This is a genomic window from Streptomyces sp. SYP-A7185 (assembly GCF_046103685.1).
Lineage (GTDB): Bacteria > Actinomycetota > Actinomycetes > Streptomycetales > Streptomycetaceae > Streptomyces.
The window spans coordinates 9052016-9109022 of sequence record NZ_CP122310.1 but is presented as its reverse complement, the minus strand read 5'-3'; the positions used below and the strand labels follow the sequence as shown (position 1 = coordinate 9109022).

Genomic DNA, 57007 nt, shown 5'->3' with positions numbered 1-57007 from the left:
GTCGACGGTCCCACCGGAGCCGGTGACGCGGAGTCCGCGGCAACAGGAGCGATCAAGCTCCAGGACCACGGCAACAAGGTCCGCTTCCGCAACGTGTGGATCGAACCGGCGGCCTGACCCCCCGCCCCTCCCCCGGGCCGCCCGCCACCAGGCGGGCGGCCCGCTTTCCGTCCTCCCGCCTCCGCCCTGATCACCGAGGAGCGTCCTCGGCCGGGCGGCGCGCCCCCGAAAGGAGACCGGAAGTGCCGCAAACCCCCGCCAACGGCCCTGCCGTGTGGTCCTCTTGAACAAGTGACCTCTCCGGCACGGCCGGAGGCGGCGTGAAGGGGGCTGGGCCATGTCCGACGGAGCAACCCCGCAAAGACCCCCGCGCCCGCGGCGCCGCGCGGTGGCCGTGGCCGTCACGGTCGGTCTGCTGGTCGGCGCCGTCGGAGGCGGACTCGCCGCGCGTCTGACGGAGTCCGGCACACCTGGCGGGGACGGCGAAGGCCGCGGGGGCGGCGGGGCGAAACCGTCGGCCGCCGCCACGGCCGGCTCCCGTGCCGAGACCATCCGCTCCGCGATGCTCGCCCAGAAGCGGGTCAGCGTAGAGGTGCTCGCCCGCCAGGGCGGCGACCCCGACTACTTCCACGGCCAAGCCCGCCTCGATCTGGTCGACGCGACCACCGCCCGGGCCGCGACCCACGTCCTGTACGACGGGGGCGAAGGTCACCCCTGGAATCCTCCCGAGATCGTGCTGGTCGGCAACCGCGCCGGCATCACACCTGACAAGGAGATGACCGGACCCGACTACGGCCCGCAGGGCGCCTACCGCACCGAGTCCGACGCGGCGGCCGCCGCAGCGGACGACATGGCGGTGCGCAACGCCCTGGAGACCCGGTGGCTGGCCCAGCCCGCGCACATCGTGGCACTCCTCGACGGCGCCGGCGAGGTGGACACCGACCGGGCGGGCGGCACCCGCACCCTCACCGGAAGCACCCCCTTGAGCGTGCTCGGCGCCGACGCCACCGTCGGCGGCCTCTACCGCTCCGCCGCGGCCGAGCGCCCCGGCGGAGCCGTGCGCTTCACCCTCGTCGTGAGCGCGCGCGACCTCCCCACGTCGCTCAAGACCGAGGGGCCCGCCCCCTCCGCCAAGGATGACTTCAGCGTGCGGTACGGGCAGTGGGGGCAGGGCGAGGCCATCGGCACGCGGCCGGGCCCCTCCCCCGCCCCGCAGTGGACGACCACCGGCTGAGCATCCCCACCGATCCGCCGGCAGGTCCGGTGTCCCGGTACGCCGGCCGACCCTGCACCTCAGCCGCCCGGCGCCTCAGTCGCCCAGGAGCTCGACGTAGCCGTCGGTGCCGTGTACGCGGATGCGCTGCCCGTCCCGGATCAGCCGGGTGGCCCGCTCCACGCCGACGACGGCCGGCAGGCCGTACTCCCGGGCGATCACCGCGCCATGGGTCATCAGGCCGCCCACCTCCGTCACCAGACCCGCGATGCCGACGAACAGCGGCGACCAGCTGGGATCGGTGAAGGTCGTGACCAGGATGTCGCCCGCTTCGAGATCGGCCTCCGCCATGTCGAGAATGACGCGGGCCCGCCCCTCGACGGCCCCCGCGGAAACCGGCAGACCGACCAGGGCACCGGCCGGCGCGTCGTCGCGGCGGTACGACCCGCTGAGCGCCTCGCCGTCCGAGGTGAGTACGCGGGGCGGTGTCAGCGCCTGGTAGGAGCGGAACGCCTCCTTGCGCCGCCCGATGAGCCCGTCGTCCACCCGCTGCGAGCGCACGGCCTCGTGGAACTCCGGGAAGGTGAGGTAGAAGGCATCCTCCTTCTCGGCCAGCACCTGGGCCCGCACGAGGCGCTCGGCTTCCGCCAGCAGGGCCTGCTTGTAGACGAAGTAGCGGCTGATGATGCCGTACTTGGGATACTCCCGGTAGCCGATGAACGCCCTGACCTGGTCGATCATGCGCTTGGTCGCGGCGGCCTTCTGCTCCCCGTCCGGCAGGGCCCGCAGACGTGACAGCACGTCCTGTTCCTTCTGCCGCGCCTTCTGCCGCCCTTCCTCGAAGCGGCGCCCGGCTGCTCCCGGCCCGAAGTTCCTGACGTTGTCCAGGATCGCGGGCACGAGCGTGAGGGGGCTCTCGCTCCACCGCGGCCTCGTGATGTCGATCTCGCCCGCGCACCGCATGCCGTACCGGTCGAGGTAGGCCCGGACGGCGTCGCGTGCTTCGGTGCCGCCGGTGAGCCGGGACAGCGCGTCCAGGAAGCCGGCGTCCTGAGCGTCCTCGGCATCCTCCAGGAACGCCACCACCTGCGGGTACGGACGGATCACGTCCGCGACGTCGAGCAGCGCCAGCCCCATCTCCGACGTGATGTTGTCGGGGGCGGACAGCGTGAGCGTGTCAGCCGCGTTCTTCTCGCCCAGCCACTCCTGGAGGTTGTCGTTGAGCCACCACGTGGCCTCCATCCCCGCCATGATCGCCCGCATGCTCAACGGGTCGCCGAGGACCCGCTTGTGCTCCTCGAAGGCCTTGCGCAGGAAGTCGAACAGCGCCGGACCGCTCTGCGTCCGGATGTCACGCTCCAGGGCGGCGACGGACTGTCGGCTGCGGTCGATCAGTTCGGCGACGATGGCCGGATCGGGCTCGGCGGGGGCGGGCGCGGCACCGGGCGGCGGACCGGCGGGGGCCGGAGCGCCAGGGGCCGGGTCCGGGAGCGGCAGAACGAAGTCGTCGCGGTCGAGGACGGTCTCCAGAGCATCCCTGACCAGGGGATCACCCTTGCCCATGAGATCCAGGAGGCCGGCGCGGCTCGTGGGCGAGGCCAAGCGCCGGGTGACGTCGACGAACAGCCTGCCGCCGGCCTCCTGCATGGGCGCCATGGCGGTCAGCTGCCACATGGAGTACCCCAGGGGCTTCATGGTGTCGGTCATCATCTGCTGATGGCCCACGGAGACGTAGATGCGGTTCTCGTCGTCGTCGGCCTCGGGAAGGGGGAACAGGGTCGTGATCGGGCGGCTCTGGACGATCTGGAAGTCGCCGTCGGCCAGGCACCATTCGATGTCCTGCGGGCGGCCGAAATGCCCCTCGATGCGTCGCCCGAGCTCCACCAGCCGCACGGCCTGTGCGTCCGTCAGGGCCGGCTGCCGCTGCCGCTGCGCGTCGACGGTCACTTCCCGCGTGCCGCCGGCGGGCAGGGCGTCGATGGCGCGCTCTTTGGCGGCGATCGTCCTGGCGACGATCTCGCCGTTCCGCACCGTGAAGACGTCCGGGTTCACCAGGCCCGAGACCAGCGCCTCGCCGAGGCCGAAGCCGGCGTCCACGGTGGCGACCTTGCGGTTGCCGCTGACCGGGTCGGCGGTGAACAGGATGCCGGCCGCGTGCGGGAAGACCATCCGCTGGACGACCACGGCCATGTGGACCGTGCGGTCGTCGATGCCGTTGCGCCGGCGGTAGGTGACGGCCCGTTCGGTGAACAGCGAGGCCCAGCACCGGCTGACGTGCCGCAGGACGGACCGCGCCCCCACCACGTTCAGGTAGGTGTCCTGCTGGCCCGCGAAGGAGGCCGTGGGCAGGTCCTCCGCCGTCGCGCTGGAGCGGACGGCGCAGGCGGCTTGCTCGCCGAGCCGGGCCAAGGCGCCGGTGACGGCCGTCGCGATGTCGTCCGGGACGATGATGTCCTCGATGATGGTGCGGATCTCCGCGCTCAGCGCGCGGATCGCCTCCCGGTCGTCCGGGCCGGAGCGCGCCAGGCGGTCGAGCCGCTCGCCGAGCGAGGGCTCTTCGGCCATGACCCGCCGGAAGGCATCCGTCGTCACGCAGAAACCGTCCGGCACACCGATGCCGTCGATCCGTGAAAGCGCGCCCAGGTGCGCGCCCTTGCCGCCGACGGCCGCCACCTGCGTCTCGTCGGCCTCGTGCAGTTCCCACACGTACTGCCCCGTCATCGCGCCACCTCCGAGCAGCCGTGCTCCGTCGTACCACGGTCACCGATCGACTGACCGGCGCCCACAACTCCGTCGAACCTCATGCCGAGCGCGTCCTCATCCCTGTTTGCCTGCCCTGCGCCGAAAAGGGCTGGGGCATCGGCCGATGATTGTGCGCCCTGACCGGGGCCTTGCGGCAAGCCCCCTGGCACGCTATAAGTTGAGAGTGGCAAGGAGACGGCTCTCCTTGCCTTTTCTCTTTTTCCGTCCATTCGGACGACAAAAGCAGCCGCGCTCACCCGCCGTCGGCCGTCAGCTGCCGAAAGGGATGTCCTTTCGTGTGGCCATGCGGCGGGTTTCCGGGTGAGCCTTCACATAGTCCGTGATGTACGCGAGCGAGGTGCGCACCGAGCTGTCGTCGGTGCCGCAGCCCTGGGCGCCCTTGACGCCGTCGGGGTAGCACGACATCCGGTTGCCGTAGATCAGACTGTCCACGGCGGCGCTTCCGTCGGCGGAGTCGAGCAGGGCGGCGGCGCGTTCCCCGTCGCCCTTGCCCACCGTCCAGCCGACGGTCTGCGCCAGGTTCCCGGCGTCGCGCGCCTTCCGTGCGGCCGCCAGTTCCTTCTCTATGCCGCCGAACTTCAGCGCCATGTCGAACAGGCCGTTGTGCATCACGCGCCGGCCGCCGGGGACACTCGGTCCGTGCTCGGCGAAGCCGTCCCGGACCTGTGCGTACTCACCGCTGTAGCTGACGGCTTCCTTGGAGTTCAGGTCACCGAGGACCTTCTGCCAGCCGCTGCCGCCCTCCTTGCCGTAGAAGCCGTAGAGCACCCGGATGCCCTTGCTCTCCAGCTTCGTGCGCGCCATGTCCCGCAGCGCGGCCACCGAGCAGTGCCGCCACTTCGGGTCGCCGCTGTCGCACCAGTCGGGGTTCTTCATGTCGAGCCAGACGAAGGAGACGTGCCGCCCGCCCTCGTGCTCCGTGGCCACCTGGTCGAACATGTCCGCCATGGTGTCGCCGGAGCTGGTGGGGGTGCCGTCGTGGTCCGCCCACCAGCCCTTGCGCCAGGCGGTGGCGTCGATCTCCAGTGCGTTGGCCCCGTGGGCGAGTGCCTTGCTCACTCCGCCCGTGGTCAGCACCCGGTGGGCGATGGCCCAGGTGGGGCGCTGCTCGGCGGTGTCCGGTGCGCTCCGGGAGGCCGTCTCGTCCTGCGGTGCGGCCATCGCGGCTCCGGTGCCCAAGGTGGCTGCGGTGGCGACCAGAGCCAGGGGGATCAGTGTGGCGCGAAGCCGACGTGGGGCGGTCATGAGCGCGGGTCCTTTCTGTTCCCGGGCGGGCAGGGTGCGCCGGCCCGTCTGCCGTACGGGCGGCTGCGTGCCGTACGGTCCGGCGGGCGCCTGCCCGCGACTGCCGACCCTATGTCAAGTTACCTGTCGGTAACGGTCGGGTGCGCGATGTGAGGGGCAGGGCGGGCGCGTGGGTCCGGCGCCCGATCAGCGCAGTAGTTCCGGCGCCGGGCCCATCACGATGACCGGCCGGTCCTGGGGGTCGAGGAGTCGCAGCAGCTGCCGCATCTGGCTGCGCGGCAGGGCGACGCAGCCGTTGGTGGGCCCTTCGTGGTCCACGTGCACCCACAGCCCTCCGCCCTTCTCCTCCCCCAGCGGCCGCACCTTGTCGAGCGGGGAGAAGCCGGGCCGCCGGTTGTAGTCGATCGCCAGGACGTAGTCGAAGGTGCCCTCCAGCGACTCGCCGTAGAACCCGGTGCCCGCCTCGCGGAATTCCTCGTCCTGGTCGTAGGGGAGCTTCGTTCCGGGGTTGGGCAGCAGACCGCCGGCGTCGCCGAGGGTGAACACGCCGATGGGCGACCGCAGGTCACCCGCCTCGTGGTCCAGGGTCCACCCGTCCACGGCGTTGCGCGCCGGCCAGGGCCCCACCAGCCGCAGCCAGTCGGCTTTCCCCGTCCGCGTGTAGAGCGTGGCCGACGCGTGGCTGGTGGTGGTCTCCGGGTTGCCGGAGACCACCAGGACCTGCCGCGAGTCGTCGGGGATCTGCGCCCGTGTCTGCGGGCCGAGTCCGGGAATGGCGCCGGCGGCTTGGCCCCCGGGGCCCGCTCGCCCGGTCACCCCGGCCGGGAAATGCATCGTGGCGCGGTGCTTGTCCGTGGCCGGCGGCGTGCTTGCGCAGCCCACGGTGAGGAGACAGCAGGCGACGGCCAGGGCGGGAAAGAGCTGGCTGCGGACGGTGGGGCGCATGGCGGGTCCTCCCAGGACGTGAGGTCGAACGCGGCTTCAGGACCCGGCGGGGACGAGCAGGGCCACACCCAGGGCGACGACGGCGCACAGGCCTCCGGCCGCCGCCAGGAGAATGGCCTGCGCCTGCACGGCATCGGTGTCCTCACCCTCCAGGGGGGCGCGGCTCAGATCCCACACGGCCTGGATCTGAACGGACAATCCGATGACCACTCCGAGCAGGACAATGGCGTCGGTCATTTCATTCTCTTTCCTCCGCGCGACGAGGGTCGCGCTCGGCGCGCTCGCCGCTCTTCACCTGTCTCTCTCGCGGCGCTCTTCGGGCTGCTCCCGCATTACGGGGCCTCCCCATACCGGGGCTCCCGCAATTCCGGGCGCGCGAGCACACGCCGTACATTCCGATGATCCACCGATAGTGCTTTTCCCCGACGGTCAACGCGCCGCAGCGGTCCGATCGGATTGCCCGCCATGGCCGAGCGTCAGCCTCTCCCCAAGGCTTGTGCCCCCCCGGGGCGGGCGTTCGCCCGCGGGTTTCGCACGGCGCTCCCACCACCGGTCGACCGCCCGCCCAGTAGCCGACGGCCGCCCGCGCGCCGCCCCGAAGTGCCCTTCACCCAGGCGTAGATGGACAACTACTGTGTCCCCTGCCCGTCTCGACCGGACGGCGTGAACGGTGTCGTGCTGCCCGCGCGCCCACCGCCCTTGAGGAGCTCTCGCATGGACGCACCGATCCTTGTCCTGGACGCCGCCGGCAGTGACCGGCACGCCGAGGACGCCGAGTTACGCTCGCGCGGACCGGCCGCCCGTGTCGATGTCCTGGGGGTCGAGGCGTGGGCCGTGACCGACCCGGCCCTGCTCAAGCAGCTCCTCACCGATCCGCGGGTCTCCAAGGACCCCCGGCTGCACTGGCCGATGTTCCCCGACCAGATCCTCGGCACCTGGCCGCTGGCCCTGTGGGTGGCCGTCGACAACATGTTCACCGCGTTCGGCGGGGACCACCGACGCCTGCGGCGCCTGGTCAGCCCGGCCTTCACCGCGCGCCGCATCGCCGCCCTCCAGCCGCGCGTCGAGCACATCACCGCCACGTTGCTCGACGAGCTGGCCGCCCTCCCGGCCAAAGAGGCCGCCGACCTGCGCGAGCGGTTCGCCTATCCGCTGCCCATCCGGGTCATCACCGAGCTCATGGGGCTGCCCGAGCACTCCCAGGCGGACTTCCGCCGTACCGTCGACGGCGTCTTCGACACCACGCTCAGCCCCGATCAAGCCGCCGCGAACACCAAGGAGCTGTACGCGATCCTGGCGGACATGGTCGCCGCCAAGCGCGCCCGTCCCGGCGAGGACATGACCTCCGTGCTCATCGCCACCCGGGACGACGCCGAGGGCGGCGACGGCTCCGCGCTGAGCGAGCAGGAACTCCTCGACACGCTCCTCCTCGTGATCAGCGCGGGCTACGAGACGACCGTGAACCTCCTCGACCAGGCCATCGCCGCGCTGCTCACCCACCCCGCGCAGCTCGCTCTGGTGCGTGCGGGCACCAGCACGTGGACCGACGTCGTGGAAGAGACGCTGCGCTACGAGGCGCCGGTCGCGCACCTGCCGATGCGGTACGCCGTCGAGGACATCAAGCTGGACCAGGGACTCACGATCCGTCAGGGCGAGGCGATCCTCGCCTCCTACGCGGCAGCGGGCCGCCACCCCGACCTGCACGGCCCGACCGCCGGCTCCTTCGACCTGGCCCGGGTCGGCAAGCAGCACCTGGCCTTCGGGCACGGCGTACACGTGTGCCTCGGTGCCGCCCTGGCCCGGATGGAGGCCGAGATCGCGCTCCGGGGGCTGTTCGAGCGCTTCCCGGACCTGGCGCTCGCCGTCCCGGCCTCCGACCTGCGGCCCGGGGAGTCGTTCATCTCCAACGGACACCGGGAACTGCCGGTCATCCTCCGTCCGGGCAACGGGAGTTGAGTCCGCTCCCGCGACCGGCGGTTCAGGCGGTGCTGAGCGGATGCGCCGCCGTGGCCGAGCGCGGCGGCCAGGCGCGCGGCGCGAGGATGCCGAGGACGTAGGCGCGGGCGACGAGGGCCGGGCGGGTGGCGGCGCCCAGGTGGTGCCGCAGACGGCTGAGGTGGTAGTCGACCGTCTGGCGGGAGAGCTTCAGCGAGGTGGCGATGTCGCTGTTGCTGCTGCCTTCCGCCAGGAGGGACAGGATGCGGACCTGCGCGGCGGTGAGCGACGGATGGGCGTCGTGGGCCAGGCTCTGGTGGGTGACCACGGCCCAGACGTGCCGGGCATGGGCCGCGGAGTGGCCGACCGTGGTCAGGTGGAGCTGGGCGCGGCGTTGGCGCCCCTCGCCGTCGACGAGCACCGCGGACGTCTCCATCCGTCTGGTGCGGCGGGCTATCAGGCCGTTCCATCTGTGGTGCAGCCGCTCCAGGTCCACGGCCGGAGCGGGGGCGAGCAGCGTGTGCGCCCGGCGGCCGATCAGGTCGGGCAGGCCGACGCGAAGCAGCTCGGCGGCCGCCGTACTCGCCTCGATCACGCGCCCGGCGGCCGAGAGCAGCGCGCAGGGCAGCCCGCTGTGGTCGCGCAGCGCCTGGAGGTGTTCCTCGGCCTCCTGCCGCTGGACCAGGGCGCGCAGGTGGTCGGTGATGTCGACGTAGATGCCGGCGACGCAGGTCTGCGTGTCCTCCCGCACCGGGAAGCGGTGGCCCACCGCCCGGCCCGCGCTGCCGTCGGGGCGGCGGTAGCCCAGGGTGTGGCGCACCGGTGTGCCCCGGGCGAGGATCTCCTGGTCGAGGGCGCGGAACTGGGCGGCGTCGGCGGGGGCGTCGAAGTCCTCGATGTACTTCCCGGCGAGTTCCCCCGCGGTGGTTCCGTACAGGTGCGCATAGGCGTGGTTGGCCCATAGGTAGCGGCCTTCGCGGTCCCGGATGAAGGCGGCGGCCGGTGCGAGGTCGACCAGGTCCGCGAAGGCGGCGTACCGGCGGGGTTCCTCGGGGTGGGCCTCGGGGTGGGCGTCGACCTCTACCGCGAGACCGCGCGTCCGGCCGTGGGTGCCGTTGTCGTCCGGTGGGCAGCTCACGTCGAAGGTGCGGCCGTCGAACCGGGCCTGCCAGTGGTCCGCGTCCAACGGGCGTCCGGGGGACGAGAGTTCCTGGTGCATCCGCTCCAGGAAGCGCTGCGCCGTGCGCGTGTCGGCGAACGCGCCGCCTCCCCGTTCCAGCACCTGCCACGGCTCGGCGACCTCCCACCAGAACACGGGCAGGTGCTCGAGCAGGGCCTTGAGGCTGGAATCGTCCACGGGGTTCTCTCCGTCCGTATACGGCTTTTGACGCACAGTCACCTCGCGATGCGTATCCCGTGCCGATCTCGCGCATGCGAGGTTCTCGGCCGAAGTGCTCCTGGATCCGGACACGGCGCGTCCGGCGACTCAGGCATTTGCCTGAGGGGCGAGCGTCCACGATGGCGTCGCGGGCCCCTGCGGTTTGGTCCCCTTGAGTGTGCGGGTGAACACGCCCCGCTACGTACGCCTGGTGATCTCCCTGATCTACGCGCGTCACCAGGTCACAGGACAACCCCCTGACGACGTCACGCATCACATGGACGAATGGAGACGAACTTCAGTGAGCAAGGTGCTGTTAGTGCATGCCAAGGGTGGTCCGCCGCTCGGTCACGTCCTGTCCCGGGCGGCCGCGAGGGCGGACGTGCACCTGCTGGCGCTCAGCGCTCTTCCTCCGGCCGTGGCGGACACCGCCCGGCACCTGTGCGCCTCGGTGGTCACCCCCACCGCGGCACAGCGCTCCGACCTGGTGTCCCTGATCGTCACGCGGGCCAAGGCCGTGGGCGCGGACGCGGTGCTCACCTTCTCCGAGTACGCGGTCGTGGCCGTCGCCGAGGCCTGCGAGGAACTCGCCCTGGCCGGGGCGGGCGGCGCCGCCGCACTCGCCCGTGACAAGCGTCTGATGCGCCGGGTCTGGCAGGAACACGGCCTGGCCCAGCCCGCGTTCCGCCCGGTCGCCACGGAGGCCGACCTGCACGCGGCCGCCGAGCAGCTGCCCTTCCCGCTGCTGCTCAAGGCCGCCTGGAGCGCGGGCTCCACCGCGCATCAGATCATCCGCTCCCCGCACGAGGTGTCCACCGCCTGGCACAGGTCGCGCGAAGTGATGGCCGAGTCGGCCCAGTTGGGGTATGCCGAACTGCATGTCGCCGAGGCCGAGGCCGACTTCGTGGTCGAGCAGATCGTGACCGGTCACGCCGCGGACTGGTTCGACGAGCCGGGCTGGGGCGACTACGTCAGCGTAGAGGGCGTCGTGGCCGACGGCGTGTTCCACCCCGTCTGCCTCAGCGGCCGGATGCCCACGGTCGAACCGTTCACCGAGCGCGCCGGCATCACCCCCGCCCTGCTGCCCCAAGACGCCCAGGACCGGATCGTGGCCCTCGCCCGGCAGTCCGTCGACGCTCTGGGCCTGCGTGACTGCGGCATCCACACCGAGATCAAGCTGGGCGCCGACGGCGACATGTGGCTGATCGAGACGGCCGCCCGGTTCGGCGGCGCGATGACGGTGCCGCAGGTCGAGGAGGTCTTCGGGCTCGACCTCGTCGGCATGCTCGTCGACCACCTCCTCGGCCGGCCGGTCACCTGGCCCCGGCAGGCCCTGACCCCGGCGCAGGCCGACGGCGCGGCGGGCTCCCTGGTCGTCCTGGCGGTCGACGGCGACGGCGGGGCCTGGCCGGACCGCAGGGTCTGGGACGCCACGGCCGCGGCCAAGGTGCCCCTCAGCCCGGGCAGCGCCCTGTCGGTGGTCGCGGAGAGCTCGCTGGACGACGGCAGCCTCGTCCCGGTCTACGACCCGGCCGCGGGCGCCAACACCATGGCGGCCCTGTGCCTGCTGTCCGCCACCGATCCGCGCACGGTGCTGCGCGACTTCACGACCCTGGTGGACGCCCTGCCCCAGGTCCTGCCCGCCGCACGCTCCAAGGAGGCCACCCGATGACCGCCCAGCTGCTCACCGGTGCCGCCGAACCGGGCACGGACCGCACGGTCGTCGGCGAACACCTCTCCCTGCCGCTCTTCCGCACCCTCTCCGGTGTCCTGGCCGGCCACCCCTACCTCAAGGTCGTCGTCGACCGCGCCGAGAACACCTGGCATCTGCTGGACACGGCCGCACACCCCTTCCACGTCAACTACATCGCCACCCGCGTCCTGGGCATGGAGCTCGCCGCGCTGGACGCGGACCTGGACGCGTTCAACGCCTCGGTCTACATGGACCCCGGGCGCCGCTTCCTGCTCGGCGTGCTGTCCTTGCACACCGAGCAGGACCCCGAGGGCCGCGAGCGCACCTTCCTGGTCCTGGAGACGACCGAGGCCGACACCATGCACGGCGACCTGCTCACGTTCTTCTACGAGTTCGCGCGCGAACGCCTCGACAGCAGGCTGCCGCTGCTCCTCAAGCCCGCCAACCACGGGCAGGAGGAGGAGCTGGCGGCCATCAGTGAACTGCGCGTCCCGCGCATCCTGAGCCACGAGCTCTTCGGCTCCCGCACCCGCACACCGCTCAACCCCGGCGACGCCACGGGGCGGCTGCGCTACTTCCGTACGCACGAGGAGTACACGGCGGCGGAAGCCGGGCTCGGCTGGGCGGACATCGTCGCCATGCCGTGTCTGCCCGACGACGTGCCCCGGGTGGCCGGCTTCCTCAACACCGCTCCGATCACGCCGCTTTCGCACACCAACGTCCTGGCCTCCGGCTGGGGCATACCCAACGCGATCGTGCGCGATCTCGACCAGCTCGTCGACAGCGACCGTCTGGACGGCGCGTGGGTGCGTTACCGGGTGCTTGAGGACGACATCCTGCTGGAGCGCCTCGACCAGGAACCGGACCTGCGCGCCCCGGCCTGGCACCAGCAGCGCATACGCCTGGAGCCGCCTCTGCTGGAGGACACCCCCGTACTGGCGCTGCACCGGCTGCGCAGCGCCGACCGGGACCGCTACGGCACCAAGGCGGCCAACCTCGGCGAGCTGCACCACGTGCTCGACAGCCGCACCGCCGACCTGATCGCCTTCTACGGCCGGCCCCGCCCGCCGCGCGAGGACCTGCACGGGCACCTGGCGGCACGCCTCGGCCTCGCCACGCCCTCCACGGCCGAACTGCGTGCCGCCGCGGCCGACTTCGTGGCCACCACGGTCGCCGCCCCGGAAGGCGTCGCGCTGCCCTTCGCGCTCCAGCAGCACTTCCTCGCCTCCTCCCCCGCCCTCCAGCAGGGCATCGGCAAGCTCAAGATGGCCCTCGAACTCGACGCCGCCGACGTCATCGACTCCCTGTGCCTGCAACTCCAGCATCTGATCCGGCACACACCGCTGCCCGAGTCCGTCACCCGGCAGATCACCCAGGCCTTCCCCGCCGCCGCTGGCGGACGCCTGGTGGTGCGCTCCTCGTCCAACGCCGAGGACCTGCCCGGCTTCTCCGCCGCGGGCGTCTACGACTCGGTGACCACCGTGCACGGCACCGGTGAACTCCTGGACGCCGTACGCCAGGTGTGGGCCTCCCTGGTCTCACCCCGCAGCGTTCGCCTGCGCCACCAGGTCGGCATCTCCCTGGACGACACCTACATGGGCGTGATCGTCCAGGAGTACGTGCCCGCCTCCCTCGGCGGCGTCCTGGTCACCTGCAACCCGACCCGCCGCGAGGACTTCCGCAACGTCTACCTCAACTGCTCCCCCGGCTCCCCCGAGCAGGTGGTCGACGGCACGGTCCTGCCGCAGCAGTACCTGTACAACACGGTGGAGGGCGGCGGACGCACCGTCGCCCTGGGCTCCTGGGGCAAGGCGCTGTCCGCCGCCACCCGCGCCCGCCTCGCCGACCTCTCCCTGGCCGGACGGCTCCTGCAATCGCACTTCAGCGGCTCTCAGTTCGGTGGTTCCGACGTCGACAAGCCGTTGGACGTCGAGTGGCTGATGACCGATCAGGGCGACTTCCGGCTGGTCCAGATCCGCCCGTACGCGCTGTGAGCCCGCGCCTTTGCCGACCGCGCCGCGGCGGGGCGGCGAGCGACGGCGGACCGCCGGGCCGTGGCGGGCAGCCGGTGGGTGGCCTGACGCACACCGCACGCCGGATCATCCGGCTCAACTACGGCTTCCAGCTGCTGTTCAACCTGCTGTGGTGGATGCCGGTCTTCTACGCCTACCAGAAGGCCGCCGGACTGTCGGACGGGCAGATCTTCGGCATCCAGAGCATCTACTACGTGGCGTTCTGCCTGTTCGAGATCCCCACCGGCCTGATCGCCGACCGGATCGGCACCCGCAACTGCCTGCGGGCCGGGGCGGTGGTCATGACGGCGGCCAACCTGGCGCCGGTCGTCAGCGCCTCGTACACCGGCTTCCTGGTCCACTTCCTCGCCATCGCCGCGGGCCGCTCGCTCACCTCGGGCGCGGCGAGCGCCTATCTGTACGACGGGCTGCGGGCCGAGCAGTGCGACGAGCACTACCTGAGAGCCGAGGGCACCGCGCGGGCGCTGGGGCTCGCGGCGAAGGTCGTGTGCTGGCCGCTGGTCGGTCCCCTGATGTCGTTGGCCCACGCGGCTCCGTACATGCTCAGTGCCGCGAGCGCGGCGGGCTCCCTGGCCTGCGCCATCGCTCTGCCCCGGATCGCGGGGGCCGGCGGCGGCACGGACACCGGGGGTGGCGGGCGCCGGGGCGGGGCGCTCCTGCGCGACGCCGGATCCGCGCTGCGCTGCGTGGCCTCCTCGCGGTGGCTGGCCCTGGTGATGGTGCAGGGCGTGGCGGTCTTCACGCTGTCCCGCATCTGCCAGGTCAACCTCTTCCAGCCGATCCTCCTCGACCACGGCATCGCGGAGGCCTCGCACGGCGGGGTGCTGGCCGCGATGACGGTGGCGGAGGCCGTGGCATCGGCCCGCCCCCAGTGGCTGGGGCGCCGCCTGCCACCGGTCGCCTGGGTGTCGATCCTGAGCCTCGCGCTCGCGGGCACCCTGGCGGCCATGACGCTCGGCGGGCCCTGGGCGGTGGTCGCGCTGCTCTGCTTGTTCGCCGCCGCGACCGGGTTCGCCTATCCCATCCAGCGCAAGCTGGTGAACGACGCGGTGCCCGCGCACGCGCCGCGCGCCACACTGCTGTCGATCGAGAGCATCGTGGACCGCGGGGTGTGCGCCCTGGCCGCCGTCGCCGCGGGCGCCTATCTCTCCGCCGGGCACCTGGACGCCCTGCTGTGGCACAGCGCGCTCGCCACGGTGGTACTGCTGGCGGCGTTCCAACTGCTGTTGCGCAGCGGGCTGGTGCAGCGGGACAAGGGCACGGGCCCGACGCAGCCCACCGGGGCGGTCGGCACGGACCGGCTGACCGGGAGTGGACGTCAAAGGCCGCGGCCACGCGGATAGCCGCCGCACAGTGCCGCGCCCGCTGCGGTCCGCCCCCTTCCCGGGGCGGACCGCAGCGGCCGGCACGCCGTGTCGACGCCGGTCAGCGGGAGCGGCGACCGAGGAGTTCGATCAGCCCGACCGGCAGGAACGCGGGCCGGTGCGGCCGGGAGACCTGGTAGGCCACATAGCCGAGCGAGGCCGCGACGTCGACCTCCTGCGCCGTCTCCGCCTGGTAGACGACTCGGCAGTGGCCCGCGCCGGCCTTCGCGCGCTCCCAGAGAACGGGGGCGGGTTTGCGTTCCGCCTCCGTGCGGGGCGTGAGGACGCGGTCGCCGAAGTCCTTCCAGGCGAACGGCTCGGTGCCCCGCCAGGTGGCGTCGACCTCCTTGCGCAGCCGGGCGGCGCGCTCGGCGTCCGTCGCGCCCCAGGCGGGCGGGACGTTGGTGATCAGACCGATGCGGATGTGGCGCTCGCGCAACGCGCGCAGATACGTGGCCGCGCCCGGCTGATAGGTGGTCCCGCCGTCCTCGGCAGTGTGCACGAGGGTCTCGCCCAGGTCGAAGTACACGACGGGGCAGTCGCGTGCGGTGCTCTCGCGGGCGGCGGGGGCCGTCGTCGTGCCGCTGCTCGCGTCCCGGGGCGCGGTCGCACTCGCGCTCGCCGAGGCGCAGAGCACGGTCGACGCCAGGGCCACACCGAGCGCGAGGCCCGTCCGTAACGAGGCCTTGGAGGCGGATCTGTTCATGGCGTCGTCGCCCTTCTCCAGGCGCATCACCGAGGATGCGCATGTCCAGTTCATGACACGCAGCACGCCGCCGGTGTCCCCCGCGGCCGTGCGGCGCCCAGGCGACCGGCCACGCTCATGCTCACGCTCCGCCGGTCTACCGCGCTCTACCCCTGAACACCACACGCCACTCGGGCCCCGCCGTCGCCGCCGTGCATCCCACTGGGGAGCACGACGGCCGGTCGCCTCAGCTCTGGGCGGTGGCCTTTTCCGCCGGGGTGGTGCGGGTGGGCTCGTCGTCCGTGGAGCGGGCCAGGCCCGGGATGACGGCGGCGACGGCGGCGGCCAGGAGGGCGACACCGCAGCCGATCATCAGTCCGACGCGGAATCCGTCCTCGGAGGCGACGGTGTGCCCGCCCCCGAGGTTGATGGTCATCTGCGCGAGGACCACACCGATCACGGCCGAGCCGATGGTGGTGCCCAGCGAGCGCATCAGGGTGTTGAACCCGTTGGCCGCGGCGGTCTCGGACAGCGGCACCGAGCTCATGATCAGGGCGGGCATCGCGCCGTAGGCGAGGCCCACTCCGCTGTTGATGACGAGGCCGACGACCATCAGGCCCCAGGCGGAGCCCATGAGCGGCAGCGACAGGCCGTACCCGGTGGCGATGACGAGTGCGCCGAGGACCAGGGCCAGCTTCGGGCCGCGGGCGTTGATGAGCTTTCCGCCCAGCGGGGACACGATCATCATCATGACGCCGCCGGGCGCCATCCAGAGACCGGCGGCCAGCATCGACTGCCCCAGGCCGTAGCCGGTGGTCTCGGGGAACTGAAGGAGCTGCGGGGCGATGAGCATGAAGGCGTACATGCCGACGCCCACCAGGATCGAGGCGATGTTGGTGAACAGCACGCGCGGGCGGGCGGTGGTGCGCAGGTCGACCAGCGGGTCGCGGGTGCGCAGTTCGTAGAAGCCCCAGACGCCGAGGGCCACCACGGCGACCGCGAACAGGCCCAGTGTGGTGCCCGACGTCCAGCCCCAGTCGGCCCCCTTGGAGATGGCGAGCAGGAGGGACACCAGGCCGATCGCCAGGCCGATCGCGCCGGGCGCGTCGAAGCGCTGCCCCTTGGCCGCGGCGGGCACGTCCGGGACGAAGAACCAGATCAGCGTGGCGATCATGACGGCCAGGACGGCGGAGCCCCAGAACAGCACGCGCCAGCTGGCGTATTCGGCGACGGCCGCGGAGATGGGCAGGCCCAGTGCGCCGCCGATGCCCATGGAGGCACTGACCAGCGCGATCGAGCTGCTGAGCTTCGCGGCGGGCACCACGTCCCGCAGGAGGGCGATGCCCAGCGGCACCATGCCCATGCCCATGCCCTGGAGGCCTCGCCCGACGATCATCGGGACGATCGAGGAGGACAGGGCGCACACCACCGAGCCGACGACCAGCGGCAGGGCGCAGATCAGCAGCATCGTGCGCTTGCCGACCAGGTCGCCCAGGCGGCCCGAGACGGGCACGCAGACACCCGCGACGAGCAGGGTGACGGTCACCACCCACGCCGCGTTGGAGGACGACGTGTTCAAGATCTGCGGCAGTTCGGCGATGAGCGGGGTGACCAGGGTCTGCATGACCGCGGCCACTGTCCCGGCGAGTGCCAGCGTGGTGATCACGCCGCCGGTTCTGGCTGCGGGCTGAGAGGCGTTCATGACGCGAGTCCTCAGGGGGTCGGTTCGAATGATGAATGTGCATCGTACACGTCATTTGCATCATGCATAATGTGTGGTCGATGCACTCGCCGTGGAAGGATGGCGGCGGAGCCGCGGGCCCTGGGACGGGGCGGCGGCCCGGCCACGACGAAAGGCGCCACCGCATGGGCAGGGACACGGGCAGGGACCAGGGCAGGGACACCGGCAGCGACATGAGCCAGGCCACGAGCGAGGTCGAGTACGAGCAGATGCTGCTCAGCCGGCACGGGCTGCTGACCCGCCGCAGGGGGCGCCGCGTGGACGGCGTGCTGGAACGCAGCGCCTACATCCTGCTCAGCCGCATCCGCGTCCAGGGCCCCATGTCCATCGGCGAGTTGAGCGAAGCCTTCGATCTCGACGTCTCCACCTTGCAGCGCCAGACCTCCGCCGCGATGCGCGCCGGGTACGCGGAGCGGATCCCCGACCCGGCGGGCGGCATGGCCCGCAAGTTCCGCATCACGCAGGAGGGATCACGCCTGCTCGACGAGGAGCGCGAGGGCATGATCCGCTCGCTCGGCAGGGTCATGACCGACTGGCCCGAGGAGGACATCTCCGCGTTCGCCCACTACCTGCGGCGCTTCAACACCGACGTCGAACGCCTCGACGGACGCCCCTGGCCGCGCCCCTGAGGCTCCTCCCGTGCCGGGCACGCGGGTAACCCGGACGGCCCTCCGGCGTTAAGGAGGCCGTGGGAATCTGGCTGCTCAACAACTTCAGCACGCTCGCGCTCGCCGGACTGCTCGGCGGCGGCGCCGTCCTGGCCGCCGCCGTCGGCATACTGCTGCTGCGGCGCCGGTTTCCCCACCACGCGAACGGCACGCACAACGACATGATCGGCGTGGTGCTCGGCATGTACGCCGCCATCTACGGGATCATCCTGGCCTTCGTCGTCGTGGCCGAGTGGGAGGGCCTGAACGCGGCGCAGACCAACGTCGCCCTTGAGGCCAGCCAGACCGCCGAGGTGGTGCGGGACGCCTCCGCGTTCCCGCCCGCCCAAGAACGGCGGGTGACCGACGCCGTGGGGGCCTACGTCCGTGTCGTCGTCGACGAGCAGTGGCCGCTGATGCGCGAAGGGCGGCCCGATCCCGGGGTCACCAACCCCGAAGTGGTCGCGCTCTACCGGGTGTTCCAGGACTACGAGCCGCGGACCGAGGCCGAGAAGACCTATTACCAGCAGTCCGTCGCGACCCTGGGCGAGATCGCCGGCGCCCGCCGTACCCGGCTCGCCGACGCCGAGCAGTCCCTGCCCTCGCTCCTCAACGTCCTGGTCTACGGCGGCGCGCTCATCATGATGCCGCTGACCTTCCTCTACGGCATCAAGAGCCTGCGCGCGAACCTGATGTTCGTCGTGTCGGTGGCCGCGCTCATCGGCGTGAGTCTGCTGCTGTGCCTGACCCTGGACCACCCCTTCGCGGGCGATCTCGCCGTCTCCCCTGCTCCCTTCACAGAGGGCGTGCTGGCCCAGTTCTGGTGACGGCCCCGCAAGGGGCGGGGTGCGCCGGTGGTGTCACGTCCGGGCGCTGTCGAGCAGGCGCTGGATGTGCAGGCCGTGGGACGCGTCGATTCCCGTGCCGTGGCCCGTGCGGACCGCGGTGGCGAACTCCCGGCGCAGGATGGGCCAGCACTCCTCGTGGTCGAGGCCGGCCGTGTCGTAGACCAGTTCTTCACCGGGGCCGAAGAGTTCGACGCGGGTCTTGCTGCGCGGGAGGTTCACGCTGCCGGACAGGGAGGCCTGGCTGATCGCGCCGTTGTCGTGTTCGCAGGTCAGCTCGATCCAGCGGGTGGGGTCGCCGGTCGCGCGCACGGAGACGATCGGGGCGACGGCGGTGTCGAGCAGGTCCAGCAGGTGCGGGCCGAGGTCGAGCAGCGCACCGTGTTCGAGCCGCCAGGTGGTGGCGAAGTCGCCGCCGAGGAAAGCTCCGTGGAGGTAGCACGAGCGGGCACCGGTCACCTCTCGCGTCGCCGCTTCGGCGAGGAAGGCGCGGGTGGCCGGGTGGTAGCGCTTGGTGAGGACCAGCTGCGAGATCACCTGGTGCTCGGCGACGGCGTCCGCGACCGCGCGGGCGGCCGCCAGGTCGACGCCGAGCGGCTTCTCCAGGAGCAGGGCGCGGCCCGCGGCCGCGGCGCGTGGCGCGAGGGCGGACTGCACGGCGGGAGGGACCGCGAAGGCCACGGCTTCGCACTGGTCGAGGAGTTCGTCGAAGGATGCGGCGACCGGGGCGCCGTAGGCTCCGGCGACTTCGGCGGCCGCCTCCGGGCGGCGGGCCCACACCGCGGCCAGGGTGGTCTCCGGTCCCGCGGCGAGCATCCGGGCGTGCATGGCGCGGGCCCACGGCCCGGCGCCCACGAGGCCGACGCGGACGGGCGCGTGGTCCCAGGCGCCGGGGGCAGGGGTGGGGCTGTCGGGCATGGTGCTTCTCCGTGGGGTGGTGCTGATGCGGGTGGTGCTCGTCGTGGTGGTGCGTCGCCCGCCGGCGGCCCTCAGGTGCCGTCGGCGCTGAGGAGTTCCGCGAGGCGCGCGTCGGCCTTCTCGGGGGCGTAGAGGTGCTCGACGACCATGAGGGTGGCGCCCATCAGGGCGGCGTGGTCGCCCAGTTCGGACGTGACGACCTGGAGGTGCGAGGTGGTGCGCGGCATGGCGCGCTGGTAGAGGAGTTCGCGCACGCCGGTCAGGAACGGCGTGCCGGCCAGGTCGCCGGTCAGGACCAGGACGCCGGGGTTCAGCAGGGTGACGACGGTGACCAGGACCTCGCCCACGCGCTGTCCCGCCTCGCGGGCGAACCGCATGGCGTCCGGCTGGCCGGTGGCCAAATGGTCGCGCACGTCGGAGCCCGAGGCGGTCGGCACCCCGGAGGCGGTGAGCTGCCGGGCGATGGCGCCACCACTGGCGACTGCGGCGAGGCAGCCGTAGGAGCCGCACATGCACAGGGCGTCCGGCCGGTCGTGCAGGCGGATGTGGCCGATGTCGCCCGCGCCGCCGTCGATGCCGCGGTAGACCTCGCCGCCGACGATGACGCCGGCGCCGATGCCGGTGGAGGCCTTGATCAGGACGAAGGCGCTGCAGTCGGGGTGGCCAACCCGCTGCTCGGCCAGGGCCATCAAGTTGGCGTCGTTGTCGACGTAGACGGGCGGCGCCACCGCCTGGGGCGTGGGGGCGACGTGTGCGGTCCAGGCCTCGCGCAGTCGTTCCCGTACGGGGAACCGGTCCCAGCCCGGCATGATCGGCGGTTGGACGATCTGGGCCGTCTCCCAGTCGACCGGTCCCGGCACGGACAGACCGATGCCGCAGACGCGTGCGGCGTCGACACCGGCCTCGGCGAGCAGCGGGCCGAACCAGCGGGCGAGTTCGTCGAGGACGCGGTCGGGGCCGTCACCGATGAGGACGGCTCCGCTGTGCTCGGCCAGGACGCGGCCCGACAGGTCCAGCACCGCCGCGCGCGCGTGCCGGGTCTCCAGGTCCGCGGCGATCACCACGGCGTGTGTCGGGTCGAACTCCAGGTGGACCGAGGGGCGCCCGCCGGTGGAAGCGCCCGTGGTGTCCCGCAGCCAGCCGGCCGCGAAGAGCTGGTCGAGCCGATGCCCCACCGTCGACCGGGAGAGGCCGGTCGCCTGCTGGAGCGCTCCGCGCGTGGTGGCCCGGCCGCTGCGGATGAGCTGCAGCAGATGACCTGCGCTGGCCTGGTTTCCTGCCATCCCCGCTGTCCCCGTCCTGTCCTGTCGGTCTGTGCTGGTGGGTGTGCCGTCGGTGGGTCGTGCCGTACGGCCGGTGGTCCGGCGTCGTGCCGAGTTGGCGTCAGCCCTTGTCCGCGCCGCTGGTCAGGCCCTCGGTGAGGAGCCGTTCGGCGGCGAAAAACAGGAGTACCACGGGGATGGTGAGGATGACCGAACCGGCCATCAGGACGGTCTTGGACACCTCGATGCCGTTGGCCAGCTGCTGAAGCCCCAGCGAGACCGTCCACTTGTCCGGCTCGGCGGCCAGGAAGAGGAGGGCGAAGAGGAATTCGTTCCAGGCAATCATGAAGACGTACAGCCCGGTGGCCATCAGGGTCGGCGTGGCGAGCGGCAGGATGATCTTGCGGACGGTCTGCAGCCGTGAGGCCCCGTCGATCGCGGCGGCTTCCTCGATGCTGAAGGGGATGGTGACGAAGTAGTTCTTCAGCATGTAGATCGACACGGGGACGGTCTGGGCGATGTAGACGATGGCCAGGCCGGCCAGGCTGCCCGAGAGCCCCATCTTGGCGAACATGACGAACAGCGGCACGGCGAGCAGCGTCGCGGGAAAGAGGTACACCGCCAGGAAGAGCGCGCTGACGTGCCGGTTGCCGAAGAACTTCAGCCGGCTGACCGCGTAGGCGCCGGGGACCGCGGCGGCCAGGGTGAGCAGGACCGTGGCGACCGCGACGAGCGCCGAGTTGAACAGCATGCCTAGGAATCCCTGGCCGCCTTCGGAGGACGGCTTGAGGACGTTCTCGTAGGTGCTGAGGGTGAACTGCTTGGCCGAGACCCACAGGTTGCCCGGGTCCAGGAGCAGGGCGTCGATGGGCTTCACCGACAGCAGGAGCATGTAGTAGAAGGGCACGATCGTGATCGCGGCCAGGAAGGCGATGACGATCCAGCGCAGGACGCCGAACAGGCGCTCCTCGAACCGTGCGCGGGACAGGCGCGGTGGGGTGCGCCGTGGTGCGGGCAGCGGGCGGTCGGGGCGTGCCGTGTGCTCGCGGGTGATCGTCTGGGTCCGGGTCATGCCGACTCCTCCTGCACCTTCTTGCCGAAGAACTTGAAATAGAGGCCCAGGAGGACCATGAGCGCGACGGCCAGGACCAGCGCCTGTGCGGACGCGGCGCCGACGTCGAAGCGGGAGGTGAGGAAGTCGTAGACCCGCACGGCCACCACGTCCGTGCCCGATCCGCCGCCGGTCAGCAGATAGATGTCGTCGAACTTGTTGAACGTCATGATGAAGCGCAGGACGGACAGCAGCGCGATGACGGGCATCAGCTGGGGCAGCAGGATGTGGCGGAAGCGCTGGCTGAGGGTGGCGCCGTCGACCTCGGCGGCCTCTTCCAGGCTGCCGGGTACGGCCTGGAGGCGGGCGAGCAGGAAGAGGAAGGCGAAGGGGAAGTAACGCCAGGTCTCGAAGGCGATGACGGTGAGCAGCGCCAGCGGGATGTCGAAGTGGACGCCGAACAGGCCGACTTCGTAGGAGCGGGTGGACAGGAAGGCGATCGGGTCGTCCCAGCCGAAGAGCTTCTGGCCCCATTCGTTGACGATGCCGAACTGGGGGCTGAGCGCCACTTCCCACACGAAGGCGACGGCGACCACCGGCGCCACGTACGGCAGGAGCATCGCGGCGCGCAGGATGCCCCGGCCGCGGAAGGGCCGGCGCAGGGCGAGGGCGGCGATGAGGCCGAGGACCACGGAGCCGGCGGTGGCGCCGACGGTGTAGGCCAGGGTGGTGCCCAGGCTGCTCCAGAAGCCGGGTGAGCCGAAGACCTGCGCGAAGTTGTCCAGGGTCCAGCGTCCGAAGAGGCCGTTCTCCTGGATGTCGACGAGCTTGGCGTGCTGGAAGGCGAGCAGGACGGTCCACAGGATCGGCAGGATCACCACGACCAGGACCACCAGGAAGGTGGGGGTCACGAAGGCGAGTCCGGCACGGTTCTCGCGGGTGCTCGCGGACTGCGGTTGGTGCTCGCGGCGCTTCGTCGCGCCGCTTTTCACTGTGCTCATGGGTGGGTTACCTCGAAGAAGGAGCGCCGGAAGCAGCGCCTGTGCGGCTGGCTACTGGAGGGACTTCTGGAGCGCGGCCACCTCGTCGTTGGCCTCCTGGGCGGCCTCGTCCGGCGAGATCTGGCCGCTGGTCATCGCGCCGATGGCCTTGGCCACGGGCAGCTCTCCGTTGGTGGCCCCGACCAACGCGCCCTGGCCCTCGGCCAGGCCCCAGCGCTTCATGTCGCCCACGCCCGCCACCAGACGGTCCAGGAGCTCGGGCGGATAGGCCTTCTGCATGGACTCCCGGCGGTCGACGCCCATGGCGCTGGAGCGCCAGGCCCGGTCGAACGTGCCGGGCTTGTCCGGTGTGCCGGTGCGGACCGGGATCTTGCCCTCGGGGGCCATGCCGAACCAGTCCTCGTAGCCCTTGCCCATCATGTACTCGATGAACGTGCGGGAGGGGCCCGTCTCGGCGGTCTTGGTGACGGCCCAGGAGGTGATCTCGCCGAACTGGGCGGGTTGCTTGCCGTCGGGGCCCTTCAGGGCGGTGATCACCTTGGTGTTGCGGGCGAGGAAGGAGGGGGACTTCTTGCACTGCGGGCAGCTGGGCAGCGCGTCCGAGCGCAGGCCCGCCAGCTCGTCGAGCAGAAAGGACGACCAGATCATCATCGAGGACTTGCCGGCGAAGTAGGTGGCGCGGGTGGTGTCCACGCTCTGGGTGCCCGACGCGCCGTGTTCCCGGGCGAGATCGTCGTAGGCGGCGAAGGCCTTGCGGCACTGCGGCGAGTCGAGGGCGGGCTTGCCCGCCGGGTCGACCAGGCGGCAGTCGTTGGCCAGGGCGAGGTCCTCGAAGCTCTGCTGGGTGAAGACGTCCGAGGGGTCGGTGGCGGCGGACATGCCCGCCCGGCCGTCCTGGTCGAGGGCGGCCGCGGCCTTCATGGCCTTCGCATAGGTGTCGGGCGCCTTGAGGCCGGCCCGCGCGAAGAGGTCCTTGCGGTAGACCAGCAGCTGAAGCCAGGCATCGGAGGGGACACCCAGCCGGGTGCCGTGGTCCTCGGTCAGGGACAGGGCGTTGGCGTTGAAGGTGTCCGGGTGCAGGTCCTCCACGATCTGGTCGGCGACCTCGGTGTTCAGCAGGCCGTTGCCGTACATCTGCCACACCTGCCCCATGGGGACGGCGCCGATGACGTCGGGGAGCTTGCCGGACGCGGCCGCCGACATGATCAGCTGCGGCAGCTGTGCCTCGTCCACGCCGACCAGGTCGACCTTGACGCCCGTTTCCTTCTCGAAACGGCCGACGATCTTCTCGGTCGCCGCCATCCGGGGCGGCAGGTTCTCCTGCGACCACACCGTGATCGTGTTGTCGGTCTGCCGCTCGGCGGCGGAGCTGCCGGAGCAGCCGGCGAGCAGGCCCGCGGCCAAGGTCGCGGCGAGCCCGAGCCGGGCCGTCCTCGACCGCCGGGTTTTCATCAACATGCTGTGTCCTCACGCCACTCACGCACTGTCCCGAGCATCTCAGCACCACTTTTGCGTGTTGACAAGACATAACTCTGAGATATCTTCGACATAAGTCAGCGAGTAACACCCATTCCCAGCGCTACCGGAGCTCCCGTGGAACGCGTCGTCCAGTTCACCGGCCCCCGTCAGGTCGAAGTCGCCGAGCACGCAAGTGCGCCGCTGCCCACCGGGCACCTGCGGGTCCGCACCCGCTACTCCGGCATCTCCGCGGGCACCGAGCTCACCGCCTACCGGGGCACGAACCCCTACCTCACGCGCACCTGGGACGCCGAGGCACGGATCTTCCGCGACGGCGCCGCCGGCATCGAATACCCGGTCGCCGGCTGGGGCTACTCCGAGGTCGGCGAGGTCACCGAGGTCTCCCCCGAACTCACCGGCACCCCCGGCATGCCGGTCCCGGGCGACCTGGTCTGGGGCATCTGGGGCCACCGCAGCGAGGGCATCGTCCCGGCCGAGCGCATGGTCGGGCACACCCTGCCCGCCGGCCTCGAACCGCTGGCCGGGGCCTTCGCCCGGGTCGGCGCCATCGCCTACAACGCGGTCCTGGCCGCCGACATCCACCTCGGCGAGGACGTGGCCGTCTTCGGCCAAGGCGTCATCGGTCTGCTCACCACCCGCCTCGCCCAGCTCAACGGCGCCCGCGTCACCGCCGTCGACGCCCTGGACGGACGGCTGGCCACGGCCCGCGAGTACGGCGCCCGGCACACCCTCAACGCCCGCACCGACACCGTCGCCGAACGCATCCGCGAGGCCACCGGCGGCACGGGCGCCGACGTCGCCATCGAGATCAGCGGCGTCTACCCCGCCCTGCACGAAGCCCTGCGCTCGGTCACCGTCGGCGGGCGCGTCGTCGCCTCCGGCTTCTACCAGGGAGACGGCGCCGGGCTGCGCCTGGGCGACGAATTCCACCACAACCGCGTGCAGTTGATCTGCTCCCAGATCGGCGGGGTCCCCCCGCAGCTGGCCGGCCGCTGGACCGTCGAGCGACTCCAGCAGACGTTCCTGTCCCTGGTGGCCGAAGGCCAGGTCGACGTGAAGTCCCTGGTCAGCCATGTCGTTCCGGTGGCGGACGCCGCCGATGCCTACGTGCTGCTCGACGAACGGCCCGCCGACGCCCTGCAGATCGTGCTGGAGTTCTGAGCCCCGCGGCACGGCCCGCCGGGCCCGCGCCGTCCCTCCGCCACCCGATCGCCGTCAGACACCAGAGCGCTGCCCCTCAGCGCCGAAAGGCTTCACCATGCTGAAAACCGCCTGCCAAGAACAACTGCTCCCGGGCGACACGCTCCAGGAGAAGTGGGCGTTCGCGCAGGACGCCGGCTACGACGCGGTCGAGTTGCGCTCCAAGGGCGACTCCCACTTCCGTGACCGCCTCCCCGAGCTGAAGCAGGCCCGCGCCGACGGCGTGGTCATGCCGACGGTGTGCGTCGACATGCTCCACTTCTTCGCCGCGTTCGACGACGACCTGCGCCGCGACGCGCTGGCGCAGCTGAAGTCCCAGCTCAGCGTGGCCGCCGAGATCGGCGCACGGGGCGTGCAGACCCCGGCCTCCTACGGCATGTTCTCGCGCCGGCTGCCGCCGTTCGAGCCGCCGCGCTCCGAGGAGCAGGACCGCGAGGTGCTGCTCGCCGGTCTCGCCGAACTGGGCGAGCACGCCCGAGCCGAGGGCGTCACCCTGTACCTGGAACCCCTCAACCGCTACGAGGACCACATGGTCAACCGCCTCGACCAGGCGGCCAACCTGATCCGGACCGTGGGCCTGGACTCCGTGCAGATCGGCATCGACAGCTACCACATGAACATCGAGGAGGCCGACCCGGCAGCCTCCATCCTCGCCGCCGCCCCCTACATCGGGCACGCCCAGGTCAGCGACTCCAACCGGTTCCAGCCCGGCGCCGGCCACCTCGACTGGCCCGCCTGGCTCGGCGCCCTGCACACCATCGGCTTCGACGGCTACCTCGCCGCCGAGTGCCGGCTGACCGGCGACCCCGTCGAGGCGGTGCGCTCCGTGCCCGCGTTCCTGCGGAGGTCCGGCGCGTGACCTCGCTGCTCGAAACTCCCGTGCCCGCCGCCGCCGATGACCTGACGCTTCGGCGCGGCGCGGCACGGGTCCTGCTGCGCAACTGGACCGGCATCTCCACCATCCCCTCCCGCGGCCTGTACCCGCACCAGTGGAGCTGGGACTCGGCCTTCATCGCGATCGGCCTGCGCCATCTGTCCGTACGCCGGGCCCAGCGCGAGCTGGAGAGCCTGCTCGGCGCCCAGTGGGCCGACGGACGCGTCCCGCACATCGTCTTCAACCCGCGGGTGCCGCTGGACGCCTACTTCCCCAGCCCCGACTTCTGGCGCTCCTCGTCGGCCGGCGCCGCCGCCGGAGCCCCCGCCCACACCGAGACCTCCGGCATCGTGCAGCCCCCGGTCCACGCGCTGGCCGCCTGGCTCGTCCACGAGGCCGACCCGCAGGCCTCACGCCGGCGCAACTTCCTGCCCCGCCTGTACGGCCGGCTCGCCGCCTGGCACGACTACCTGACCGGGCCGCGCGACCTGGGCCGCGCAGGGCTGGCCGCCATGGTGCACCCCTGGGAGCCCGGCATGGACAACAGCCCCTGCTGGGACGGCCCGCTGGCGCGCGTCAACCCCGTGCCCACCGGCTCCTACCGGCGGGCCGACCTCGACCACGGGCAGCCCGCCGAACGCCCCACCGACCTGGACTACGGACGCTACGTGCGGCTGGCCACCGACTACCGGGACAGCGGCTACACCGACGCGGGCGGCGCGCACGCCTTCGCCGTCGAGGACCCGTGCGTCAACGCGCTCCTGATCGTCTCGGAACACGCCCTGGCCCGCATCGCCGCCGAGACCGGCATGGACCCGGCCCCGCACCACGAGCGGGCGGCGCGCCTGACGGCCGCGCTCGTCGAGCGGCTCTGGTCGCCCGCCGACGGCATGTTCCTCAACCGCGACCTGGTCGGCGGCGCACTCATCACCGAACGCAGCATCGCGGGCCTCGTGCCGCTCATCGTCCCCGGCCTCCCCCAGGACGTCGTGGACGCCCTGCTCACCACGGCGGCGGGCCCCGGCTTCCGCCTGGGCGAGGTACCGATGGCGCCCTCCTACGACTTCCGCGGCCACGCCTTCGACCCGCACCGCTACTGGCGCGGTCCGGCCTGGTTCAACACCAACTGGCTGCTGGAGCGCGGTCTGCGCCAGTACGGGCAGGCCCCCACGGCGGACGCGCTGCGCACGGCCATGCTCGGCGCGGCGGGCGCCAGCGGCTTCGCCGAGTACGTGGACCCGGTCACCGCACAGGCCCGCGGCACCCGCGACTTCGGCTGGACCGCGGCCCTCACCCTCGACCTGCTGGCCGGCGGCCACCCCGCGGACCCCGGCCCCTCCAGCCCTACGAGCCCCTCCAGCCCTACGAGCCTCTCCAGCCCCTCGAACGGAGCGCGTACGTGACCGGCGCAGCGGACACCACCCTGATCCACGGAGGCACCTTCGCCGTCCTCGGCGCCGACGGTGGACTGACCGGCCGCCGCGGCTCCTCCCCCGACGGCCTGTTCCACCGCGACGCGCGCCATGTCAGCCGCTGGACCTTGACGGTCGACGGCGAGGCGCCCGTCGTGCTCGTCCCCTCCGCCGGCGAGACATCCGCCCACTGCATGCTCACCCTGCCGGGAACCCGCGACGAGCCCCCGGCCTACACCGTCTTCCGCGAACAGGCCCTCGCCGCAGGGCTGCTGACGGAGAGCATCCAGCTGGTCAACAACCGTCCTGCCGCCACCACCGCCGTTCTCGCCCTGAGCGTGGACGCCGACTTCGCCGATCAGCTCGAACTGCGGTCCGACAAACGGCACTACGCCAAGGACGGCGCCCGGCGCACCGCCACTGTCCGCCCCGACGGCGTCGACTTCGCCTACGAGCGCGGTGACTGGCTCGCCCGCACCACCGTGTCCGCCGCCCCCGCCCCCACGGCCGTGCTCCCCGTTCAGGACACCACGCACCGGCTGGAGTGGCGCCTCGACCTGCCCGCTCACGGCACCACCCAGCTGCTCTTGACGGCCCGGGCCCACGCGCCGGGCGCACCGCAGAGCCCGGCGGCCACCACGCCCGCCGAAGCCGCAGCCGCCCTGGCCGCCGACCGCGCGGCCTTCGTCGACGCCCCGTTGCCGATGCCGGCGCACGCTCCCGAAGGGCTCGCCGCCGCGTGCGCCCGCGGACTGAGCGATCTGGCCTCGCTGCGGGTGAACGCCCCCGGCCCCGACGGGGAGCTCCTGCGCGTGCCCGGCGCCGGGGTCCCCTGGTTCCTCTCGCTCTACGGACGGGACTCCCTGCTCACCTCCCTCTTCGCCCTCCCCTACCGCCCCGAGTTGGCGGCGGGCACCCTCGGCGCGCTCGCCGCGACCCAAGGCACCGGGTACGACGCGTTCCGCAACGAACAGCCGGGCCGCATCGTCCACGAGATCCGGCACGGCGAACTGGCCCACTTCCGCCAGGTGCCCTACGGCCGCTACTACGGCTCGGTCGACTCCACCCCTCTCTTCCTGGTGCTCCTGGACAGCTACACCCAAGCCACAGCCGACCCCGCCCTCGCCCTGCGCCTCGAAAAGCAGGCACGGGCCGCCATCGCGTGGATGTACCGCGACGGCGGCCTGGACGATCGCGGCTACCTGGTCTACTCGCCCGACCCGCACGGCCTGGTCAACCAGAACTGGAAGGACTCCGCCGGCGCGATCTGCTTCCTCGACGGCAGCCAGGCCGAAGGGCCGATCGCGGTCGCCGAAGCCCAGGGCTATGCCTACGACGCCCTCGTCCGCACCGCACGGCTCGCCCGCACGCTGTGGGACGACACCGCCTACGCCGAACGGCTGGAGCAGACGGCGGCCGACCTGCGGTCCCGCTTCACCCGCGACTTCTGGATGGCCGGCCCCGACTTCCCGGCACTGGCCCTCGACGGCCAGGGCCGTCACGTGGACTCCCTGGCCTCCGACGCCGGGCACCTTTTGTGGTCGGGCATCCTGGACGAGCCGCACGCCCGGCGGGTCGGACGACGCCTCCTTGAAGCGGACTTCTTCACCGGCTGGGCCATCCGCACGCTGGCCGCGGGGCAGCCCGGCTACCACCCGCTGTCCTACCACCGGGGCAGCTGCTGGCCGCACGACACGGCCGTCATCCTGCTCGGCCTGGCCCGCCACGGCCTGGCCGACGAGACACGCGCCGTCGCCCGTGGCCTGGTGGCCGCCTCCACCCACACCGACCACCGACTGCCCGAGGTCATGGCGGGCTACGACCTCACCCAGCACCGACGGCCGGTCCCCTACCCCCACTCCTGCTCGCCCCAGGCCTGGGCGGCCGCGACCCCGCTGGCGGTCCTCACGTCCCTGAGCACACTGCCGTAGCCGCAGCAGTCACAAGCCGCGACCGCGAGTCGACGCCACCGCGCCCAGGACCGAGGCGAGCAGTCCCACCAGCATGGCCACATACGCCCCGCCGAGCCCGTTGCCGGTGCCCAGGCCGCCGTCGGCGGTGACCGCGACCAGCACACCAAGGGCCAGGCCCGTCAGTCCCGACGCCAGGGCGGCCCAGGCCCCCAGCGGCCGACGGGCGGCACCGAAGCGGCCGGCGGGGCGGGCCAGGGCCAGCCCGGCGACGATCACACCGGCCAGTGCCAGCAACGCGCCCGTGGTGGCCCCCAAGCGGCCGAGGCCGAAGTCGGTGAACCCGGCGGCCATCGGCCGCCCCGCGGTGTGCGCGGCCGCCGGGGAGGCGACCGCGATGCCTCCGAGGAGGGCGAGGGCAGTAACGGCAGTGGTGGCGAGCAGACGACGCACAGACATCACGGTGCTCCTTCTCTTGCGGCTGCGTACAACTGGACGCGGCCGAACGCGATGGACGGCCTCGCCGGCGGCGGGGCGGTCCGAGCATCTCCACCGCCACCCCTGCGGGTCGTCCGCCGGGCGCGGACACTTCGCGCTGCCGCCGATGCCGCACACGCCCACCACGGCTGCCGCAGGACGCACGGCTGTACCGCGCCGGCGGTAGTCGCCCCCTCATCCACCAGACGGACTGCACCACGGCGAGGGCCAACTAGGGTGCGCCACATGAGCGCAGCGCGGTCCGGCGTCCGGGCCATCGTCGGAGACTGGGTCATCGCCGTCGGCGTCTCGGCGGCCCTGGTGACCACCGCGCTGTCCCGGCCGGATTCCGGCACCGGCCTCGACGCGCTCGCCTACGCACTGCTGGTGGCCGGCGGGCTCGCGCTGGCCGCGCGCCGCCGGGCACCGGTCGCCGTCCTGGCCGCCACCGGACTGTCCGCGGTGGGCTACCAGGCGGCCGGCCTCGATGTGCCGGTCGTCGCCTACCTGTTCGCGGTGTACGCGGCCGTCCGCGCGGGACACCGCACCCTCGCGGTGGCAACCAGCGTGGCCCTGCTCGCCGCGCTCCCGCTGGCGGCCCTGGCCTCGGGCCCGTACGACACCGGCGAGGCGTTCGCGCGGGCCCGCGGCGCCCTGGAGATCGCCTGGCTGATCGCGGCCGGTGCCGCGGGTGAGGCGCTGCGACAGGCCGAGCGGCGGGCGGACGAGGCCGAGCGCACCCGCGAGGAGACCGCGCGGCGCCGCGCCGACGAGGAACGGCTGCGCATCGCGCGGGAGTTGCACGATTCGCTCACCCACCAGATCTCGGTCATCAAGGTGCAGGCGGAAGTCGCCGTCCACGTGGCCCGGCGGCGGGGTGAGCGGGTGCCGGAGGCGCTGCTGGCCATCCAGGAGGCCGGACGGGAGGCGAACCGGGAGCTGCGCGCGACCCTGGAGGCGCTGCGCGACGACGACACGACCCCGCCCCGCGGGCTCGACCACCTACCCGACCTCGTGGAACGCGCCCGCACGCTCGGCCTGGACACCACGCTGACGGTGGAGGGACAGCGGCACGCCGTGCCCACCGCGGTGGGCCGGACCGTGTACCGCATCGTCCAGGAGTCCCTCACCAACATCACCCGCCACGCGGGCGCCGCCACCGCCTCGATCCGCATCGACTGGCGCGAGGGCACCCTGGCGGTACGAGTCGACGACGACGGCACGGCCACGCCGGACACCGTCCCCGTGCCCGGTGTCGGACTGCTCGGCATGCGCGAGCGCGTCACCGCCCTCGGCGGCCGACTGCGCGCCGAGCCCCGGGGCGAGGGCGGCTTCACCGTCCAGGCCGAACTCCCCATGGACCCGACGCCGTGATCCGTGTCCTGCTGGTCGACGACCAGCCACTCATCCGCAGCGGGTTCCGCGCCCTGCTCGACCTCGAAGACGACATCGAGGTGGTCGCCGAAGCCGCCGACGGGCAAGGAGGCCTGGAACTGGCCAGGAAGCACCTGCCCGATGTCGCGCTCATCGACATCCGGATGCCGGTTCTCGACGGCATCGAGGCGACCCGCCGCATCGCCGCCGACCCGGCCCTCGCCGCGGTGCACGTCGTCATCCTCACCAACTACGGCATGGACCAGTACGTGTTCGACGCACTGCGGGCCGGCGCGGCGGGATTCCTCGTCAAGGACATCCTGCCGGAGGACTTCCTGCACTCCGTACGCGTCGCCGCGCGTGGCGACGCCCTGCTCGCACCGTCGATCACCCGCACCCTCATCGACCGGTACGTCGCCCAGCCGCTCGCCACCAGCACCGTCAGGGGGCTCGAAGAGCTGACCAACCGGGAACGCGAGGCCGTCGCCCTCGTCGCGCAGGGCCTGTCCAACGACGAGATCGCACGCCGCATGGTGATCAGCCCGATGACGGCGAAGACCCACGTCAACCGGGCCATGTCCAAGCTCCGCGCCCGCGACCGGGCCCAACTCGTCATCCTGGCCTACGAATCCGGGCTCGTCACCCCGCGCCGTTCCTGACCGGCACGGTCCGGCGTCTGGTGCCTTCGGTCGTGTGTGTGCTGAGGTACAGCGAGCCCCGCACCAGTTCGCCGTGCCCCCTCGGAGAGTGATCTTGCGCAGCCTGACCTTCGTCATCGGCACGGGCCGCAGCGGCTCGACCGCGCTGTCCCGCATCCTCAACCACCACCCGCACGTACTGAGCCTCAACGAGTACATGGCCTCCGTCGGTGACGCGGCCTTCCCCGACGGCCCCATGTCGGGCGCGGAGTTCTGGGAGGCCCTCTTCCGGCCCACCCCGTACTTCGCGAGCATGCTCCGCAGCGGTCTGCTGATGCCGGAATTTCTCTACACCCGCCGCCCGGGGCGCTACTCGGCACGGACCACCGGCATCCCCGCGCTGTCCCTCATGGTGTTGCCCCACCTCACCGACGACCCCGACGGACTGCTCGACGAGATCCGCACGGCGGTCCTCGACTGGCCCGACCGCCCCGCCTCCGCCCACCACGAAGCGCTCTTCGCTCTCCTGGGCGCACGCTTCGGGCGGACCGCCGTCGTGGAGCGCTCCGGCTACTCGACCGGATGGGCGCCGGGACTGCGGGCCGCCTTTCCCTACGCGAAATTCGTGCACCTGCACCGGGACGGACCGGACTGCGCCCTGTCCATGAGCCGCCATCCCGGCTACCGCACGATCACCTTGATCCGCGAGATCAGGGAACGGACGGGTGTCGCGAGCTTCGCCGATCTGACGGCCGAGCAGATCCGCTCCCTGCCGCCGGAGCTGTCCCCCCTGCTCGGCGAGCGCTTCGACCCCGCCCTCGTCCAGGAGCGTGACTTCCCCCTGGCGCGGTTCGGCGCGCTGTGGTCCGAACTGGTCGTCCAGGGCACGCGGTTCCTCGACTCCCTGCCCGCCGCACAGGGCATGAGCCTCGGCTACGAGGACCTCCTCGACGCCCCCGCACAACAGCTCGCCCGCCTGGCGGCGTTCCTCGGGGTCGAACCCGCACCGCAGTGGCTGGAGGCTGCCTGCGCCCAGCTCGACGGCAGCCGCCGCGGCTCCGCCCAGAAACAGCTGACGGCCGCCGAGTTCGACGCGTTGGGCGAGAGCTGTGCGCCCGGCACCCGCGCGCTGGAGGGACGGCCCAGCTGACGTCCGCCGCACGAGGAGCGGGTCAGCTCCTGGACGCCGGACTCTCCGGCCAGGCCCGCTCCTCCGCGTCCGCGTCGAAGCCGACCGGTTCCCAGCGCTTGACCAAAAGGGCGGTCAGACCGACGACCGGGGCGGCGAGGATGACCCAGTACACGTGCGTGCCAAGGCCACTGCTGAGGATGGGGAAGAAGAACAGCGTCAGGGTGGAGCCCAGGCGCAGCACCGCCTGGTTGAAACCGATGCTCACGCCGCGCATCGAGGTCGGGAAGCCCAGCGAGGCGTAGCTCATGATGTGCGCGCCGGGGCCGAAGCCCTGGGCGAACATGAACGCCCCGAGCATCAGGATGCCGCCCGTCACCACGGCCGTCCCGCTGGGCTCTCCGATGAGGCCGAGGACGGTGATGGCGACGAACTGGATCGCGAAGCCCAGCGTCATCATCGGCCAGGCGCCGCGGGTCGACGCCCAGCGGATGCCGAGCAGTCCGCCGGTCAGGGCGAAGAGCAGGTTCAGGGCGAAGGAGGAGGCGATCGTGGTGAGCGGGCCCTGGGTCATCAGCGTCGCGATGATGATGGGCAGACCGAACGCGACCGCGTTGTAGCCGAAGGTCTCGGCCAGACCGACCGACACCGACTGGATCGTGCGCGCGCGGTAGGGACGGGTGAAGAGCCGGGCGTAGGCGGCGATGCCGGGTCGCGGCGGGCGGGGCGCCCTTGCGGGCACGTCGTCGGCGACGCGCACGTCCACCGCGTACGACTGCCGAAGGATCTTCGCCGCACCTTCCAGATCGCCCTGTTCGGCGGCCCAGGTGGGCGACTCGTTCATGTACCGCCGGCGCAGCAGCAGGACCAGCAGCGCGGGGATCGCGCCGAAGCCGACGGTGAAGCGCCACAACCAGCCCAACTGGGCGTCCGGCAGGACGAAGTACAACAGCATGATGACCAGGTAGCAGCCGCTGGTCGCTCTGTACCAGGCGGGCGACCAGGCGGCCGTGCGTGACCCCTTGCTGCCTTTGCCGCGCAGCCGCGAGAACTCGGCGAGGAACGCGATCGCGACCGGGATGTCCATGCCGACGCCGATCCCCATCACGAAGCGCGCCACGATCAGCGTCCACACGTCCTGTGCGACCGCGCACACCAGCGCGGTGACGACGAAGAAGAGCATGTTGGCCATGAAGACGCGGTAGCGCCCGATCCGGTCCACCAGCCAGCCGCCGACGAGGGCGCCGATCAGTGACCCCACGCTGATCGAGGCGGTGACCGTGCCGGCCATGGCGGAGCTGAGGCCGAACTGTTGGGTGATGTCGGGCAGCCCGTAGGCCAGGGAGCTGAGGTCGTAGGCGTCGAGGAAGATGCCGCCGAGCGCGATGACCACGATCATTTTGGCGTGCCGGCCGCGGGCCGTGCCCGAGTTGACCAGATCGGACACGTCGGCCGCGGAACGGATGAGTATCGGACCCGGCGCGGTCAGCGCGGTGGTGCTGCCGGGCAGGGGGGAGGTGGAGCTCACGAGCGCCTTCCGGGGTGGTGCGAGACGTACCGGCGAATCGTCGCACTGGCCGGAAATCGCCCGTACGCACGTCCGCATGATGGTCACCTGCACGGTGAGGGCGAGGGTGACTCCGTCGGTGAGGAGGGCGGGGAACCGGACGGGGAAGACGGGGAAGGGGACGGGGGATCCGAGGGTGTCGGCGTGGTGGAGGGGGTGCCGGTCGGGGACGTGCCGCCGGTGGGAGACGGAGTGGGGCAGCCCGGGCCGGTGGGGCGCGGCGTGGGAGCGGGGCTCGTGCCGGGGGTGGAGGGGCGGGGGCCGGGTCGGGTCGGGTGCGGGGAGGCCGAGTCGCCCGGACGCGGCTTCGGCGGATGTGGCGGGTTCGACGGTCCGGACGGATCCGACGGGCCCGATGGATTCGACGGCCGCGGGCCGACGACCAGGCCGCCTCCGCCCGCCGGCCGCGTGGCGGGGGTCTTGCCGCCCGGGCCGGGACTGGCCGGCAGCGGGCCCTTGCCGTCGGGCACCTCGTGGGCGCCGCGGCGGTAGAAGTCCAGCCAGGCCAGGACCGTGCGCAGGTAGGCGGACGAGTGGTTGTAGCTGAGGATGGCCCGGTCCAGGTCCGCCTTGACGGCGAGGTCGCGATCGCCCGCGCACAGGTAGCGGCCGGCGGCGAGCGCGGCGTCGAAAATGTTGTCGGGGTCCGCGCGGCCGTCGTCGTTGCCGTCGGCGCCCCAGCCGGCCCAGGTGGAGGGGATGAACTGCATCGGTCCCACGGCCCGGTCGTAGGTCGCGTCGCCGTCGTACCTTCCGCCGTCCGTATCGGAGATGTGCGCGAATCCGCTTCCGTTCAGGACGGGTCCGAGGATGGGGGTCAGGGTCGTGCCGTGCGCGTCGATCCGGCCGCCGCGGGCCTGGCCGGACTCCACCTTGCCGATGGCCGCGAGCAGTTCCCAGGGCAGCCGGCAGCCGGGGTCGGAAGCGGCGAGTGCGGCCTCGGCGCGCCGGTAGGCGCTGAGGACGCCGGCCGGGATGCCGGACTGCCGTCGCACGGCGGGGCTCTCCTCGCTCCCCTCCCCCGGAGGGCCCGAGCTGCCGCGCAGGGGCGGGAGTTCGGTGTGATAGACGTCGGACGACGGTCCGGCCGGCGGGATCCGGCCGCCGTCTCCGGCGGCGCCGTCCGGGGTGGCTCCGCGGCGGGGCGCGGCGAGCGGGCCGCCGGGCGCACCCGATGCGGTGAGCCCGGCCATCGCGACGGCCGCGACGACGGTGCCGGCCAGGCCCCGGCGGATGCGGCACCCGCCTTTCTTGCGGTGCCTGTTGCTCGTTGCCATGACTGCCCTTTCGACGGTGCGGCGCTCAGCAGTTGGGGTTTGCGGGCCGGTTCGCGAAGCGGTCGGCCAGATAGGTCAGGGCCTGCGCGTCGGCCGCCTGGATGGGCCAGAGGTGGTCGGCGACCGGCGGCCGGCCGGTGGTGTCGTACGTCTTCCAGGTCAGCGGCACGCCCTGGGCGCAGTACTGCCGGTGCAGGGCTTCGGCCTGGTTCGGTTCGACGAGGGCGTCCTGGGTCGCGTGGTACTGGAGCACCGGCACATTGATCTTCGGGCCGGCGCCGAGAGTGTTCTCCGTGTAGCGGGCGACCCAGGGGGCATCGACGAGCGGGCTGCGCGTGACGTACGCGGACAGCGACTTGCCGCCGTATTTGTTGATCATTTCGAGGGCGCAGCCGCCCGCTTCGAGGTCGGCGACCATGGCACGTCCGGTGTCGTTGAGGACGTCGCCGAACCTGAGTTCCGGATAGGCGTGGTCGAGGCCGATCAGGGCGTAGAAGAGGAAGCCGGAGCCGGGGCGGCCGTTGAGCGGCAGGGCCACTTCCATCAGGTCGGCGGGCACGCCGCCCGCGACGATGCCCTTGAGGTTGAGCTCGGGCGCGTAGTCGGGCTGGAACTGGCCCGCCCACAGCGCGGCGCCGCCGCCCTGGGAGTAGCCGCGGAACGCGACGGGCGCCTCGGCGGAGAGGCCGGTGGCGGGCATCCGCTGGGCGGCGCGCACCGCGTCGATGAGAGCGGGGCCGAGGGACTTGCCGACCATGTACGTGGTCTTGGGTCCCGGCCGGTAGCCCTCGTAGTCGGGGACGGCGACGGCGTATCCGGCCCTGAGCATGGCGTTGATGACCCACTGCTCGTACAGGGCGCCCTTGGCGATCATGCGGGACGGGGTGCAGCGGAAGGCGGGCCCCTGGGTGCCCGGTCCCCAGCCGACGACGGGGCGCGCGGCGGGGGTGCCGCCCTTGGGCACCAGGACGGTGGCGGTCGCCGCGTGGGGCCGGCCCAGCGCGTCGGTGGACCGGTACATCACCTGCCAGGTGTCGGCCAGGGCGCGCGGTGCGGGGGTGCCGGGCTCGACCTTGCGGGAGCGGATGACGTCACCCGGTCGTGCGTCGGGCAGGGGCGACGGCGGTACGTAGAAGTCGTCGGGCGGCAGTGGTGCGGCGGCGCTCGCCGGAGCCGGGCGGGGCTCGGTGCCCGCCGGGCTCGCCGGGAGCGTGCAGGCCGCGAGGATCAGGGCCACGACGAGGGTGAGCCGTCCCGCCCGCAGGGGTGTCCGTGTCGGCATGTCACTGTCCTCGGGGGCGGCTGATGCGTGGGGGCATGCGGTGGGAGCGGCCCGCTCCCCGGGGACGGTCCGCTCCCCGAGAGCCACCCGCTCTGGGGAGCCCGCCCGGAACCGCCGGTGGTCGTCGTGGGCCGCCGGCGGCGCGCCCGGCTATATCTGCAGTCCCTGCCACGGGTTCTCCTGCTCTGCGATGGCGAGCTCTTCCAGCTGTGCGGCCGCGCTGGGCGCGCCGCCCGCTTCGCGCAAGGAGCGGCCGACCCTGCGGGCGGCCGCGGCGAAGTGCGGTTGACCGAGCACGGCGTCCAGGGCGGACCCGACGGCCTTGGCATCGGCCCCGCCGCGCCGCACCCGCACGCCCGCGCCCACCGCGGCGACCTGGGCGGCCACCACGGGCTGGTCGTCGCGGACCGGGGCGACCACCAGGGGCGTGCCGTGCCACAGGGCCTCGGTGACGGCGTGGTGCCCGCCGTGACAGACCACGGCGTGCGTGCGGGCCAGCAGAGCCCGTCGGGGAACGGCGGGATGGATCAGGATGTCGTCGTCGCCGCGCGGCGGTCCGAGGATCCCGGCGGGATCGGCGACCACCGCGCGCACCTCGCGTGACCGGGCGCGTGCGCCGTCGACACACTGGGCGAGGAAGCGGGCGTCCACCGGGGAATCGGGGGCTCCGAGGTCGACCAGGACCAGGGCCCGGCCGTCGTCACGGTCGACCCAGCCCCAGGGGAAGTCGGCCGTCTCGACGCCCGGGACGGCTGCCGGAACCGGCATCGAGGCGTACAGGGGGCCGACGAAGCGCACCGGACCGCGTTCCGGCGGTTGCGGCCCGACGAGTTCACCGGTCGAGAAGACCAGCGTGAGCCGCGGCGAGAAGCGCGGATCGTAGGGGGCCGAGGGGTCTCCGAGGCGCAGCCGCAGCCCTTCCAGGAGGTCGCTGGTCCCTTCGCCGGGCTGCGAAGTGGCGTACCGGCTGCCCGGCCGGTCCGTGAGGGAACTGCCCGGCAGCCCGGCCGGGTTGGTGCAGCAGGTGGCATAGGGGACGCCGAGTCGTTCCGCGACCAGCGCGCCCGCGACCGTCTGCTGGTCGACGACGAGCAGGTCGGGTCCGAACTCCATGACGGCGGCGGTCACCCCGGGCGCCATGGCGTACGCGAGCGGTGCGAAGTAGCTGGCCCACAGGAACCGCAGGGCCGCCGCGCCGCGCAGTTCGCGCGGCCTGTCCTCGACGGCCGGGACATCGGCACACGGGAAGACGGGGTGGCCGGTGGCCACCAGGCCGTCCAGGACGGCGGACTGCCCGGCCCAGGCCACGTCGTGCCCGCGTCCGGCGAGTTCGGCGGCGACGGCCGCGGCCGGGGTGATGTGGCCGGGCAGCGGCGGCACCACGAACAGGAAACGGCTCATCGGGGCCCGCCCCCGCACCGGCGCTGCCGCTGTGGCGTCCGGCCCGGGCCGGTGGCGAGGAGCCCCGCAATGCCCAGGGCCGGCTGGGCATTGCGGGTGTCGGTGAGTCCGGCGGGCCAGGCGCCCGGCCGGCAGGCCCCTCGCACCGCTCGTGCGTCCGGGATTGCGCGACAAGACAGCATCAGAACTCCGACCGCTCGGCGAAACGGGCCATTGCGTTGAATTGACGATCGAGCCGAGAGCGGAAGCTAGTCGCGCCCGGAGAAGCAGGTCAAGAGGCGTTTCACCACGCAGGGAAGATCTGTTGCCGGATGAGTAAGGAGCCGGGCGGAGTTGTCACCCCCGGCGCATCCCGGGAATTTGGCATCGGCGCACGAATCGAGATCCCTCACTGCTCACGCGGGGATGAATTAGCCCTCGATTAAGGGCGGTTGAATTCCTCTGGTATTCGGCACCTTGACCGCCCAACTACCCGTCAGTAGTTTACCGATCCGAAACAGGACCGTATCTGGCGAAGATAACGACATGTACGGCCATTCTTCCTTCACCCGTTCTGCTCGTTCACGCAGTACGAGAGGCAGCTCATGAGAGCTCAACGAAAAAGAGCCGGGGTGCGTGGCGCCCTGGCGGCGGTCGCGACCGCCGGGCTGGTCACCGGCCTGATCACCGTCACCGGAGGTACCGCTTCGGCCGTTCCGCTGAAGCTGAACCAGAAGTACACCTGTAAGTTCCCGATCATCAACAACGATCCGATCGAGGTCGAGATCACCGCCGACATGCCCGCCACCATGAAGGTGGGCGAGACGGTCCCCGAGTACGACATCAAGGCCGTCACCAAGGTCAGCGCACGAGCCGCCCAAGGCCTGGGCGTCATGGGCGCGGTGACCCTGGAGGGCAAGGCCACCGCCGACGTGAACGTCACCCTGCCCGGCGGCACCGGCAACCTCCCCATCAAGGTCGTCAACACCGTCGCCAAGGCCAGCATCCCCAACCCGGCTGCGGCGTTCAGCGTCGACGCCACCGGCAAGTCGCCCGGCGGCCTGCTGACCTGGGCCGCCCCCGGGACCGCCACGTTCGACGTCACGGGCCTCAAACTGCACAACATGATCGCCCGGGGTGCGGACGGCGCCCCGGTCCAGCTTCCGCCGTTCGGCGACGAGTTCGAGACGGCGTGCACGCTCGACGCGGGCCAGCCGACACTCCTGCACACGATGGAGATCCAGGGCGGCAGCACCGACCCCGGCCCCGACCCGGACCCCGGACCTGATCCCGACCCCGGACCGGAGCCCACGACCGGCAAGCAGAACGTGACCACCAAGGTGACTCCCAAGCAGGGCGGCGGTCAGCTCACCATGGCCCAGGCGGGCGACAGCGTCGCGCTGTCCCCGGTCGAGGAGGGCGCGGGCGGCAACTCGACCGGCGACCTGCAGAAGGTGAGCGTGAAGGACGCCCGTAACGGCGCCACCGGCTGGTCGCTCACCGGGAAGGTCACCGACTTCACGGGCGGCGCCGGCACCATCGGCGCGGACAAGCTCGGCTGGACGCCGTCCTGCCAGACGGCGGCCGGGTCGGCGAGCACCTGCGTGCCCGGCACACCGGGGACGGTCGGCGGGGCGGGCGCCACGCTCGCCAGCGCGCCCGACGCGGCCAGGACCGGCGGCGAGTTCACGGTCGGCGCGGGCCTCGCGCTCGACGTACCGGCCACCGCGGCCGCCGGTGACTACGCGGCCGTGCTCACGCTGACGCTGACCTGATCCCGCACGCCACCTGGTGGACCGGCCCTCGTGCGAAGGCCGGTCCACCGCTTCGGCGTTGCCCCGCCACCCGCATCCCCGCTCCCCTTCCCCGCCCGTCACCGCCGCATCTCTCCGCTCTGGGGGCCCTATGAACGTCGTCCGTGCGCAGCTCGCGCACCGCAGATACGCCACCGTCCTCGTCGCCGCCCTGGCCCTGGCCATCGGGCTGCTCGTAGCGGGCCCACCGCCGGGTGCGTACGCCGCCGACAACGGCCGCTGGTCGGTCTACCCCGCCGATCAGGCCGGCCGGGACGGCAAGAAGGCCGCCAAGGGCACGGCCCATCGGACGTACTTCCGGATGAAAGCGGATCCGGGGCGCACCGTGCGCGACAAGGTCACCGTCTCCAATCTCGCCAAGGAGCCGGTGACCTTTCTGCTCTATGCCGCCGACGCCTACAACACCCCGCGCGACGGCGGCTTCGCGGTGCGCGAACCCACCGAGAAGCAGCGGTCCGTCGGGGTGTGGACACGCCTCGCCCGCTCGGAGGTCACCGTCGCCGCGGGCGGCAAGGCCACCGTGCCCTTCACCGTCGCCATACCGCGCACCGCCTCGCCCGGCGACCACCCCGGAGCCGTCGTCGCCCTCGACAAGCGCGTCGCCCGCGCCCAAGGCACCGGCGTCGGCATCCGGCAGGCGGTCGGCGCCCGGCTCTATCTCCAGGTCAACGGCGAACGCAAGCCCGGCCTGAGCGTCCGGGACGTCCGCTTCGACTACGCGGTGCCGCTGCTGCCCGGATTCGGCAAGGACGCCACGATCACGTACACGCTCGTCAACAGCGGGAACGTCCAGCTCGAACCGAGGGTCGACCTCAAGGCGAAGGGCCTGTTCGGGCGGACGTCCTTCGACAGCGCGGGCTCCAGGCTGCCCGCCGAGCTGATGCCGGGCCAGCGGGTGCGGATCACTCAGAAGTGGGCCGCGCCTCCCCCGCTGGACTGGGGCAGCCTGGAGCTGACCGCGAGCGACGAGGGCGGTGAGCTGGTGGAGAGCGGGAGCACCGCCTATCGCACGGTGAACTGGGGCGTCCTGGTGACGTCGGCCCTGGTGGTGCTCCTCGTGATCGTGGCGGTGGTGGTGCGCCGCCGCAGGGCCCGCTCCGCCGCGCGGAGCTGACCCCTTCGGGCCCACCCTGCCTCGCGCTCCGACGGGAGCGGCGCGCGTCCGGCAGAACCGCACGGCCGACACGACCGACACGGCCAGTACGGCCAGCACGGCCGCGGGCCCGGAGCGCCGTCGCGCTCCGGGCCCTGTGCGCTGCCGTACGGCCGGGAGCGCGCCCCGCGGACACGGGGCCCCAGGTGCCCTACCGCAGCCGGCTCACCCGGTCGGCTCGCCCCTCCGAAGGCGCCGCGGCAGGTAGTGGAAGGCGGCGATCCCGGCGGCGCCAAGGCCTCCGGCCGCCGCCAGCATCAGGCCGATGCCGGACCTGCCGGTGGAGGCCAGCGCGCCCGAGCCGTCGGACACCTGGGTGTCCAGCTGCGTGCCGGAGGTGCTGGAACCCCCGCTCGTTCCGGAGGCGCCGCTCGTTCCGCCGGCGCCCGAGGTGCCGGAGTCACCGCCCGAGGAGCCGCCGCTCGTGGCGCCGGGGTCGCTCGGATCCGTGGGGTCGGCCGGATCGGACGGCGGATCGGTCGGCGGGTCCGTCGGGGGATCGGTGGGCGGGTCCGTCGGCGGATCGCTCGGGTCCGTGCCCCCGTCACCCGTGATCTTCATCGTGTGCAGGAGCGTCTTCTGGCCCGCGTCCAACGTGCACTCCGCGGTGAACTCGTCGCCGTTGGGCGGGAGCCGCACGGGCTTGCCCGCCGCATCACGGGCGATCATGTCGTGCAGCTTCAGACCCTTCACGTCGAAGGCCGCATCACCCGCCGCGCCCCAGGTGAGCAGGCCGCCGGGCGACTTGCCGGTCGCCGTCACCTCGAAGGGCGCGGCGGGGTCGGGGATGTCGGCTTTGGCGACGGTGTTGACGACCTTGATGGGAAGCGTGCCGTCCCCGCCCGGCTGGGTGACGACGACATCGGCGGTGGCCTTGCCCTCCAGGGTCACCGCGCCCATGACGCCCAGGCCTTGGGCGGCTCGTGCGCTGACCTTGGTGACGGCCTTGATGTCGTACTCGGGGACCGTCTCGCCCACCTTCATCGTGGCGGGCATGTCCGTGGTGATCGCGGCTTCGATGCCGTCATTGCTGATGATCGGGAACTTGCAGGTGTATTTCTGCGTGAGCGACACCGGCTCGGCCGATGCGCTGCCGCCACCCCCGATCAGCGCGAGCACCACCCCGGCGACCCCGGTCAGCGCGAAGGCGCGGGCCGGCCTGGCCCGAACCTTTCCCGGCGGCTCCCCCATGCGGTTTCCCATGCGATCTCCCATGTGTGGCCCCACTTCCGAGAATTGGCACAATCCAGAAATGAGTACTGATGGGCAAGGGGGATCGTCAACCTGATCGGCACAATCCTGCTCGGCCCGATGACGCGGGACCGACAATTTGTCATCCGCACACCATCACCCACTCACCGTGGCCACAAAATGGCCGGACCGCACCTGCCTTTCACCATCGGAAGGAAGCAGACCTTGACCACCCAACTACTCATCAGTAGTTTGCGTATTCGAAACACCGCCGTAGCGTCTGCCGCAATTCAGTCGGCAGATTCCCGCGCGGTGGCGCGTTTCGCATCTCGATTTCCCCGGACAGCTGGGCCGGCGCGTCCGGAGTCGCAGATGCGGCAACCACGTACGTCTGTGCCCGTTTCACGCAGCCCGAGAGGTAGCTCATGGAAGCGCACAAGAGAAGGATCAGGGCGCGCTCCGCCCTGAGCGCGGTGGCGGCCGCCGGCCTCGTCACCGGCATGGTCACCTTGAGCGGCGGATCCGCCGCCGCCGACCCGGTGAAGCTGAACCAGAAGTACACCTGCAAGTTCCCGATCATCAACAACGATCCGATCGAGGTCGAGATCACCGCCGACATGCCCGCCACCATGAAGGTGGGCGAGACGGTCCCCGAGTACGACATCAAGGCCGTCACCAAGGTCAGCGCACGAGCCGCCCAAGGCCTGGGCGTCATGGGCGCGGTGACCCTGGAGGGCAAGGCCACCGCCGACGTGAACGTCACCCTGCCCGGCGGCACCGGCAACCTCCCCATCAAGGTCGTCAACACCGTCGCCAAGGGAGACATCCCCAACCCGGCCGCCGGATTCACCCTCACCGCCAACGGCAAGTCACCCGGTGGCCTGCTGACCTGGGAGAAGGAGGGCACGGCCAAGTTCGACGTCACGGGCCTCAAGCTGCACAACATGATCGCCCGTGACGCGGAGGGCAAGCCCGTGCAACTCCCGCCGAACGGCGACGAGTTCCCCGCGGACTGCACCCTGGACGCGGGCCAGCCCACCGCCCTGCACACGATGACCATCGGCGGCGGCAGCACCGATCCCACGGACCCACCGACCGACCCGCCCACCGATCCGCCGACCGACCCGCCCACGGACCCGCCCACCGACCCTCCGACGGACCCTCCCACCGACCCGCCGGGCGATGACCCGGTGAAGCTGAACTTCGACATCAAGGGCAATTCCTTCATCAAGGCCGCCAACGGAAACGCCCCGCTCACGGGCGGCATCGACACCCGTTACGACCTGAACAAGGGCACCTTCGACGCCGACTTGAAGCTCAACCCGACCAAGGGCAAGTTCACCATCCTGGGCTTCTTGCCCACGACCGCGGACATCGCCTTCGAGCAGACCGGAAAGACCAACGGCACCCTGGACACCGCCGGTGTGCTGAAGTCGAAGTCCGAGATGTTCGTCAAACTCGCCGGCGTCCACGCCTTCGGCATTCCCATCGGCGGCGGCGCCGACTGCAAGACCGCCACGGCCGCCTCGGTCGAGCTCGCCAGCGAAGGCCGCTTCCAGCCCTACAAGGGCGGCAAGCTCAAGGGCACCTACACCCTGCCCGGCCTCAAGGGCTGCGGCGCCCTCAACGACATCATCAGCACGTTCATGGCAGGTCCGGGCAACACCATCGACATGGACCTCACCTACAAGAGCTGACACCGGCCACAGCGGTGCGTCCGCATTCCCGTCCGGCCCTCCGCCCCCTACGAGGCGGAGGGCCGGACCCGTTCCCCCCAGAACTTGGAGAGGCAGTGCTGAGATCGCGCGCCACAGCATGGCGGGCCGCCCCCGCCGTCGTGCTGCTCGCCGGACTGATCGGCTTCACCTCCGGCCGGCCGGCCGCAGCGGACCCGGTGTCCCTGACCCAGACGTACACATGCGTCTTCCCGCTCATGGAGGAGGATCCGCTCACGGTCGTCGTCATGGCGGATCTGCCGGCCAAGGTGAGGGTCGGCGAGCAGATCCCCGCCTTCCGGGTCACCTCGGTGTCCACGGTCAGCAAGGCGGCGGCCACCGCCCTGCGCACGGTGGGCGGCACCACCCTCGAAGGGACCGCCACGGCGGACGTCACCGTGCACCTGCCCGAGGGCCCGCTGGACATCGGCCTCGAGAACACCATCCCGACGACACCCCTGCCGCAACCGGCCGCCGCCTTCGAGGTCACCGCGACCGGCCAGGCCCCGACCCTGACCTTCCGCCGGCCCGGCAGCGTGAAGATCGACGTCAACAGCCTGCTCCTGACGATGACCCCGCGCGACAGCACCGGCGCGAAAACGAGCCTCGACACCTTCGAGACCGAGTGCGCCCTCGACCCCGCCGGGCAGAACAAGACGCTGCACACCGTCCAGGTCGAACCGGTCACGACCGATCCGGGCGACCCGCCGGACCCGGACGGCGAGCCGGTGCCGCTGCGCTTCGGGGTCCAGGGCAGCACGTACCTCAAGGCGGCCAGGAGCAGCGCCGCGCTGACCGGCGGGATCGACGCGCGCTACGACCCCGCCGCGGGCACCTTCGACGCCGACCTGGAACTCGACCCGACCACGGTGCGGTTCACGCTCCTCGGCTTCCTGCCCACGGCCGCGGACCTGGCCTTCGAACAGACCACCACGACGACCGGCACCCTCGACCCGGCCGGCCGCCTCACCACGCGCTCCCGGACGGACGTCAAGCTCACCGCGGTGAGCGCGCTCGGTCTGCCCATCGGCGGCGGACCCGCCTGCAAGACCACCACGCCCGCCGCACTCGAACTCGTCGGCGAAGGCCGCTTCGAGCCGTACACCGGCGGCAGGCTCAAGGGCACCTACACCCTGCCCGGCCTCAAGGACTGCGGCGGCTTCACCGACGTGATCAGCGCGTTCACCACGGGCCCCGGCAACACGGTGGACCTGAACCTGACCCACGAGAAGCGGTAGGAACGAGCGCGCCTCCTGCCTCCCCGCACTCCATGCACCGCAGGGGCGCGGATCCGGGCGGCACGCGGCCCGGTCCGCGCCCCTGGGACCGTCAGCGGGCCATCAGTGCGAAGACCCCCCAGCCCAGGTACTCGCGCTGATGGCGCGTGTAGCGAGCGGGTTCGCCGGTGAGCTCGGCCCGTACCTCGCCGGCCAACTCGTCGTCGGGGTGCCCGTCGAGCCAGCGGCGGAGGTTGAGCCACTGCGCCGCCTGGTAGCGGTCCCAGCTGTCCTGGTCGGCCAGCACCATTTCCACGACGTCGTACCCGAGAGCGCCGAACTGCTCGATCAGCTCCGGCAGCAGCAGGAAGTCGTCCTTGCCCGCGGCGTGGCAGGCCTCGGCGGTCTCCTGGTCCGGCACTTCCCGGCGCCAGTACGGCTCACCGATCAGCATCAGTCCCCCGGGGCGAAGACTCCGGGCCAGCAGTTCGACGGTCCCGGCCACGCCGCCTCCGATCCAGGTGGCGCCGACACACGCCGCGAGATCGACCGGCTCGTCCGCGACGAAGCCGGCGGCGTCGTCGTGCACGAAGGTGACCCGGTCGGCGACGCCGAGTTCGGCGGCACGGGCACGGGCCTTCTCGGTGAACACCGTGCTGATGTCGACCCCCGTCCCGGTGACGCCATGGTCACGGGCCCAGGTGCACAGCATCTCGCCCGAGCCGCTGGCGAGGTCGAGCACGCGCGTCCCGGGAGCCAGGGGCAGTGCCTGGCCCAGCGCGGCCACCTTGCCGGGGGTGATCGGGTTGTGGAGGCGGTGGCTACTTTCGCGAATGGTGAAGATACGTGGCAGATCCACGAGAGAGGTTCCTTCGGTTCGATGAGGTCTTGGCGTGTGCGGGAGACAGCCGACCGGAGTCGGCGGTCAGGGCTCGGACCGTCATCAAACACACCTCGTTCATGCGCATGGATCGTGAGCCGGTGAGTGTAGGCCGCGCCGGGGTGGCGTCTCCACCCATTTAGCGCGCCGCCGTCCAGGGCCGCGTCCGCGCCACGCGGGCCGCCGCCAGCCAGAACGCCGTCGGCAAGAACACCAGGTCCCCCACGACCGTGATCGCGGAGAACAGCGGCAGCGCCATCAGCAGTCCGATGCCCAGATGCGTGCCGAGCATCACGACCAGGACCGCGTACTTCAGCCGCGGCATGAACACGAGCACGGGGAAGAGGAGTTGGGAGCCGACGGTGACGTACGCGAGCAAGGCCAGCCAACTCCCCTGGCCCGCCAGCCAGTCGGAGAGCTCCGGGAAGGTCGCGAAGTCGTCCAGGCGCAGCGCGTAGTGCAGCGCGCTGCCGTCCCGCCACGTCGAGCCACGGATCTTGTACAGGGCCGCGGTGCCGTAGACCACCATCACCTGGAAGGCGATCAGCGCCATGCCCGCGTTGTGCACGGCGGTGACCACGCGTCGGCGCAGCTCCTCGTAAGGCGACACGGGCCCGGGCCGCTTACGTGCGGCGCGGCGGGCGTCCCACGACCAGCGGCGGCCCGACGCACACAGCACCAGGTAGTTGGCGAACAGCAGGCTCAGCAGCTCGAAGCCGCTGCCGGCGACGGACGAGCGCATGTAGAAGCCCGCGACGACGAAAGCGAACAGGACCGCCATGAGGCGGGTGTGCCAGCCCACCAGATACAGCGCACTGACCACGACGGCCAGCCCGTAGGCGGCCCAGAACAGATCCGGGCTCTGAGTACCCAGCCAGGTGTACCACCAGGACAGGGCGCCGTCGGCGCCGCGCGCCTCGACGGAGGCGCGGAAGAGTTCGGGGGTGTACGGAGAGCCGGGCCCCCACAGGCGGTCCGCGTGGCCCGCCTCGCGGAGCAGGTTCAGCAGGAAGAGACCCGCCACGCCGATGCGGACGACGGCGGCGCCGTAGAGCCCCAGCGGGGTGAGCGTCGCGGCGCGCAGTCGACCGAGCACCGGCCGGGCGCCGTCCTCGGCCGCGGCGTTTTCCGGGCCGAGGACCGGGCCCGGCATCACGGGGCGACTTCCCAGAGGCCCCACGGCTGGCGGCTCGCGGCCGGTGCGGGGCGGTGGGGCGGGGCGATGGGCAAGGTGTGCAGCCGCAGCTCGACGGCGTCCGGCCGGGGCTCGCCGAGGTCCTGGAGGCGTACGACGACGGCATTGCGCAGATACCGTGCCGCGGGGGTCAGCGGCGCCCTGAGCTGGGTGTGCGGCGAACCCGCCAGGTGGGCGCCGACCGCCTTGCGCAGGACGGTCTGATCCTCCCGGCTGGGCAGCGGGTTGCCGCGGTGCGCGGCGATGTCCCGGGCGGTGAGGTCGATCCATCGGCCGGCCCGGCCCGCACGCCAGCCGCGTGCCTCCAGATGCGTGTTGGCGCGGGGCGGGTCGGGCGCGAAAATGTTCCAGTCCTGCGGGAACAGCGGGTGCAGCCAGGCCTCGGTCTGCGCCGGGCGAAGCGTCTTGGCCGCCGGGGAGAGGCCCGGGGCGACCTGGAGGACGAGGAGCCCCATGTGGGCCAGTGCGGCCGCCATGACCAGCAGGGTGGCACCCCGCCCCACCGCGCGCAGCGGACCGTCGAGGGGGGCGCCGTGGGGCGCCAGCGGGTCGGGCGGCTCGACCGGGCGGTCCGGGGAGCCCGGGCGGTCCGGGGAGTCCATGCGGTCCATGCGGTCCATGGGGGCCGGCCTTATCCGGCCGGCGGCGCCGACTGTCCGGCGCCGGGAAGTTTCGCGCACTCGGGAGCCTTGTCGAAGGCCTGCTTGAGGGTCGGGTCGGTGCGCAGGTCGTGGGCGGGGCCTTGGTAGCCGCCCGCCTCGCGCATGCCGTCGCCGGCCTTCTTCAGTGCCGCCTTCAGGGACTTCTCGTCGGTGACCTTGGCCTGCTTGAGCTCGGTGGTGGTGGCGGCGAGACTGCTGCGGGCCTCACGGAGGTTCTTGAGCGCCTTCTTGTACGCGCCGTCGCCGCCCTCGACGGGTGGTGCCCCGTCCTGACGCATCTTCTTGTCCAGCGCGCCGAGTTGCCGGTCGAGCGCGTCCAGGAAGGTGACGACTTGCGCGTGGTACTTCTTGGGATGCTTGCGGTCGGCGGCGGGCAGCGCCAGCTGGGACCCGACGTCCTGCACGCTGTCGCAGACGTCCGAGGCCCAGTCGACCTGCGGTCCGTCGTCGACGCGCGAACTGCACCCGGACAGCGCCGCCGCGACCGCGACGCCCAGGACGGTGGACAGCAGCGCGGCAGCGTGCCGCTTGCGTCTCGTGTTCCTCATGTCTGACTCCCCTTCCCCTTCATGACCTTCGTCGCCTTCATCGCCTTCATCGCCTTCACGGCCTTCATGGCCTTCATGGCCTTCATCGGCTGAACCGGTCGGCCGGTCTCATCCGCGGAACGTGTCGATGTTCGCGATCCGCCAGGTCCCGTGCCGCTGGAGCACGTCCACCGCGAACATCGCGGCCGCATGGGTGGCCGAGCCGCCTTTGGCGGTACTGGTGTTGCTCTGGTCGGCGAACACCAGGACGCGGGCCCGGGCGCCGTCGATGGCCTCGACTCCGCTGTGCGTGACGGTGGTGCTCAGGACGAGCTTCTGCCGCTGTCCCTGGCTGCGGACCTGCGCGAGCATCTCCCGGTGCTGGCCGACCGCCTTGCCGGTGAGGTACTTGTCCGCGGCCTTGTCGGTGCGGCCGGGAGCGGTGTGGTCGTAGGAGAAGACCGCGTCGACCGCCTGGCCGACCGTGCCCTTGACCTCGCTGGTGCGGGCCGTGTCGGTGAGCGCCCCGTTGCGCAGGGCGGGTGCCTCGCGCAGGTCTTCGGCCCGGGTGTGGGCCAAAACGGCGAAGGCTGCGGCCAGGACGGCGAGCAAGGTGAGCAGCAGGATCCAGGGGACGGAGCGGCGCGCGGTCCGGGGAACCCGGGGAGCCTGCTTCCGGGGCTTCGGGCGGGGGGTCCGGGACGCGGGCACAGCGATCTCCCGGGCCTTGACCGCGGCCAGGCGCCGCTGCCGGTTGACCACGTGGCGTGTCGTCGACATGGTGCGGCCCCTCAGTCGGACGGAGTGTCGGTGGGTGCCTGGCCCGCGGGGGCCTGGCCGAGTCCGCTCAGCTTCCAGCCGCCGGCGGTGCGCGTGAGCTCGGCGAGCAGCCGGCTCTCCTTGCTGGTCGGCTTCTTCTTGGGCGGATCGACGGTGATGCGCATCGCCAGCAGCACCCCGGCCCGGCCCTCGCGCTCGTCCAGTTCGGTCACGGCTGCGGAGAGCACCTCGGCCGTGGTGACCGTGCGCGCGGTGCGCACCTGTTTCTCGAACTCGCTCCTTCCCTTGCGCAGTTCGTCGAGGAGGCTGCCGGTGGCGGACTGCTCCCAGGTGTCGAGGCCGTCCGTGAGGTCGCGGTGGTCGAGGGTGTTGAGGTTCAAGGCGGCCTGTTCGCCCGCCGCGAGGACCTCGTCCCGGGTCGTCGCGAACCGTGCGGAGTCGTCGTGGGCCGCCGCGTACCAGGAGGAGCCGGTCCAGCCGGCGAGGCCCAGGGCGAGGGCGGCGGCCGCCGAGGCCAGCGTGCGTTGCGTGCGGTGTCGCGATGGCGTACGTGCCATGTCCCTCTCCCCTATCGGGCCGTGATGTCGGTGATCGTCCAGCGGCCGTGCTCCCGGCGCGCGGCGATCGAGAGCTGGGCGGCGGCGGTGGTCGCCTTGGCGCCCTTGCGCTTGGCACGCTGGTCGAGGAAGACCAGCAGCCGCGCACGGTCGCCGTTGAGTTCGACGGCTCCGGCGCGTACCACCTGGGTGGTGAGCGACACGTCCTGCTTGCTGACGTGCCGGCGGAGTCGGCCGAGCAGGGCCCGGTAGTCCTTGGCCGCCTCGCCCCGCAGGACGGCGCGGGCGCGTCGCTCGGTGGTGGGAAGGTCGTCGGGCGTGTAGGTGAAGATGGCGGAGAGCGCGTCGCTGACGTCGGCGATGACCCGGCGGGTGCGTTCACCGTCGCTCAGCGCCTGGTTGGCCGCGCCGGAGGTGTGCGCGGTGCGGTCGGCCAGTACCAGCAGGCCGCCGCCGGTGGCGAGCAGCGCGGCCAGGACGAGGACCAGCAGCGTGCGGCGGGCGCGGCGGCGCGTGGGCGGCGCCTGCGGGGCGGCCGTGTCCCGCGCACCGGTGTCGGCCGGATCGGTTGCCGGCGCCCGTCGGGGTCTAAGTCCCAGGCTCATCCGTGTCCCCTCATGGTGCCGTGTCCCCTGGTGGCGCCGCGACGGGGACCGCGGTCAGCGAGCTGAGTCGCCAGCCCGCCCCCGTCTCGGCCAGGCCCGCCTCGAAGCGTTTGCGGTCGGTGGTGGAGGTGCCGGTGCGTGCGGTCACCTCGACGCGGACGGTGGCGATGACCCGCGCCGTGCCCGCCCGGGTGTCCAGGGCGAGGACCGCCGCGTCGGTGACCGTGGCCCGGGTGGTGGTGCCCTCCTGTTCGAGCGTGGTGGCGGCGGCGTCGCCGGTGCGCCGCAGCTCGTCCGCGAGCGGTCCCTCGGCCACCGCGGTCCAGGCGCGCAGCGAGGCCCGTACGTCCTTGCCGTCCATGGTGTTGAGGACCGCGATGTGGCGGCGGGCGGCGGCCAGGGCGCTGTCGCGGTCGCGGGCGTGGGCCAGATCGGCGTCGGCACGCGTCTGGGCGTAACTCCATCCGGAGAACCCGCAGAACAGTGCCGCCGCCACCAGCAGCGCGGCCGGCCACGCGCCCGCTCGTCCTGGCCTCATCGCTCTCCCATCCCCAGCAGTCCGCCCAGGTCGCTGGGCCCGTCGGACGATCCTTGGCGGCCCGCGAGTCCACCCGATCCGGGCCGCGCCGGTTCGGGTACGCCGCCGCGCGGTGCGTTGGCGGAGCCGCGCACGTTCTGTCCGCTGCCGGGGCCCGCGGTGCAGGCGGCCTTGGTGTTGGTGGGGGCCGCTGAGGTGTCCAGGCCGTTGCGGTAGGCCGTCGCGCCGTATCCGGCCGTGCAGGGAAGCGGGGTGAAGAAGGTGGTGGTCATTCCGAAGCGCACCCCGTCGGGGCCCACGGCACTGGCTCCGGTGGCGGCGGCCTGCGGGATGCGCACCATCAGTTCGCGGGTTCCGCGCTGGCGGGTCACCAGGAGTTCGGAGGTGGTGACGAGGTTGGCGAGCACGACGCCGAGCCCGGGATCGGTGTCCCGCAGCAGCGCGGCGAACTGCGTGGCCGCGTCCGGGGCCTGCGCGATGAGGTGGCGCAGGTCGGGGTCCGACTTCTTGAGCTGGGCGGCCAGCTGGGCGGCGCCGTCGGCGAAGGACTTCAGGGCATTCGCGTGTGCGTTCTGGGTGCGCAGGACCGTCTCACCGTCCACGAGCAGCCGGGTCGTGGCCGGCAGGGCCTTGTCGGCCGCCTCGATGAACTCGCTGCCGGTGTCGATGAGGATCTGGAGGTCTTGTCCGCGTCCCTCGAAGCTTTTGCCGAGCTCGTCGACCAGCGTGCGCAAGGCGGCGGTGTCCACCGAGGAGGCGAGCCGGTCGACGCTGGTGAGGACGTCGGTGACCGGCGCGGGCGTGTGGGTCGCAGCGCGCGGGACCACCGATCCGTCGGCGAGGTAGGGCCCGCCGTCGGTGCGCGGGCTCAGGTCGAGGTACTGCTCGCCGACCGCCGAGAGGTTGGCGACCTTCGCCTCCAGGTCACCGGGGATCTTCGGCGCCGATTCCTTGATGCGGATGCGGGCCTCCACGCCGTCGTCGGTCAGTTCGACCTTTTCGACGCGGCCCACGTCGACGCCGCGGTAGGTGACGTTGCCGTGGCTGAACAGGCCGCCGGTCTCGGCGAGTTGGACCGTGACGGTGTAGTAGTCGCGGGCGCCCACGTAGCGTCCCAGGTCCGCGTACGTCGTGGCGATGTGGGCGAGGACGACGACGCCGAGGACGAGGAAGGCGATGTTCTTCAGGTGGGTGGAGAGGGTCAGCACTAGGAGCCGCCTCCTGAGGGTGCGGTGAGCGCGGGCAGCGGCAGGGACGAGCGGGTGGCGGCGGCGCCCCCGCGCACCGGCGGCACGATCTGCGTGCCGGGCGCCGCGGCGATCTTCAGATAGACGTTGAGGTAGTCGCCCTTGACTCCGGTGAGCACCTCGTCGGTGAAGGGGTAGGTGAACATCACCTGCAGTGACTGCGGCAGGTCGGCACCCGCGTCGGCGAGGTTCTTCAGGACCGGGGCCAAGGCCTTGAGGTCGGCCACCAGGTCGTTCGTGGTGCGGTCGACGGTGTCGACCGCGACGGTGGACAGCGAGTCCAGAGCGCGCAGCATGGTGACCAGGGAGGAGCGCTGGTCGCTGAGGACCTTCAGGCCCGGTGGCAGGTCCCGGAGGATTTCCCCGATCTTGCGGTCGCGGGTGGCGAGGGTGGCGGAGAGCCGGTTCACGCCGTCGAGGGCGGCGGTGAGGTGTTTCTTGTTCTTGTCCAGGCTCTTGGCGGTGGTGTTGATCTGCCGCAGCACGGAGCGGACGTCGCCCTCCTTGCCGCCCAGCGCCTTGTTGAGTTCACCGGAGATGGTCTGGATCTGCTGCACGCCGCCCCCGCTGAGCACCATCGACAGGGCGCCGAAGACCTCTTCGATCTCGGGGTTGCGGTTGGTGCGGGCGAGGGGGATGAGGGCCCCGTCGTGCAGCCGGCCCTGGTTGCGGGCGTACGCCTTCGTGGTCCCGGCCCGGGTGTCGGGCAGGTCGGGTCGGGCGCGCATGTCCTCGGGGGCGACGAGCTGGACGTACTTCTCGCCCAGGACGCTGGACTGCTCCAGGTTGGCGTAGGCGTTGGCGGGCAGCCGTACGCCGCCGTTGACCTTGAGGGTGACGCGGGCGGCCCAGCCGTCGTCGGCCAGGGAGATGCGGGTGACGCGGCCGACCTCGACGTCGTTGACCTTCACCGCGGAGTGCGGGAAGAGACTGACCACGTCGCGGAACTCGGCGGTGATCTCGTACGGGTGGTCGCCGAGGTCGGCGCCGCCGGGCAGCGGCAGGTCTTGCAGGCCGTCGAAGTCCGGCAGGCCGCCGGCGCCCAGGGCCAGGCCGGTGAGGGACACGGTCAGACACAGGCCCAGCGCGATGCGGGCGGTGCGGCGCTTCATGGCCGGCCTCCCCCGGTGCGCCGCGGTGTGCCGTAGACCGTGCCGGCCGGCGGCAGCGGCAGGGCGGGCAGGCTTTTGACGCGTTCGCCGGGGACGGCGACGAGATCACCGGCGTCGTGCCGGGTGCCCGTGGGTCCGGGGGCCAGTTCGTTGATGTTGGCGCGGCCGTCGATGGTGCGGGTGCGCGGGTTGTAGGCCTGGTCGAGGTTGGCGGCGGCCAGCGGCAGCGTGTCCAGGGCTTCGGCGACCGAGGTCCGCTGGTCGACGACGGATTGGGTGAGGCCCGCCAGCTTGTCGACGTTGGACTTGAGTCGGCCGCGGTTGTCGCGGATGAAGCCCTTCACCTGGCCCAGCGCCGTGCCGAGTTCCTTGAGGGCGGCGGCGAGGTCTCCCTTGTCCGCGGCGAGGAAGCCCGCGACGTCCGACAACTGGGTCTCGGCGCGGCGCACTTGGCCGTCCTTGCGGTGGAGCATGGTGATGAACTGCGCCAGCTGTTCGACGGTCGTCACGAGGTCGCCGCTGTTGCCGTTGAGGACGGCGGAGGCCCCGCCGAGCTGGTGGATGGTGTCGCCGATGTCCTTGCCGTTGCCGTCCAGGTTCTTGGCTCCGGCCTCGACGAGGCCGGACAGGGCGCCGTCCTTGTTCGCTCCCTCGGGGCCCAGGGCGTCGCTCAGCTCGGTGACGCTCTTGAGGAGTTCGTCGACCTCGACGGGGGTCGCCGTGTGCTCGGCGCCGATGACGGCTCCGTCGCGGATCTGCGGGCCGCTGTCGTAGGCGGGGCTGAGCTGCACGAACCGCCCGGACACCACGCTGGGGGCGACCACGACGGCCTGGACGTGGGCGGGCACCTTCACTCCTTCGTCGAGGGTGAGCCGTACCCGGACCTGTCTGCCCTGGGGGCGGATGTCGTCGACACTGCCGACGCGGACGCCCAGGATCCGCAGGTCGGAGCCTTCGTGCACGGCGACGGCCCGGTCGAAGTAGGCGGTGAGGTGCTTGCCCGGGCCGCCGCGCGTCAGCGCCGTCACACCGGCGATCCCGGCCGCCGCGAGGAGCGCGAGGACGACGAGGATGACCACCAGCCGCCCGCCCCACAGGGCGCCGGTGGCATCGGCGATCCGCTCGCCGATGCGCGGCCGGGCGCCGGTGCGGGCGTGCGCGTGGACATGTGGACGCGGTCGTGGACGTGGTCGTGGGCTTGTGGGCGTGCGGGTCATCAGCGTCCGCCCTTCGGTCGGGGCGGCATGCATCCGCGGTCCGGGCCCATGCCCGCGGGCAGATGGTCCTGGGGCACCAGGCCGCACAGGTAGCCGTCCATCCAACGCCCGTTGCCCAGGGTGTTGCCGACGAGCCGGTAGTACGGTCCGGCGGCGGCCAGGGCCTGGTCGAGGTTCTTCCGGTTCTTGCTCAGGACGCCGGTGACCCGGTCGAGGGCGGCGAGCGCGGGCCCCAGCTGACGCTGGTTGTCGTCGACGAGGCCGCTGATCTCGGTGCCCAGGTCGCGGGCGCCGGTGAGCAGTCCGTGGATGGCCTTGCGGCGGTGGCGTACCTCTTCGAGCAGCAGATTGCCGTTGTCCAGCAGCCGCTCGAACTGGGGCTTCTTGCCGTTCACCGAGGTGGTGAACCGGGCTGTCGCGTCCAGGAGTTCGGCCAGGTCGTCATGGCGCGTGGAGATGGTGCGGGAGAGCGCGGAGAGGCCTTTCACGGCCTTGCGCACATGCGGCGGCGTGTTCTTGAACGCCCCGGAGATGGCCTCGAAGCTCTCGGCGAGCCGGTCCTCGTCCAGCGCGCCGGTGGTGCGGCTCAGACCGTTGAACGCCTCCATCACGTCGTACGGGGAGGTGGTGCGGCGCAGCGGGATGCGCCGGCCCGGGTCTTGTCGGCGGCTGCCGAGCGGGTCGACGGCCAGGTACTTGGCGCCCAGGAGTGTCTTGATGGCGATGCCGACGGTGCTGCGGTCACCGATCCAGGCGTCCTTCACCTCGAAGGTCACCTTCACCTTGGGGCCGTCCAGGGCCACGGCCTCGACCTTGCCGACGCGTACGCCCGCGATGCGCACCTCGTCGCCGGACTTGAGCCCCACCGAATCCCGGAAGTCGGCGGTGTAGCGGGTGCCGCCGCCGACCACGGGCAGTGAATCTGCGTGGAAGGTGAGCAGCCCCAGGAGCGTCATGGCCAAGAGTCCGGCCAGGGCGACCGCCACGGGATTGCGCTCGCCGATGGGCTTGAGCCGCGGACGCCGCGGTCGGGGCAGCTTCCTGCCCGGCGGTTTCGACCTGGGTCTCTTCACGAGCGGCACCTCGCGTCCTTGAGGGCCAGTCCGGTCGGCGGCGGGCTGTCGTCGTAGGTGGAGACGCCGCTGACCTTCGCTTCGCAGAGGTAGAGGTTCAGCCAGGAGCCGTAGGACGCGAGGCGGGAGACGGCGGCCATCTTCTGCGGGGTCTTGTCGAGGAAGTTCTCGACCAGCGGCGCATGGGCGGCGAGGGTCGTGGACACCCGCCCCAGGTCGCGGATGCCGTCTTTCAGGGGGGTCCGGCTCTTGTCGAACAGGCCCGCCGTGCTCACGCTGAGCCGGGCGAGCGAGTCGACGGACCTGCCCACCGTCTTGCGGTCGTCGGCGAAGCCGGAGACGAGCTTCTCGACCGTGCCGATGAGTTCGGTGAAGCCTTTCTGCCGGGTGTTGACCGTCTTGAGGACCCGGTTGAGGTTGCCGATGACCTGCCCGATCACCCGGTCCTTGGCGGCGACCGTGGTGGTCAGTGAGCCGACGGTCGCCAGGAGGCTCTCGACGGTGCCGCCTTCACCTTGCAGGACCTGCACGATCGACCCCGTGAGCTTGTTGGTCTCCTGCGGGGACAGGCCCTGCATCAGCGGCCGGAATCCGTTGAAGAGCTGGGTCAGGTCGAGGGCCGGGGTGGTGCGGCTGAGCGGGATGGTCTGGCCCGGCTCCAGGGTGTCGCCGACCGGTCCGGCGCCGCGGCGCAGGTCGACGAAGCGCTGCCCGATCATGTTCAGGTACTTGATGGAGGCGGTCGCGGAGGCGGGCATCCGCCGCTGTGCCGTGAGAGTGAACTCCACCTGGGCGTAGCGGCGTTG

50 protein-coding genes (2 of these 50 cut by a window edge) are annotated in these 57007 nt (G+C 72.0%); 19 read left to right on the top strand and 31 right to left on the bottom strand.

What is annotated here, in order from left to right:
* Both QBL25_RS40130 and QBL25_RS40125 read left to right on the top strand, forming a co-directional pair.
* Positions 1-117, top strand: partial view of a family 16 glycoside hydrolase gene (locus QBL25_RS40130; RefSeq protein ID WP_409062948.1) — the final stretch only. It extends 2889 nt beyond the left edge of the window; the window shows 117 of its 3006 coding nt (coding positions 2890-3006); the start codon falls outside the window, past its left edge; its stop codon occupies positions 115-117.
* Positions 118-337: 220 nt separating this feature from the next.
* Complete coding sequence (locus QBL25_RS40125; RefSeq protein WP_409061896.1) at positions 338-1234, top strand: hypothetical protein; 897 nt, start codon at positions 338-340, stop codon at positions 1232-1234.
* Positions 1235-1309: 75 nt separating this feature from the next.
* Here the strand turns inward: QBL25_RS40125 and rph are convergent, their stop codons facing one another.
* The 4 genes from rph to QBL25_RS40105 form a co-directional block, all read right to left on the bottom strand.
* Entirely contained in the window at positions 1310-3934 is a 2625-nt protein-coding gene (gene rph / locus QBL25_RS40120) for a rifamycin-inactivating phosphotransferase (RefSeq protein WP_409061895.1), read from the bottom strand.
* Between the two features lie 291 nt (positions 3935-4225).
* A complete protein-coding gene (locus tag QBL25_RS40115) occupies positions 4226-5221 on the bottom strand; it encodes a phospholipase (RefSeq protein WP_409061894.1) in 996 nt (331 codons plus the stop codon).
* A 186-nt stretch (positions 5222-5407) separates the two neighbouring features.
* Positions 5408-6166 carry a L,D-transpeptidase family protein gene (locus QBL25_RS40110; RefSeq protein ID WP_409061893.1) on the bottom strand — a complete coding sequence of 253 codons (759 nt, stop codon included), beginning with the start codon at positions 6164-6166 and terminating at the stop codon, positions 5408-5410.
* Between the two features lie 36 nt (positions 6167-6202).
* The gene (locus QBL25_RS40105; RefSeq protein ID WP_409061892.1) at positions 6203-6403 is read right to left on the bottom strand and encodes a hypothetical protein; all 201 of its coding nucleotides are present in this window, start codon (positions 6401-6403) and stop codon (positions 6203-6205) included.
* Between the two features lie 477 nt (positions 6404-6880).
* Here QBL25_RS40105 and QBL25_RS40100 point away from each other — a divergent pair, with 477 nt between their 5' ends.
* Complete coding sequence (locus QBL25_RS40100; RefSeq protein ID WP_409061891.1) at positions 6881-8122, top strand: cytochrome P450 family protein; 1242 nt, start codon at positions 6881-6883, stop codon at positions 8120-8122.
* A gap of 22 nt (positions 8123-8144) precedes the next feature.
* Here QBL25_RS40100 and QBL25_RS40095 read toward each other — a convergent pair whose 3' ends face one another.
* Positions 8145-9458, bottom strand: coding sequence for a PAS domain-containing protein (locus QBL25_RS40095; protein WP_409061890.1), 1314 nt, complete (start codon positions 9456-9458; stop codon positions 8145-8147).
* A 322-nt stretch (positions 9459-9780) separates the two neighbouring features.
* On the opposite strand from QBL25_RS40095, the gene QBL25_RS40090 reads away from it, so the two are divergent.
* From QBL25_RS40090 to QBL25_RS40080, 3 genes are all read left to right on the top strand, one after another.
* A complete protein-coding gene (locus QBL25_RS40090; protein ID WP_409061889.1) occupies positions 9781-11151 on the top strand; it encodes an acetyl-CoA carboxylase biotin carboxylase subunit family protein in 1371 nt (456 codons plus the stop codon).
* Positions 11148-13166 (top strand): PEP/pyruvate-binding domain-containing protein, encoded by a 2019-nt coding sequence (locus QBL25_RS40085; RefSeq protein WP_409061888.1) that lies wholly within the window; start codon positions 11148-11150, stop codon positions 13164-13166. Before QBL25_RS40090 ends, QBL25_RS40085 begins: the two co-directional genes overlap by 4 nt.
* A 74-nt stretch (positions 13167-13240) precedes the next feature.
* Positions 13241-14548: an MFS transporter gene (locus QBL25_RS40080; protein WP_409061887.1), complete on the top strand. Its 1308-nt coding sequence runs from the start codon at positions 13241-13243 to the stop codon at positions 14546-14548.
* A gap of 82 nt (positions 14549-14630) precedes the next feature.
* Here QBL25_RS40080 and QBL25_RS40075 read toward each other — a convergent pair whose 3' ends face one another.
* A complete protein-coding gene (locus tag QBL25_RS40075) occupies positions 14631-15329 on the bottom strand; it encodes a hypothetical protein (RefSeq protein ID WP_409061886.1) in 699 nt (232 codons plus the stop codon).
* A gap of 172 nt (positions 15330-15501) precedes the next feature.
* A complete protein-coding gene (locus tag QBL25_RS40070; RefSeq protein WP_409061885.1) occupies positions 15502-16956 on the bottom strand; it encodes an MFS transporter in 1455 nt (484 codons plus the stop codon).
* 212 nt (positions 16957-17168) lie between these two features.
* Between QBL25_RS40070 and QBL25_RS40065 the strand changes: the two genes are divergently transcribed.
* Together QBL25_RS40065 and QBL25_RS40060 are read left to right on the top strand one after the other, a co-directional pair.
* Positions 17169-17624, top strand: coding sequence for a MarR family winged helix-turn-helix transcriptional regulator (locus QBL25_RS40065; protein ID WP_409062947.1), 456 nt, complete (start codon positions 17169-17171; stop codon positions 17622-17624).
* A gap of 59 nt (positions 17625-17683) precedes the next feature.
* Positions 17684-18469: a DUF4239 domain-containing protein gene (locus QBL25_RS40060; RefSeq protein ID WP_409061884.1), complete on the top strand. Its 786-nt coding sequence runs from the start codon at positions 17684-17686 to the stop codon at positions 18467-18469.
* A 33-nt stretch (positions 18470-18502) separates the two neighbouring features.
* Here QBL25_RS40060 and QBL25_RS40055 read toward each other — a convergent pair whose 3' ends face one another.
* The 5 genes from QBL25_RS40055 to QBL25_RS40035 form a co-directional block, all read right to left on the bottom strand.
* Positions 18503-19405, bottom strand: a complete 903-nt coding sequence (locus QBL25_RS40055) for a Gfo/Idh/MocA family protein (protein WP_409061883.1) — start codon at positions 19403-19405, stop codon at positions 18503-18505.
* Between the two features lie 71 nt (positions 19406-19476).
* Positions 19477-20688, bottom strand: a complete 1212-nt coding sequence (locus QBL25_RS40050; protein ID WP_409061882.1) for an ROK family protein — start codon at positions 20686-20688, stop codon at positions 19477-19479.
* Positions 20689-20788: 100 nt separating this feature from the next.
* Positions 20789-21655, bottom strand: coding sequence for a carbohydrate ABC transporter permease (locus tag QBL25_RS40045; protein WP_409062946.1), 867 nt, complete (start codon positions 21653-21655; stop codon positions 20789-20791).
* Between the two features lie 80 nt (positions 21656-21735).
* Entirely contained in the window at positions 21736-22719 is a 984-nt protein-coding gene (locus QBL25_RS40040) for a carbohydrate ABC transporter permease (protein ID WP_409061881.1), read from the bottom strand.
* 51 nt (positions 22720-22770) lie between these two features.
* Positions 22771-24177 carry an ABC transporter substrate-binding protein gene (locus tag QBL25_RS40035; RefSeq protein ID WP_409061880.1) on the bottom strand — a complete coding sequence of 469 codons (1407 nt, stop codon included), beginning with the start codon at positions 24175-24177 and terminating at the stop codon, positions 22771-22773.
* Positions 24178-24312: 135 nt separating this feature from the next.
* Here QBL25_RS40035 and QBL25_RS40030 point away from each other — a divergent pair, with 135 nt between their 5' ends.
* The 4 genes from QBL25_RS40030 (at position 24313) to QBL25_RS40015 (ending at position 29615) form a co-directional block, all read left to right on the top strand.
* Positions 24313-25359 carry a zinc-dependent alcohol dehydrogenase gene (locus QBL25_RS40030; RefSeq protein ID WP_409061879.1) on the top strand — a complete coding sequence of 349 codons (1047 nt, stop codon included), beginning with the start codon at positions 24313-24315 and terminating at the stop codon, positions 25357-25359.
* A 97-nt stretch (positions 25360-25456) separates the two neighbouring features.
* The gene (locus tag QBL25_RS40025) at positions 25457-26257 is read left to right on the top strand and encodes a TIM barrel protein (protein WP_409061878.1); all 801 of its coding nucleotides are present in this window, start codon (positions 25457-25459) and stop codon (positions 26255-26257) included.
* A complete protein-coding gene (locus QBL25_RS40020; RefSeq protein ID WP_409061877.1) occupies positions 26254-27675 on the top strand; it encodes an MGH1-like glycoside hydrolase domain-containing protein in 1422 nt (473 codons plus the stop codon). The genes QBL25_RS40025 and QBL25_RS40020 overlap by 4 nt, the downstream gene beginning before the upstream one ends.
* Positions 27672-29615 (top strand): glycogen debranching N-terminal domain-containing protein, encoded by a 1944-nt coding sequence (locus QBL25_RS40015; RefSeq protein ID WP_409061876.1) that lies wholly within the window; start codon positions 27672-27674, stop codon positions 29613-29615. Before QBL25_RS40020 ends, QBL25_RS40015 begins: the two co-directional genes overlap by 4 nt.
* A gap of 9 nt (positions 29616-29624) precedes the next feature.
* Here QBL25_RS40015 and QBL25_RS40010 read toward each other — a convergent pair whose 3' ends face one another.
* Positions 29625-30053: a DUF6223 family protein gene (locus tag QBL25_RS40010; protein WP_409061875.1), complete on the bottom strand. Its 429-nt coding sequence runs from the start codon at positions 30051-30053 to the stop codon at positions 29625-29627.
* A 264-nt stretch (positions 30054-30317) separates the two neighbouring features.
* Between QBL25_RS40010 and QBL25_RS40005 the strand changes: the two genes are divergently transcribed.
* From QBL25_RS40005 to QBL25_RS39995, 3 genes are all read left to right on the top strand, one after another.
* On the top strand, positions 30318-31445 hold the full coding sequence (locus tag QBL25_RS40005) for a sensor histidine kinase (protein ID WP_409061874.1): 1128 nt from the start codon (positions 30318-30320) through the stop codon (positions 31443-31445).
* Positions 31442-32104 carry a response regulator gene (locus QBL25_RS40000; protein WP_409061873.1) on the top strand — a complete coding sequence of 221 codons (663 nt, stop codon included), beginning with the start codon at positions 31442-31444 and terminating at the stop codon, positions 32102-32104. The genes QBL25_RS40005 and QBL25_RS40000 overlap by 4 nt, the downstream gene beginning before the upstream one ends.
* Before the next feature lie 88 nt (positions 32105-32192).
* Positions 32193-33233 (top strand): sulfotransferase, encoded by a 1041-nt coding sequence (locus tag QBL25_RS39995; protein ID WP_409061872.1) that lies wholly within the window; start codon positions 32193-32195, stop codon positions 33231-33233.
* A gap of 22 nt (positions 33234-33255) precedes the next feature.
* On the opposite strand, the gene QBL25_RS39990 is transcribed toward QBL25_RS39995, so the two are convergent.
* From QBL25_RS39990 to QBL25_RS39975, 4 genes are all read right to left on the bottom strand, one after another.
* Complete coding sequence (locus tag QBL25_RS39990; protein ID WP_409061871.1) at positions 33256-34740, bottom strand: MFS transporter; 1485 nt, start codon at positions 34738-34740, stop codon at positions 33256-33258.
* An 83-nt stretch (positions 34741-34823) separates the two neighbouring features.
* On the bottom strand, positions 34824-36056 hold the full coding sequence (locus tag QBL25_RS39985) for a hypothetical protein (protein ID WP_409061870.1): 1233 nt from the start codon (positions 36054-36056) through the stop codon (positions 34824-34826).
* Between the two features lie 25 nt (positions 36057-36081).
* Positions 36082-37338 carry a lipase family protein gene (locus QBL25_RS39980; protein ID WP_409061869.1) on the bottom strand — a complete coding sequence of 419 codons (1257 nt, stop codon included), beginning with the start codon at positions 37336-37338 and terminating at the stop codon, positions 36082-36084.
* Between the two features lie 150 nt (positions 37339-37488).
* Positions 37489-38739 carry a glycosyltransferase gene (locus QBL25_RS39975; protein ID WP_409061868.1) on the bottom strand — a complete coding sequence of 417 codons (1251 nt, stop codon included), beginning with the start codon at positions 38737-38739 and terminating at the stop codon, positions 37489-37491.
* Between the two features lie 611 nt (positions 38740-39350).
* Between QBL25_RS39975 and QBL25_RS39970 the strand changes: the two genes are divergently transcribed.
* A complete protein-coding gene (locus QBL25_RS39970; protein WP_409061867.1) occupies positions 39351-40493 on the top strand; it encodes a DUF6801 domain-containing protein in 1143 nt (380 codons plus the stop codon).
* Between the two features lie 130 nt (positions 40494-40623).
* A complete protein-coding gene (locus QBL25_RS39965; RefSeq protein WP_409061866.1) occupies positions 40624-41646 on the top strand; it encodes a WxL protein peptidoglycan domain-containing protein in 1023 nt (340 codons plus the stop codon).
* Between the two features lie 204 nt (positions 41647-41850).
* On the opposite strand, the gene QBL25_RS39960 is transcribed toward QBL25_RS39965, so the two are convergent.
* Positions 41851-42888 carry a DUF6801 domain-containing protein gene (locus tag QBL25_RS39960; RefSeq protein ID WP_409061865.1) on the bottom strand — a complete coding sequence of 346 codons (1038 nt, stop codon included), beginning with the start codon at positions 42886-42888 and terminating at the stop codon, positions 41851-41853.
* Positions 42889-43301: 413 nt separating this feature from the next.
* On the opposite strand from QBL25_RS39960, the gene QBL25_RS39955 reads away from it, so the two are divergent.
* On the top strand, positions 43302-44573 hold the full coding sequence (locus QBL25_RS39955; RefSeq protein WP_409061864.1) for a DUF6801 domain-containing protein: 1272 nt from the start codon (positions 43302-43304) through the stop codon (positions 44571-44573).
* A gap of 95 nt (positions 44574-44668) precedes the next feature.
* Positions 44669-45829, top strand: a complete 1161-nt coding sequence (locus tag QBL25_RS39950; protein WP_409061863.1) for a DUF6801 domain-containing protein — start codon at positions 44669-44671, stop codon at positions 45827-45829.
* 91 nt (positions 45830-45920) lie between these two features.
* On the opposite strand, the gene QBL25_RS39945 is transcribed toward QBL25_RS39950, so the two are convergent.
* From QBL25_RS39945 to QBL25_RS39885, 13 genes are all read right to left on the bottom strand, one after another.
* On the bottom strand, positions 45921-46667 hold the full coding sequence (locus QBL25_RS39945; RefSeq protein ID WP_409061862.1) for an SAM-dependent methyltransferase: 747 nt from the start codon (positions 46665-46667) through the stop codon (positions 45921-45923).
* Positions 46668-46827: 160 nt separating this feature from the next.
* Positions 46828-47841 (bottom strand): HTTM domain-containing protein, encoded by a 1014-nt coding sequence (locus tag QBL25_RS39940; protein WP_409061861.1) that lies wholly within the window; start codon positions 47839-47841, stop codon positions 46828-46830.
* The gene (locus QBL25_RS39935) at positions 47841-48503 is read right to left on the bottom strand and encodes a DUF5819 family protein (RefSeq protein ID WP_409061860.1); all 663 of its coding nucleotides are present in this window, start codon (positions 48501-48503) and stop codon (positions 47841-47843) included. The genes QBL25_RS39940 and QBL25_RS39935 overlap by 1 nt, the downstream gene beginning before the upstream one ends.
* An 11-nt stretch (positions 48504-48514) precedes the next feature.
* Positions 48515-49093 carry a hypothetical protein gene (locus tag QBL25_RS39930; protein WP_409061859.1) on the bottom strand — a complete coding sequence of 193 codons (579 nt, stop codon included), beginning with the start codon at positions 49091-49093 and terminating at the stop codon, positions 48515-48517.
* 108 nt (positions 49094-49201) lie between these two features.
* Complete coding sequence (locus tag QBL25_RS39925; protein WP_409061858.1) at positions 49202-49852, bottom strand: hypothetical protein; 651 nt, start codon at positions 49850-49852, stop codon at positions 49202-49204.
* Positions 49853-49863: 11 nt separating this feature from the next.
* Entirely contained in the window at positions 49864-50409 is a 546-nt protein-coding gene (locus tag QBL25_RS39920; RefSeq protein ID WP_409061857.1) for a hypothetical protein, read from the bottom strand.
* Between the two features lie 11 nt (positions 50410-50420).
* On the bottom strand, positions 50421-51014 hold the full coding sequence (locus tag QBL25_RS39915) for a hypothetical protein (RefSeq protein ID WP_409061856.1): 594 nt from the start codon (positions 51012-51014) through the stop codon (positions 50421-50423).
* A 10-nt stretch (positions 51015-51024) separates the two neighbouring features.
* On the bottom strand, positions 51025-51552 hold the full coding sequence (locus QBL25_RS39910) for a hypothetical protein (protein WP_409061855.1): 528 nt from the start codon (positions 51550-51552) through the stop codon (positions 51025-51027).
* Positions 51549-52760, bottom strand: a complete 1212-nt coding sequence (locus tag QBL25_RS39905; RefSeq protein ID WP_409061854.1) for an MlaD family protein — start codon at positions 52758-52760, stop codon at positions 51549-51551. The genes QBL25_RS39910 and QBL25_RS39905 overlap by 4 nt, the downstream gene beginning before the upstream one ends.
* Entirely contained in the window at positions 52760-53911 is a 1152-nt protein-coding gene (locus QBL25_RS39900) for an MlaD family protein (RefSeq protein ID WP_409061853.1), read from the bottom strand. Before QBL25_RS39900 ends, QBL25_RS39905 begins: the two co-directional genes overlap by 1 nt.
* Positions 53908-55128: an MCE family protein gene (locus QBL25_RS39895; protein ID WP_409061852.1), complete on the bottom strand. Its 1221-nt coding sequence runs from the start codon at positions 55126-55128 to the stop codon at positions 53908-53910. The genes QBL25_RS39900 and QBL25_RS39895 overlap by 4 nt, the downstream gene beginning before the upstream one ends.
* Positions 55128-56201 (bottom strand): MCE family protein, encoded by a 1074-nt coding sequence (locus tag QBL25_RS39890; protein WP_409061851.1) that lies wholly within the window; start codon positions 56199-56201, stop codon positions 55128-55130. Before QBL25_RS39890 ends, QBL25_RS39895 begins: the two co-directional genes overlap by 1 nt.
* On the bottom strand, positions 56198-57007 hold the 3' portion of the coding sequence (locus QBL25_RS39885; RefSeq protein ID WP_409061850.1) for an MCE family protein. It continues 225 nt past the right edge of the window; the window shows 810 of its 1035 coding nt (coding positions 226-1035); its start codon lies off the right edge, out of view — the gene reads right to left on this strand; the stop codon is at positions 56198-56200. The genes QBL25_RS39890 and QBL25_RS39885 overlap by 4 nt, the downstream gene beginning before the upstream one ends.

Bases quoted from the DNA above. Each gene is read 5' to 3' on its own strand.
- QBL25_RS40125 (WP_409061896.1), top strand. From the start codon at position 338: ATGTCCGACGGAGCAACCCCGCAAAGACCCCCGCGCCCGCGGCGCCGC.
- rph (WP_409061895.1), bottom strand. From the start codon at position 3,934: ATGACGGGGCAGTACGTGTGGGAACTGCACGAGGCCGACGAGACGCAG.
- QBL25_RS40115 (WP_409061894.1), bottom strand. From the start codon at position 5,221: ATGACCGCCCCACGTCGGCTTCGCGCCACACTGATCCCCCTGGCTCTG.
- QBL25_RS40110 (WP_409061893.1), bottom strand. From the start codon at position 6,166: ATGCGCCCCACCGTCCGCAGCCAGCTCTTTCCCGCCCTGGCCGTCGCC.
- QBL25_RS40105 (WP_409061892.1), bottom strand. From the start codon at position 6,403: ATGACCGACGCCATTGTCCTGCTCGGAGTGGTCATCGGATTGTCCGTT.
- QBL25_RS40100 (WP_409061891.1), top strand. From the start codon at position 6,881: ATGGACGCACCGATCCTTGTCCTGGACGCCGCCGGCAGTGACCGGCAC.
- QBL25_RS40085 (WP_409061888.1), top strand. From the start codon at position 11,148: ATGACCGCCCAGCTGCTCACCGGTGCCGCCGAACCGGGCACGGACCGC.
- QBL25_RS40075 (WP_409061886.1), bottom strand. From the start codon at position 15,329: ATGAACTGGACATGCGCATCCTCGGTGATGCGCCTGGAGAAGGGCGAC.
- QBL25_RS40070 (WP_409061885.1), bottom strand. From the start codon at position 16,956: ATGAACGCCTCTCAGCCCGCAGCCAGAACCGGCGGCGTGATCACCACG.
- QBL25_RS40065 (WP_409062947.1), top strand. From the start codon at position 17,169: ATGAGCCAGGCCACGAGCGAGGTCGAGTACGAGCAGATGCTGCTCAGC.
- QBL25_RS40055 (WP_409061883.1), bottom strand. From the start codon at position 19,405: ATGCCCGACAGCCCCACCCCTGCCCCCGGCGCCTGGGACCACGCGCCC.
- QBL25_RS40050 (WP_409061882.1), bottom strand. From the start codon at position 20,688: ATGGCAGGAAACCAGGCCAGCGCAGGTCATCTGCTGCAGCTCATCCGC.
- QBL25_RS40040 (WP_409061881.1), bottom strand. From the start codon at position 22,719: ATGAGCACAGTGAAAAGCGGCGCGACGAAGCGCCGCGAGCACCAACCG.
- QBL25_RS40035 (WP_409061880.1), bottom strand. From the start codon at position 24,177: ATGTTGATGAAAACCCGGCGGTCGAGGACGGCCCGGCTCGGGCTCGCC.
- QBL25_RS40025 (WP_409061878.1), top strand. From the start codon at position 25,457: ATGCTGAAAACCGCCTGCCAAGAACAACTGCTCCCGGGCGACACGCTC.
- QBL25_RS40010 (WP_409061875.1), bottom strand. From the start codon at position 30,053: ATGTCTGTGCGTCGTCTGCTCGCCACCACTGCCGTTACTGCCCTCGCC.
- QBL25_RS40005 (WP_409061874.1), top strand. From the start codon at position 30,318: ATGAGCGCAGCGCGGTCCGGCGTCCGGGCCATCGTCGGAGACTGGGTC.
- QBL25_RS39985 (WP_409061870.1), bottom strand. From the start codon at position 36,056: ATGGCAACGAGCAACAGGCACCGCAAGAAAGGCGGGTGCCGCATCCGC.
- QBL25_RS39980 (WP_409061869.1), bottom strand. From the start codon at position 37,338: ATGCCGACACGGACACCCCTGCGGGCGGGACGGCTCACCCTCGTCGTG.
- QBL25_RS39975 (WP_409061868.1), bottom strand. From the start codon at position 38,739: ATGAGCCGTTTCCTGTTCGTGGTGCCGCCGCTGCCCGGCCACATCACC.
- QBL25_RS39965 (WP_409061866.1), top strand. From the start codon at position 40,624: ATGAACGTCGTCCGTGCGCAGCTCGCGCACCGCAGATACGCCACCGTC.
- QBL25_RS39960 (WP_409061865.1), bottom strand. From the start codon at position 42,888: ATGGGAAACCGCATGGGGGAGCCGCCGGGAAAGGTTCGGGCCAGGCCG.
- QBL25_RS39955 (WP_409061864.1), top strand. From the start codon at position 43,302: ATGGAAGCGCACAAGAGAAGGATCAGGGCGCGCTCCGCCCTGAGCGCG.
- QBL25_RS39940 (WP_409061861.1), bottom strand. From the start codon at position 47,841: ATGCCGGGCCCGGTCCTCGGCCCGGAAAACGCCGCGGCCGAGGACGGC.
- QBL25_RS39935 (WP_409061860.1), bottom strand. From the start codon at position 48,503: ATGGACCGCATGGACCGCATGGACTCCCCGGACCGCCCGGGCTCCCCG.
- QBL25_RS39930 (WP_409061859.1), bottom strand. From the start codon at position 49,093: ATGAGGAACACGAGACGCAAGCGGCACGCTGCCGCGCTGCTGTCCACC.
- QBL25_RS39925 (WP_409061858.1), bottom strand. From the start codon at position 49,852: ATGTCGACGACACGCCACGTGGTCAACCGGCAGCGGCGCCTGGCCGCG.
- QBL25_RS39920 (WP_409061857.1), bottom strand. From the start codon at position 50,409: ATGGCACGTACGCCATCGCGACACCGCACGCAACGCACGCTGGCCTCG.
- QBL25_RS39915 (WP_409061856.1), bottom strand. From the start codon at position 51,014: ATGAGCCTGGGACTTAGACCCCGACGGGCGCCGGCAACCGATCCGGCC.
- QBL25_RS39910 (WP_409061855.1), bottom strand. From the start codon at position 51,552: ATGAGGCCAGGACGAGCGGGCGCGTGGCCGGCCGCGCTGCTGGTGGCG.
- QBL25_RS39900 (WP_409061853.1), bottom strand. From the start codon at position 53,911: ATGAAGCGCCGCACCGCCCGCATCGCGCTGGGCCTGTGTCTGACCGTG.
- QBL25_RS39895 (WP_409061852.1), bottom strand. From the start codon at position 55,128: ATGACCCGCACGCCCACAAGCCCACGACCACGTCCACGACCGCGTCCA.